This window comes from Streptomyces sp. NPDC001750 (assembly GCF_042892615.1).
Lineage (GTDB): Bacteria > Actinomycetota > Actinomycetes > Streptomycetales > Streptomycetaceae > Streptomyces.
Genome location: NZ_JBIAUE010000004.1, coordinates 254593 through 312263 on the forward strand (window position 1 = coordinate 254593; position 57671 = coordinate 312263).

Here is a 57671-nt window from a genome sequence, read left to right on the forward strand (position 1 = left end):
GGCAGTCCCAGTGCAGGGCGTTGAACCAGTCGCCGCTGTCGTACGAGTTGCGGTCCAGGGACTTGGAGCGCAGCAGGTCGGTGCCCGCCTGGGAGAGCGAGGGGCCCTGCGAGAGGGCGGCCGTCGCCATCGCGAGGACCTGCGCGCGGGCCCGGTCCGCCGCCTTCGTGCCCGCCGGGAGCTTGAAGGCGAACGCGTCGTACAGCGACTCGTTGTCGTGCGCGTCGACGTAGGCGAGGGCGTCGCCGGGGGCGGCGGCGTATCCGGCGGGAGCGCCGTTGTAGTCGACCTCGGAGCCCCTGACGGCACGGCCCGAGGAGTCGGTGAAGGTGTAGTCGGCGAGGCCGCCGGTCAGGCCGACCTTGATCAGGTCCTGGTAGTGCAGCAGCCGGGCCCTCTGCTCGGCCTTCGTGCCGTTGGCCGGTGAGGTGTTGGGGTCGGTGTACAGACCGCTGGCGAAGCCCTGCACGCCCGGGTCCTCGTCGAAGGGGCCGCCGCCGCGCACGGCGTCGCGGGCGCGGTCGGAGAAGGTGGCGATGCCGGTGCCGGCCATGTTCTTCTGCGTGGCCTGGACGAACCGGGCGTCGTCGGCGACCTCGCCGAAGTTCCAGCCCTCCCCGTACAGGACGATCTTCTTCCCGTCGACGCCGTCCTTGGCCATGGTCAGCGCGTCCAGCGCCTTGCGGACGGCGAGGATGTTGGCCCTGGGGTGGTGGCCCATCAGGTCGAAGCGGAAGCCGTCGATCTTGTACTGCCGAGCCCAGGTGACGACCGAGTCGACGACGAGCCGGCCCATCATGGTGTGCTCGGGCGCGGTGCCCGCGCAGCAGGTGGAGGTGGCGACGGTGCCGTCGTCCAGCAGCCGCTGGTAGTAGCCGGGCACGATCCGGTCGAGCACGGACTTGTCGTCCTGGCCGGCGGCGACGGTGTGGTTGTAGACGACGTCCATGACGGTGCGCAGGCCCGCGCCGTTGAGTCCCTGCACCATCCGGCGGAACTCGACGGTGCGGCGGGGGCCGTCCGGGTCGGAGGCGTAGGAGCCCTCCGGGACGGTGTAGTGCAGCGGGTCGTAGCCCCAGTTGAAGCCGTCGCGGGCGGCGGCCGCGGCCACGCACGCCTGCTGCTCGGCGGAGTCGGGGGCGTACACCGACAGGTCGCAGGCGGGTTCGGTGCGGTCGGACCTCTTCTCGGGGATGGTTCCGATGTCGAAGGCGGGCAGCAGGTGGACGTAGTTGGTTCCGGCGTCGGCGAGCCTCTTGAGGTGCTTCATGCCGTCGGAGCGGGTGTCGGTGAAGGCGAGGTACTGGCCGGGGTGTTTCGAGGTGCGGTCCGCGATCGAGAAGTCGCGGATGTGCAGTTCCTGGATCCGGGCCTCGCGCAGCGGGACGGCGGCGGGCTTCCTCAGCCCGTTCCAGCCCTCGGGCGCGAGCCGCGGGTCGTCGAGGTCGACGACGAGGCTGTGGACCGAGTCGGTGGTCAGGGCGGTGGAGTAGGGGTCGGTGACCTTGTTGGTGACGAACTTCCCGACGGCGGGCGCCCAGACGTCGACCACGTAGCGGTAGGGCTTGCCCGTCCACTTCTTCGTGCCCGTGACGGACCAGACGCCGGTACGGTCGTCGCGGCGCATGGGGACGGTGCGGCCGTCGAGTTCGAGGGCGACGGTACGGGCGGTGGGCGCCCACACGGACAGGGTGGGGCGGCCGTGGTCGAACACCGGGCCGAGCGGGGCGGTGGCCGCGTGCCTCCCGTACAGGTCGTCGAGCACGCCCGCGGTCTGGACGCCGGTGGCCGCGAGCAGGGCGCCGTCGGCGGCGCGCTGGGTGGCGATCAGCTGGCCGCGCAGCGCGTCACGGACCCGGTCGCGGTCCCGAACGTCGACGGTGAACGCCGGGTAGTCCTTGAGGTTGGGGTGCGCGGCCTTCTGCGCGTCGGTCAGCGCGGAAGGAGTGAGCCGCAGCCACTGGCCCTGGTCGGAGAGCTCCCCGTCGACGACGGAGAGGGCGCCGCCCGGTACGTGGACGAGCTGCTGGCTGGTGGCCGCGGTGGCCTTCACCTTCCATACGACGGTGTCGGCGTCGATCCACTGCGCCTCGGCCTTGCCGAGGTCGGGCGCGGGTACGCCGCCGGCCTGGGGCAGCAGGTAGCCGGGCGTGGCGCCGAGCATCCAGACCTCGTGCCCGTAGGTGGCGATGTCGAGCGACTGGTCGCCGGGGAGGTCCTTCTCGTCGCCCTTGTGCAGGATGTAGCCGAGCGAGGTGGCGCCGTCGGTGAGCGGCACCTCGAAGGTGGCGCCGGAGGCGTCCTTCTTCACCGGCCGGAGCGGCTCGGCCCAGTCGGTGGGGTTCTTGGCACCGGTCCAGGTGTGCAGCCCCCAGCCGTCGTAGTCGCCGTCGGGCCGGTAGTAGTGCAGTACGGCCTTGGTGGTGTCCTGCGGCGGGTAGGCGCCGTCGGGTGCCGTGTCGGCCTGGCCGTCCTCGCCCTGCTCGATCCAGACCTCTCCGGTCTTCGCGAGGTCGACGGTGCGCCGCGGTCCGTCGGCGGTGCCGTCCTTCTCGACGGTGTACGCGAGGGTGGACGCGTCCTGGTCGGGCTTGAGCCAGGCGAAGGCTCCGTACGCGTCGCGCCCGACGAAGTCGGCCGTCGCGTCGCCGGACCTGAGCTTCCAGCCATCGTAGTCGCCGTCCGCGCGCCGGTAGTGGACCACGGCGTGGTCGCGCTGGACGGCCACGGGCTTCGTCTCGGCGGGGGCCTGTCCGGCGGTGGTCGCGGCGAGGGCGCTCGCGGTGCGGCCTGCGCGGTCGACGACGACCGCCTTGTAGCGCAGCGGTGTTCCGGCCGCCACCTTGCCGTCCAGGTGCTGGGTGACCTTGTACGGGGCGTGGTCGGCGGAGCCGAGGGTGACCCACTTGCCGTTGCCGGTCTGGGCGGCGAAGACGACGCGGTTCAGCTGTCCGCCGTCGACGTCGGCGGAGAGCTCCACGGTGCCGGTGGCTCCGGCGGCGGGCGCCTTCAGGGTGATCGAGGGCCTGGTGGCGGGGTCGGCCATCGGCTTCTCGGCGCGCAGCACGAGGCTGGAGAGGGCGGGCACGGTGACCGTGATCTTCTTGTCGGCGCCGCTGCGGACCGTCCCGGAACCTCCGTACAGCGTACGGAAGTCCATGCCGGGCGATGCGGTGGGAAGCTCGACGGTGCGCGGGGCGGTGGCGTTGTTGGTGGCCACGAGGTACTCGTTCGGCTTCTCGGGGTCCGTGCGGGAGAAGGCGTGGACGGAGCCCTGCGCGTACCGCTCGGTCTGGACGCCGTCGCGCAGTGCCGGGTTCTTCCTGGTCAGTTCGGAGAGCGCGGCGATGCTCCGGTACAGCGGGTGGCTCGGATCGTACGCGTCGTCGGCGTGGGTGCGGTCGGTACCGATCCGGTCGTCGTCGAGGTAGTCGGCGGTCTTCGAGGCGAACAGGGTCTGGCGGGCGTCCTTGTCACCGCCCGCTCCAGTGAAGCCCTGTTCGTCGCCGTAGTAGACGACGGGGTTTCCCCGGCCGAGGAACATCAGCTCGTTGGCGAGCTCCGCGCGCCGGAGGAGTTCCGCGTCGTCGGCCTTCGGGTTGTCCTGCTTCAGGAACGTCCCGATGCGGCCCATGTCGTGGTTGCCGAGGAAGGTCACCTGCTCGTAGGCGTTGGCCTTGTCGGTGGTGTAGCGGTAGTCGTCGGCGAACACCGCCGCGAGCTTCGCGGCCGGGGCGCCCTGCGAGGCGTACTGGCGTGCCGCTTCCTGAAAGGGGAAGTCGAGCGTCGCGTCGAGCCGGCCCCGGGTGACGTAGGGCGAGGTGACGGCGGTGTCGGCGGAGTAGACCTCGCCGAACATGAAGAAGTCCGCACGGCCGCGCTCCGCCGCGTAGGCGTCCAGGGCCGTGGCCCACTGGGTCCAGAAGTCCAGGTCGACGTGTTTGACGGTGTCGATCCGGAAGCCGTCGATGTCGAAGTCCCTGACCCACTTCTCGTAGATCTTCTCCATGCCGGAGACGACCTCGGGCCGCTCGGTCCACAGGTCGTCCAGCCCGGCGAAGTCGCCGTAGGTGGCGGACTCGCCGGCGAAGGTCGAATCGCCGCGGTTGTGGTACATCGTCGGGTCGTTGAGCCAGGCCGGGACCTTGTTCCCGGTGTTCTCGGGCGTGTACGGGAACGAGTCCGCGTCCACCTTCGCGAAGCCCTTGGCGTCGTCGAACGGGCGGCCGTCCCTGTCCAGGTACGGGTAGGCGCCCTTCGGCCGGTAGCCGTAGGTCTTCTCGGCGTAGTCGACGGTGTCCGCGGTGTGGTTGGTGATGACGTCGAAGAAGACCTTCATGCCCTTGGCGTGGGCCCTGTCGATCAGCTTCGACAGGTCGGCGTTGGTGCCGAAGTGCGGGTCGACCTGGGTGAAGTCGGTTATCCAGTAGCCGTGGTAGCCGGCCGAGGCGTCCTTGCCGGTGCCCTGGACGGGGCGGTTCCTGAAGATCGGGGCGAGCCAGATGGCGGTGGTGCCGAGGCCCTTGATGTAGTCGAGGCGGTCGGTCAGGCCCTTGAGGTCGCCGCCCTGGTAGAAACCCTTGTCCGTGGGGTCGTAGCCGGTCCGCAGGCGTGAACCGGTCAGCCCGCCACGGTCGTTGGAGGGGTCGCCGTTCGCGAACCGGTCGGGCAGGACGAAGTAGAACTGTTCGCGCGTCAGGTCGTGGCGGGCCGGTTCGGCGGCCAGCCGGGCGTCGGAGGGCGGGGACGGGGGTCTCGGTGCGGCGGAGGCGGAGGCCGCCGGGACGACGGGGAGGAGCGCGGCGCAGAGCGCGGCCGCGATTCCCCGTCCGAGGAGGGAGCGGGACACGTGCGGATTCTCCTTGCGTGTGCTGTGGGAATCGGGGGACGGGGCGGGGCCCGTCGGCGGAGCGCGCCGGTCCGGGGCGCCCGGGTGTGCGGGGCGCCCCGGACCGGTCGGCCGGGTCAGTCGCCGCAGGTGCGAGCGCCCACGTGCAGGGCGACGGCCGTGTCGGCGCCGAGCGTGGCGGTGAAGCGGCCGGAGGAGTCGACGGTGACGCCCCTGCCGGACTGGACGTCGCAGTAGTCACCGGCGGGCAGCGAGGTCTGGAAGGTGCGGTTGAGCGGGGAACCCTCGTGGTTGATCGCGACGTACGCCCGGGCGCCGCGGCCGAACGCGATCCGGTCGCCGCCGTCGTCCCACCAGTCGGTGACGGGCTCGCCGCGCGCGGTGTTGCGGAGGGCGACCATGGAGGAGATCTCCGGCCAGGCGTGCTGGCACTTCCAGCCGTCGCGGTAACAGGCGTTCACCGTACCGCCGCCCGGCGGCCCGGCGTCCTTGTCGGACCACTCGTACCCGGAGTGGACGTCGGGCGAGCCGTACGGCCAGGCCAGCATGAAGACGTGGGCGAGGGTGTACGCGGCGCCGTCCTTGTAGCTGAGCGTGTCGCCGCCGCGTTCGGTGTCGTGGTTGTCGACGAAGACCGCGGCCGTCGACGAGGGCATGAAGGCCCAGTCCTCGCCGTAGTTCTTCAGATACGCGAGCTTCTCGCCGGTGAGGACCTGCTTGAGGCCGCGTGCGTAGCGGAACTCCTGGACGTCCCCGTTGCCGGCGTACTCCTCGGGCTGGACGGCCTCCCCCGCCCCGTGTATGACCTCCTGTTTCCAGTAGACGTCCGGGTCGCTCAGCCGGGACTTGATGTCCGCCAGGTCGGCGGCGGGCATGTGCTTGGCCGCATCGATACGGAAGCCGTCGACGCCGAGCGAGCGCAGGTCGTCGAGATAGCGGGCGATCCTGCCGCGGACGTACTCCTCGCCGGTGTCCAGGTCGGCGAGGCCGACGAGTTCGCAGTTCTGGACGTTCGCCCGGTCCCGGTAGTCGGTGACCGGCGCGGTGCAGTCGTCCATGTCGGGCGCGGAGTACAGGCCGGGGTAGTCGTACTTCGTGTACGAGGTGCCTCCGGTGCCGGTGCCGGAGCCCGCCGCCATGTGGTTGATGACGGAGTCCACGACGACGCCGACGCCCGCTTCGTGGCAGGCGTTCACCATGGCGGCGAAGGAGGCGCGGTCGCCGAGCCGCCCGGCTATCCGGTAGCCGACGGGCTGGTACGAGGTCCACCACTGGTCGCCCCGGATGTGCTCCTGGGGCGGTGAGACCTGTACGTAGCCGTAGCCGGCCGGCCCCAGGGACTCCTTGCACGCCTGGGCGACGGAGTCGAACTTCCACTCGAAGAGAACGGCGGTGACGTCCTTGTCGCCGGGCGCGGACGCCTCGGCGGTGGCGGCGGGGGCCATGAGGACGGTGGCGCCCGCCGCCAGGGCGAGCGCCGCGGACAGGGGTCCGCGCAGTGCTGTGCGTGCCATGTTTCCTCCTGTTGCGGGGAGAAATGCGGGTCACGGTGCCGGGTACGGGATCGAGGGCCCGGCCGGAACGCGGGCCGGAACGCGGGCCGGGGCTCAGGCCGGGGCTCAGGCCGGGCCGACCGCAGCGGTCGAACCCCGTACCACCAGATCCGGCTGGAACACGTACTCCGTGCGCTGCACCGGGCTGCCGCCGATCTCCTCCAGCAGGGCGCTCACCGCCGCCCCCGCCATCGCGTGCACCGGCTGGCGCACCGTCGTCAGCGGCGGGTCGGTGAACGCGATCAGCTGCGAGTCGTCGAAGCCCACCACCGACACGTCGCGCGGCACGTGGAGCCCGCGGTCCCGGGCGGCGCGCACCACGCCGAGCGCCATCAGGTCGCTGCCGCAGACGATGCCCGTGCATCCCCGGTCGAGCAGCGCGCCCGCGGCCACCTGGCCGCCCTCGACGCTGAACAGGGTGGTGCAGACGAGGAGTTCGGCCTCGGCGCGGTCCATGCCGAGGAGATCGGCGGCGGCCTCGACGAAGCCGTCGCGCTTGCGGCGGGCCGGTACGTAGCGCTGCGGACCGACGGCCAGGCCGACCCTGCGGTGGCCCAGATCGGCGAGGTGGCCGACGGCCATCCGCACCGCCGCGACGTCGTCGGGCGAGACGAACGGGGCGCTGATCCGTTCGTTGTAGCCGTTGATCAGGACGAACGGGACGCCTCGGTCGACGAGCGCGGCGTAGCGGGCCGGGTCGGCCGAGAGGTCGGCGTGCAGCCCGGAGAGGAAGACGATCCCGTCGACGCCGCGTTCGACGAGCTGCTCGACGAGTTCGTCCTCGGTGGCGCCACCGGGCATCTGGGTGCAGAGCACCGGGGTGTAGCCGTGTCCGGCCAGGACCTGTTCCACGGACTGCGCGAACGCCGGGAAGATCGGGTTGGTGAGTTCGGGCGTCACCAGTCCGATCAGGCCGGCGCTGCGCTGCCGCGGCCGTGCGGGGTGTTCGTAGCCCAGGACGTCCAGCGCCGCGAGCACCCGCCGACGGGTGGTGTCCGCGACGCCGGGCTTCCCGTTGAGCACCCGGCTGACGGTGGCCTCGCTGACCGCCGCCCGTCCGGCGATGTCCGAGAGTCTCGGCGCACCGCCGGTCCTGACCAGGGGGGTCGTCACACCGTCCACCACACCGTGGTGTCGGCGGGCAGGTCGATCTCGGCGCCGTCGGTGACGACCGGGGAGCTGGACAGCAGGACGCTGCCGCGCACCGGGATGCGGACCGGGCGGTCCGTGGTGTTGACGGTGCAGACGAAGCCGGGACGGGCGAGGATCAGCAGTCCCTCGGGGGCCTGGAGCCATTCCACCGAGGCACCGGCGCCGAGCCCGGGGTGGGCCCGGCGGGCGGCGATCGCGGCCCGGTACAGCTCCAGGGTGGAGCCGGTGACGCCGGTCTGCGCCTCGACGCTCAGCTCGCCCCAGCCGTCGGGCTGGGGCAGCCAGCTGCCGCCGCCGCCGAAGCCGTACGAGCCGCCGTCGCGGGTCCACGGGATCGGCACCCGGCAGCCGTCGCGGAAGCCGTCCTGGCCCTCCGCGCGGAAGAACGACGGGTCCTGGCGGACCTCGTCGGGCAGGTCGGTGACGTCGGGCAGGCCGAGTTCCTCGCCCTGGTAGACGTAGGCGGAGCCGGGCAGTGCCAGCATCAGCAGGGTGGCGGCGCGGGCCCGGCGCAGGCCGAGTGCGCGGTCGCCGGGGGTGCGGATCTGGGTGCCGAGGCCGGGCGGGTTGGCGAATCGGGTGGCGTGCCGGGTCACGTCGTGGTTGGAGAGCACCCAGGTGGCGGGGGCGCCGACGGGGCGCATGGCGGCGAGCGAGGTGTCGATGACCTCGCGCAGGGCGGCGGCGTCCCAGTCGGTGGTCAGGTACTGGAAGTTGAACGCCTGGTGCATCTCGTCGGGGCGCACGTAGCGGGCGGTGCGTTCGACGGTGGGGGTCCACGCCTCGGCGACCAGGATCCGCCCGCCCGTCGCCCACCACCGCCCTTGCGACGAAGGCCCCTCGGGCCCCTTCTTCACGGGGTACTCGTCGAGGATGGTGCGCCAGGAGCGGTAGATCTCGTGGACGCCGTCCTGGTCGAAGAACGGCATGACGTCGTTGCCGAGCAGCTTGAGCTGGTCGTGGCCGCCGATGTCGGGCAGTCCGGGGGCCTTGACGAGGCCGTGGGCGACGTCGACCCGGAAGCCGTCGACGCCCATGTCGAGCCAGAAGCGCAGGATCGAGCGGAACTCGTCGGCGACGGCCGGGTGTTCCCAGTTGAAGTCGGGCTGCTCGGGCGCGAAGAGGTGGAGGTACCAGTCACCGGGGGTGCCGTCCGGGTTCGTGGTCCGGGTCCAGGCGGGACCGCCGAAGACGGACTCCCAGTCGTTGGGCGGGAGTTCGCCCCGCTCACCCTTTCCGGGACGGAAGTGGTAGCGGTCGCGCAGCGCGGAGCCGGGGCCCTCGGCGAGGGCGCGCCGGAACCAGTCGTGCCGGTCGGAGGAGTGGTTGGGCACCAGGTCCACGATGATCCGCAGGCCCAGTTCGTGGGCGTCCCGGATCAGTGCGTCGGCGTCCAGCAGGGTGCCGAACATGGGGTCGATGGCGCGGTAGTCGGAGACGTCGTAGCCGGCGTCGGCCTGCGGGGAGGCGTAGAAGGGGCTGAGCCAGACCGCGTCGACGCCGAGGTCCTTGAGGTACGGGAGCTTGCCGCGTACGCCCGCGAGGTCGCCCATGCCGTCACCGTTGCCGTCGGCGAAGCTCCGTGGGTAGACCTGGTAGATCACCGCGTCCTGCCACCAGCCGTTCTGGTGGGCCGGAGCGTCGGCGGACGGGCCGGTGGAGGGGGCAGCGAGGTGCTGGGTCATGTCGTCCCTGGGGTGTCGGGGTGGGTACGCCGCCGGGACCGGGTGGGGTTCCGGCGGACGCGGTGACGTGGTGCGGCCGGTCAGCCCTTCACGGCTCCGGCGGACATGCCGGTGACCAGATGGCGCTGGACGAAGAGGAAGACCAGGGCGGCGGGTATCGCGATGAGCACGGACGCGGCGGTCATCGCTCCCCACTGGGCTCCGTACTGGTTGACGAACAGCTGGAGGCCGCCCGCGAGGGTGAGGTTGTCCTCGCCGACCATGAAGGCGGAGGCGTACGCCACCTCGCCCCACGCGGTGATGAAGGAGTAGAACGCGGTGACGGCGAGGCCGGGCTTGGCGAGCGGCAGCACGAGCCGCCAGAAGGTGCCGAACGGGGTGAGGCCGTCGACCTGTCCGGACTCGTCGATCTCGCGCGGGATGGTGTCGAAGAAGCCCTTCATCATCCAGGCGCAGAACGGCACCGAGATGGTGAGGTAGGTGATGACGAGGCCGGCGGGCTGGTTCAGCAGGCCCATGCCGGACATGATGTTGTAGATCGGCACGATGAGGACGGCGACCGGGAACATCTGGGTGACCAGCAGCGTCCACATCAGTCCGCGCTTGCCGGGGAAGCGGAAGCGGCTGACGGCGTAGCCGGTGGAGGCGGAGACGATGACGCCGAGGAGCGTGGTGAGTCCCGCAATGAGCAGGGAGTTGCCGAACCAGGTGAGGAACTTCGTGTCCCGGATCAGGTTCGTGTAGTTCTCGAACGTCGTCTCTTTGAAGAAGTCGGTGGTGGTCGCGTACGCGGCCGGCTTCAGCGAGGTGAGCAGGACCCACAGCACGGGGAAGACGGCGACGACGGACGCGACGAGGAGCGTGAGGTGCAGCCCGACGGAGGCGATCGGCGCGCGCTCGCCGCGCGGCCGGGCCTTGCGGGCGGGGCGGCGTGCGGCGGTCGTCGCGGGGGCGCTCGTCGCCGGAGCGGGGTTCGCGGGGGCGGGGGCGGTGGTCACCAGTCGTCTCCCTGGGTGCGGAGGACGCGCCGGTACACGGCGGCGAAGAGCAGCAGGAGCACGAGGATCAGCACGCCCCAGGTGGAGGACTGCGCGTAGTCGCGCGGGCTGATCTCGAAGGAGAACTTGTACGCCTGGGTGACCAGGATCTGCGTGGCCTCGCCGGGTCCGCCGCGGGTCAGCAGGAAGATCACCGGGAACATGTTGAAGGTCCAGATGGTGGAGAGCAGGACCACCGTGGTGGAGACCGGCCGCAGCCCGGGAAGGGTGATGTGGCGGAAGCGCTGCCAGGCGGTGGCGCCGTCCATCTCGGCGGCCTCGTAGTGCTCGGCGGGGATCGACTGCAGCCCGCCGAGCAGGGCGACCATCATGAACGGCACGCCGAGCCAGACGTTGACGGCGATGACGGAGAGCTTCGCCCAGGCGGGGTCGTTCAGCCAGGGTATGCCGTCGAACCCGGCACCGGAGAGGATCTTGTTGAGCAGCCCGCGGTCCTCGTTGTAGAGGAACCGCCAGGCGAAGACGGAGACGAATCCGGGGATGGCCCAGGGCAGGATGAGCGCCATCCGGTACGCGGAGCGCCCGGCGATCCTGCGGTTGAGGATGTTGGCGAGGGCCAGTCCGAGGGCGAAGGTGATGGCCACGCAGGAGACCGTCCACACCAGGGTCCACCCGAGCGTGCCGAGGAACTGATCGCCGGTGAGCGCGTCGGCGTAGTTGTCCAGGCCGACGAACTCGTACGTGGCGGGCATGTGGTTGACGCCGATGGAGCGTGCGACGTTGCGTTCGTCCGCGTCGGTCATCGACAGGTAGATCCCGCGGACCAGCGGGTAGCCGATGATGACGCCGATCACGACGACGACCGGGGCGACCATGGCCCAGGCGTACCAGTGGGTCGACAGCGCCCGCCGGAGCCTGCTCGGCGGCGGGGGGTTGCCAGTGCCGCGGCTCCGGCCGCGGACGACGTCGTCGCCCGCGGCCTTCGCCACCGACTGGCCGGTGTGGACAGCCATCAGCCGGCCTGCCTTCCTGTTACTTCCAGCCCTTGAGGAGCTTGCGGTAGGAGTCGCCGGTGGTCTTCACGCCCTTCTCCGGCGTGGTCTGGCCGGTGAGGACCTTGGTGTACTCGGTGACGAGCGGCGCGAAGAGGCTGCCGGTCTCGGGGATCCAGGGCCGCTCGACGGCGGTCTCCACGACGGGCTTGAAGAAGCCGACGATCTCGTTGTCGACGACGTCCTTCATGCCGTAGGCGGAGGTGCGGGTCGGCAGGAGGCTCAGCTCCTTGGTGACCTTGGCCTGGGTCTCGGCGGAGGTCATGTACTCGACGAACGCGTAGGAGGCGTCGAGGTTCTTGGAGCCGGCGTAGACGGCCAGGTTGTGGCCGCCCTGCGGGGCGCCCTGCCGGGCGGAGCCGGCCGGGACCGGGGCGACGCCCAGGTTGGCCTTGTCCTTGAACTCCTTGCCGGCGTAGGTGTCGGCGACGGCCCACGGGCCGTTGATGATCATGGCGACCTTGCCGTCCTTGAAGGACGCCTGCATGTTCTCCCAGCCGTCCGTGGCGTCCGTCTTGGCCGCACCGGAGTCGACGAGGTCCTTGACGACCTTCATCGCCTTGACGCCCTGGGCGTTGTCGATGGTGACGGTGTTGTTCCCGGCGTCCACCATGTCGCCGCCCTCGCCGTACAGGAAGGACAGGAACCAGTACGCGTCGTCACCGCGCAGGTACATGCCCGTCTTGCCGGTCTTGTCCTTGATCTTCTTCGCGACGCTCTTGAGTTCGTCGACGGTCTTGGGGACCTCGACCCCCGCCTCCTTGAAGATCTTCTTGTTGTAGAAGACCCCCATGGAGTCGATGACCTGCGGCACCGCGTACGTCTTGTCCCTGTACTTCGTGGACGCGGCTGCCTGCTTCAGGAAGTCGTCCGGCTTCTTCAGCGCGGGGGTGCCGTCGAGCGGCGCGAGGTAGCCGAGGTCGGCGAACTCGGGCGTCCAGGCGACCTCGGAGCGGATGACGTCGGGAGCACCGGAGCCGGACTGGGCCGCGTTCTTGAACTTGTTCTGCGCGTCACCGAAGGGCACGTTGACGTAGTTGACGCGGACCTTCGGGTGTTCCTTGGTGAAGTCCTCGGCGAGCTTCTTGAAGACCTTGTCCTCGCTGCCCGCGGTGGAGGTGTCCCACCACGTCACCGTGCCGGACAGCTCGCCCGAGCCCTTGCTCGTGCCGCCGTTCCCGTCATCGCTGCCGCAGGCGGTCGCCGCGAGCGCCAGGGCCGCGACCAGGGCGGTGGCCGTTATGCCACGTCGCATCTGAACTCCTTCAACTGCCGTACCGCTCCGTCGCGGCGCCGGGTCGACGTGGAACGTAACAAGGATGAAAGAGGACCGAAAGAGTTTGCAGAATATTTCTGCAACGGCCGACGATCGTTACATTCGCGTGTCCTCACGGTTGCCGTCAAGCCTCTTGACGAGAGGCGGAAAACCCTGCAGAGGCGGCCCACCGCACGCGATCGTCACGGTTCGACGGCCCGATCGGGCGCCGGACAGGGGACCGCAAGCCCTTGCAAGATCTTTCTGCGACGCCTGTCGGAACAGACGTGCCCGGCAGGCCCGACAGCGTGCCGGCACGGTGCCGGACGCCGTGCGGGCGGGGTGTCCTCGTACCGCCGGAGCGCGGGACGGGACCGGCCCGCGCGGGGTCCCCCGGGGCCCGGCCGGGCGTGGGTGTCCGACTCCGGCCGATGGTGGGCAATCCGACATACGCCCGGTACAGTCCACTTCCATGACCGCACGGCTTGCCGATATCGCAACTCAGGCGGGGGTCAGCGAAGCGACGGTCAGCCGCGTGCTGAACGGCAAGCCCGGTGTTGCGGCGGCCACCCGCGAATCCGTTCTGGCCGCGCTCGACGTCCTCGGCTACGAACGCCCCGTGCGGCTGCGCAGGCGCAGCGCGGGACTGGTCGGACTGATCACGCCCGAGCTGGAGAACCCCATCTTCCCGGCGCTGGCCCAGATCATCGGCCAGGCGCTGACCCGGCAGGGCTACACCCCGGTGCTGGCGACCCAGACCCCGGGCGGTTCCACCGAGGACGAGCTGACCGAGATGCTCGTCGAACGTGGGGTGTCCGGCATCATCTTCGTCTCCGGGCTGCACGCGGACACCTCGGCCGACATGCGGCGCTACGAGCAACTGCGCGCCAAGGGCGTCCCGTTCGTCCTGGTCAACGGCTTCTCCCCCGAGGTGCGGGCGCCGTTCATCTCACCGGACGACCGGGCGGCGATGCGGCTGGCGGTGACGCACCTGGTGGCGCTGGGGCATCAGCGGATCGGTCTGGCCGTCGGCCCGAAGCGGTTCGTGCCGGTGCTGCGCAAGATCGAGGGCTTCCGTGCCGTCATGCGGGAGCAGTTGGGGGCCGGGCCCGACGAGACGGAGGAGCTGATCCAGCACTCGCTGTTCACCCTGGAGGGCGGGCAGGCCGCCGCGTCGGCGCTGATCGAGCGGGGGTGCACGGCGGTGGTGTGCGCGAGCGACATGATGGCGCTCGGCGCGATCCGCGCCGCCCGTCGGCTGTCGCTGGAGGTGCCGCGCGATCTGTCGGTGGTCGGTTTCGACGACTCGCCGCTCATAGCGTTCACCGATCCGCCGCTGACCACGATCCGTCAGCCGGTGACGGCGATGGGCCAGGCCGCCGTGCGCACGCTCCTGGAGGAGATCGGCGGCACTCCGGCCCCGCACAGCGAGTTCGTCTTCATGCCCGAGCTGGTGGTCCGCGGCTCGACGGCGGCGGGTCCCGGACCGGCCCCGGCCGCGACGCCGTCCGCCGGGGCCGCGCCGGCGGCGCCCGGCCGCCCCTGACCCCGGTTCGCCCACGCCCGTCGGCCCCCGGCAGGGGCATCTCCCCACCGATGGGAAGATGATCGGGTGGGGAAACATTTCTGGCAGACTCTGTGCCTATGGGTGAATCGCGCGTGACATCGCAGGAGACCCGACCGGATGCCACCCCGTCACCCACCGTGGGCGGGGCGGCCCGCACCGTGACCGCGGAGCGGGACACCGGGCGGCAGGAGTCCGGCCCGGCAGAGCCACGTCCCCCGTACACGCGCACCCGGCACCGGATGGCGCTCGTGCGGGCACGCTCACCGCGCCGTCCGCGCCTCTGGTTCGAAGTGCTGCTGATCGCGGTCAGTTACTGGGTCTACTCCCTCGTACGCAACGCCGTTCCGGAGCAGAAGACCCAGGCGCTGCGCAACGCCGACTGGATCTGGTCGGTCGAGAAGCACCTGGGGATCGCCGTCGAGCAGACCGTCAACCACGCGGTGAACTCGGTGACATGGCTGATCGTGTCGATGAACTACTACTACGCGACCCTGCACTTCGTCGTGACCCTCGGCGTCCTGGTGTGGCTGTTCCGCCGTCACCCGGGCCGTTACGCGGCGGCCAGGCTGACCCTGTTCGCGACCACGGCCGTGGCGCTGCTGGGCTACTACCTGTTCCCGCTGGCGCCGCCCCGCCTCATGACGGGCGGCCACTTCATCGACACCGTCCTGGTCCACCACACCTGGGGTTCGATGGCCTCGGGCAACTTCAAGAACATGTCGAACCAGTACGCGGCCATGCCCTCGATGCACATCGGCTGGTCGCTCTGGTGCGGCCTGACCGTCTTCGCGCTCGTCTCCGCGCCCTGGGCCCGGATCCTGGGGCTGCTGTACCCGACGGCCACCCTGGTCGTGATCGTGGCGACCGCCAACCACTTCTGGCTGGACGCGCTGGGCGGCCTGCTGTGCCTGGCCTTCGGCTTCGCGGTCTCGTACGTCTGGTACGGGTCGCTGCCGCACCGCCTCCCCCGGGCGGTGCGGGCCCCGGCCGGGGTGCCCCGGCCGGCGTTCCCGCCCGCGGCCTGACTACGGGCCCGCCCGGAGCGGAAGCCGGCGCCGGAACGCCGGAGCCGGAACGCCGGAGCCGGGCCCCTCACCCCCGGTGCGCCACGCGCCCTCCGCAGACCATGAGCCGCACGGGCGCCGGGTCGGCCGCGGGCCGGCCCGCGGCGGCCCCGCCTCATGCCCCGTGGCACGGCCCCCGCCGCACGGCCCGCGGAGCCGCCCCTCCGACAGCATCCGCGGGCGTCGCCGGGAGGGGCCCGGGAGGGGCACAGGGGCGGCTCATGCCCCGTAGAAACGCTCCTCCATCACGGCGCGCGCCCGGCGGGTGATCCTGCGGTAGTCGTCCAGCATGTCCCCGACGTGGCCCGGCTCGTAACCCAGGTACCGTCCGACCGCGGTGAGTTCGCGCGGGCCGGAGGGGAACGTGTCGCCCGGCCGGCCGCGCACCAGCATCACCGCGTTGCGGACCCGTGTCGCCAGCACCCACGCCTCGTCCAGCGTCTGCGCGTCCTCGGTCGGGATCAGCCCGGCCGCGCACGCGGCGGCCAGCGCCTCGCGCGTCCGTGTCGTCCGCAGCCCCGGTTCCGACCAGCCGTGCTGCATCTGCATCAGCTGGACGGTCCACTCGACGTCGCTCAGCCCGCCGCGCCCCAGCTTGGTGTGGAGCATCGGGTCCGCGCCGCGCGGCAGCCGCTCGGACTCCATCCGGGCCTTCAGACGACGGATCTCCCGGACCGCCTCCTCCCCCAGCCCCTCCATCGGATAGCGCAGCGGATCGATCAACTCGATGAAGTCCCGGCCCAGTTGTTCGTCGCCCGCCATCGGCAGGGCCCGCAGCAGCGCCTGGCTCTCCCAGACCAGCGACCAGCGCCGGTAGTAGGCCCCGTACGACCCGAGCGTGCGCACCAGCGGGCCGTTCCTGCCCTCCGGGCGCAGATCCGCGTCGATGAGCAACGGCGGGTCGGCGGTGGGGAGCTGGAGGAGCCTGCGCATCTCGGCGACCACCGTGTTCGCGGCGCGTGCCGCCTCCTGCTCGTCGACGCCCTCGCGCGGCGCGTGGACGAACAGCACGTCGGCGTCGGAGCCGTAGCCGAGTTCGTGCCCGCCGAACCGGCCCATGCCGATGACCGCGAACCGGGTGGGCAGGGTGTCCCCCCACTGTTCGCGCACGGCGGCGCGCAGGGCGCCCGCGATCGTGGCGGCGGTCAGATCGGTGACCGCGTCGCCGACCCGGTCGACGAGGGCGCCGGGATCCTCCTCGGCGGGGCGCTCCTCCGTCCCGTACGAGCTGATGAGGTCCGCGGCGGTGGTACGGAACAGCTCGCGCCGCCGCACCCCGCGCACCGCGGCGACGGCGGACTCGGCGCCGTCCGCCCGCCCCACGGCGGCCAGCACCTCCTGCTCCAGGTGCGCCCGCCCGCGCGGCCGCAGGCCCTGCGGGTCGCCGAGGATCGCCACCGCCTCGGGCGCCCGCAGCAGCAGGTCGGGGGCGAGCCGGCCGGCCGAGAGCACCCGGGCGAGGTTCTCCGCCGCCGCGCCCTCGTCCCGCAGCAGCCGCAGGTACCACGGGGTCTTGCCGAGGGCGTCGGACACCTTGCGGAAGCCGAGCAGACCGGCGTCGGGGTCGGCGGAGTCCGCGAACCAGCCGAGCAGCACCGGCAGCAGGGTGCGCTGGATGGCGGCCTTGCGGGACACCCCGGAGGACAGCGCCTCCAGATGCCGCAGCGCGGCGGCCGGGTCGGCGTACCCGAGGGCCACGAGCCGGTGCCGGGCCTCCTCGGGGCTGAGCCGGGACTCGCCGGGGGCGAGCTGGGCGACGGCGTCGAGCAGCGGCCGGTAGAACAGCTTCTCGTGCAGCCGTCGCACCACGGAGGTGTGGCGCCGCCACGTCTGGTTGAGCTCGGTGATGGGGTCCGTGCGCATCCCGAGGGAGCGTCCGAGCCGCCGCAGGTCCGGTTCGTCCTCCGGGACCAGATGCGTGCGGCGCAGCCGGTAGAGCTGGACGCGGTGTTCCATGGCGCGCAGGAAGCGGTAGGCGTCGTCGAGCTGCGCGGCGTCCACCCGGCCCACGTAGCCGCCCGCGGCGAGCGCCCGCAGGGCCTCCAGGGTGGTGCCGCTGCGCAGGGCGGAGTCGCTGCGGCCGTGCACCAGCTGGAGCAGCTGCACGGCGAACTCGACGTCCCGCAGCCCGCCGGGGCCGAGCTTGATCTCCCGGTCCACGCGGTCGGCGGGGATGTTGTCGACGACGCGACGGCGCATGCTCTGCACGTCGGCGACGAAGTTCTCGCGCTCCGACGCCTGCCACACGAGCGGCGAGACGGCCTCGACGTACTCCGCGCCCAGCTCGGGGTCCCCGGCCACCGGCCGGGCCTTCAGGAGCGCCTGGAACTCCCAGGTCTTGGCCCAGCGCTGGTAGTACGCGAGGTGCGAGGACAGGGTCCGTACGAGGGGCCCGTTGCGGCCCTCGGGCCGGAGGTTGGCGTCGACGGGCCAGATGGTGCCCTCGACGGTGGTGTCGGAGCAGATCCGCATCATGTGCGCGGCCAGCCGGGTGGCGGCCGGTACCGCCACGCCCTCGTCGACGCCGTCGGCCGGTTCCGCGACGAAGATGACGTCGACGTCGGAGACGTAGTTCAGCTCGTGCCCGCCGCACTTGCCCATGGCGATGACGGCGAGCCGGCACCGGGCGTCGTCCTCGGGCGCGGCCGTACGGGCGATGGCGAGCGCGGCCCGCAGCGTCGCCGTGGCCAGGTCGGCCAGCTCGGCGGCCGCCTCGGTGACGTCCGTCGTCCCGCACACGTCGCGCGCCGCGATGGCCAGCAGGCACCGGCGGTAGGCGACGCGCAGCGAGTCGGGGTCGTCGGCCCCGGCCAGCTCCCGCTCGAACTCGGCGATCCCGGGGTGCAGATCGGTGGCCTCGTACGTGACGAGCGCGTGCCAGTCGCGCGGATGGCGGACCAGATGGTCGCCGAGCGCCTCGGAGGCGCCGAGGACCCCGAGCAGCCGGTCGCGCAACGGCTTGGCGGTGACGAGGGTGTCCAGCAGGGCCTGCCGCTCCTCCCCGTCCTGGGCCTCCACCAGTCGGGCGATCCCGCGCAGGGCGAGGTCCGGGTCTGCGGTGGCGCCGAGGGCGTCGAGGAGCACCGGATCGGTGCGCACGGACGACAGCGCGGGCAGGTCGAGGTGCCGCTCGGCGACGGAGGGATCGGTGAATCCGTGCCGCAGCAGTCGGGTGAACGTACTGCTTCTGCGTCCCGGCGCCGTCGTCATTTCCGTGCTCTCCTGCTCGCCGCCCGTACACGATCCAGCGTTCCGAGCCTAACGACCTCGCCCATGATTGCCGCGACGCCGCCGACCATCGCGGGCGGGGTCGTGAGGGCTCTCCCGGAATCCCTGGCGGCCGACGACAGCCGCGGCGGCTCGCCGCGTTGTCGGAACGCCCGCGCACATCCAGTATGCGGGCGCCCCCCGCCTTGTGACGCACCACCTCCGACGCCGCGCGCTGATCCGCCGCGGTGCACGGGACGGCCCTCAGCCCGCGTCAGGGGATTCGGAGCGGGCGGCGTTCGGCTCGCGGGAGAACGGCGGCCGGCGCACGGACGCGGGAGGGACGGGCACGGCAGGGGCGCCCGGCCGGGTCGCGATGACGACGGTGGCGCACAGCTCGTCGCAGGTGACCACGCGCGGGATCAGACCGGCGCGGGCGACGGTCTCCTCGGCCCGGGGCACCTGCCGCTCGCTCGTCTCGACCAGGAGGTGCCCGCCGGGGGCGAGCCAGCGCGGGGCCTCGGCGGCGACCCGCCGCAGCACGTCCAGGCCGTCGGCGCCCCCGTCGAGCGCCACGCGTGGTTCGTGGAGGCGGGCTTCGGGAGGGAGCAGCTCGACGTCGTCCGTCGGTACGTACGGAACGTTGGCGAGCAGGATCCCCACCCGGCCGCGCAGGGTGCCGGGGAGCGGTTCGAAGAGGTCGCCCTCGTGGACCCGTCCCGCGTCGCCGATGTTGCGGCGGGCGCAGCGCACGGCGGCGGGTTCGACATCGGCCGCGTGCAGTTCGATCCCGCCCATGGCCGCGGCGAACGCCGCGCCGAGCGCGCCCGACCCGCAGCAGAGGTCGACGACGACCGCCCCGGGCGCGGCGAGCGCGACCGCCTGTTCGACCAGGAACTCGGTGCGGCGGCGGGGGACGAAGACCCCCGGATCCACGGCGATCCGGAGGCCGCCGAACTCGGCCCAGCCGAGGACGTGTTCCAGGGGCAGCCCGGCGGCCCGTCGTTCGACCATGGCGACGAGCCCGGCGTGGTCGGTGGCCGCGGAGACGAGCAGATCCGCTTCGTCCTCGGCGAATACGCAGCCCGCGGCGCGGAGTGTGGTGACGATGGAGGAGACGACGTGCGACGAAACGTGAACCGACATGGGGCGGAGCCTTTCGGGGAAGCCGATGGGCGCTCCGCGGCCGATTATGTGGGGTCGGCCACGCGGTCGTGCGAAGTGAGCACCCGGTCTGACACAGCGTTGATGGGTCTCACCTCCTTGGTCGGTCCCGTACGGGGAGGCGTCACACTACCCCACCGGCGGCGCCTGCCGACGCCCCTCGCCCGGTTCACCGCCCGGCAAAAGATATGACACTACGTCAGTTCCGAACGCCGAGCGCAGCCACATGATCCTGCACCGCGATCCGGACAAGGGGCTCGAACCGACGCTGTGGGGCAGCAGGTCGTCCGAAGGCGCCACGAACAGCGTCGGGCCGAGGGTGCGACACCCGTCGGCCCGAAGGCCACGTACAGACGCTGCGACTGCGCCGACCAGCTCTTACAGCACCGGCAGCAGGTTCTTCAGCTCGAAGGCGGTGACCTCGCTGCGGTACTCCTCCCACTCCTGCTTCTTGTTGCGCAGGAAGAAGTCGAAGACGTGCTCGCCGAGCGTCTCGGCGACCAGTTCGCTCTTCTCCATCAGCGAGATCGCCTCGCCCAGGTTCTGCGGCAGCGGCTCGATGCCCATCGCGCGGCGCTCCGCGTCCGACAGCGCCCAGACGTCGTCGTCGGCACCGGCCGGGAGTTCGTAGCCCTCCTCGATGCCCTTGAGACCCGCGGCGAGCAGGACCGCGTAGGTCAGGTACGGATTGGCGCCGGAGTCGATGGAGCGGACCTCGACGCGGGCCGAACCGGTCTTGCCGGGCTTGTACATCGGGACGCGGATCAGCGCGGAACGGTTGTTGTGGCCCCAGCAGATGTACGAGGGGGCCTCGCCGCCGGCGCCCGCGGCGCGGGAGGAGCCGCCCCAGATGCGCTTGTAGGAGTTGACCCACTGGTTCGTCACGGCGGAGATCTCCGCGGCGTGATTGAGCAGGCCGGCGATGAACGAGCGGCCGATCTTGGAGAGCTGGTACTCCGCTCCCGACTCGTAGAAGGCGTTGCGGTCGCCCTCGAAGAGGGAGAGGTGCGTGTGCATGCCCGAACCCGGGTGCTCGGAGAACGGCTTCGGCATGAACGTCGCCTGCACGCCCTGCTCCAGCGCGACCTGCTTCATCACGAGGCGGAACGTCATGATGTTGTCGGCGGTGGAGAGCGCGTCCGCGTACCGCAGGTCGATCTCCTGCTGGCCGGGGGCGCCCTCGTGGTGACTGAACTCGACCGAGATGCCCATGGATTCGAGCATGGTGATCGCCTGGCGCCGGAAGTCCATGCCGACGTTCTGCGGGGTGTGGTCGAAGTACCCGGAGCTGTCGGCGGGGGTGGGACGGCTGCCGTCGACGGGCTTGTCCTTCAGCAGGAAGAACTCGATCTCCGGGTGGGTGTAGAAGGTGAAGCCCAGGTCGGAGGTCTTGGCGAGGATCCGCTTCAGGACGTAGCGCGGATCGGCGAAGGACGGTGAACCGTCGGGCATCAGGATGTCGCAGAACATCCGGGCCGTGCCGGGTGCCTCCGCGCGCCACGGCAGGATCTGGAACGTGCCCGGGTCGGGTTTGGCGATCATGTCGGACTCGTACACCCGGGCGAAGCCTTCGATGGCGGAGCCGTCGAAGCCGATTCCCTCGTCAAACGCCTGTTCCAGTTCGGCGGGGGCCACGGCGACGGACTTGAGGTAGCCGAGGACGTCGGTGAACCACAGCCGTACGAAGCGGATGTCGCGCTCCTCAAGCGTCCTGAGGACGAATTCCTGCTGCTTGTCCATAGCCACATCCTTGCAGTTCAGACGGTCTGTGCACCACCGCCCGGGGTAGGGGAGGAGCTCCAGTATCACGACCCGGGATTTCACCCAGATTACGCACATGGAGTGAGATGGAGCACCCGGCCACCCACTACGATCTGCGCCCATGGCACGCGTGGGGCGGAGCCGCTCGGCGGCGGCCCGGGGCGTGCTGGTTCCCCGGTCTTTTCCGTCCCTTCCCGCTTCCTCGCAGAAGGACCCGACGACATGAGCCTCGACCCTCGGACCCGCCCGGAGCAGACGCGCGACGCCGACCGCTCGCGTGACCGCCGCACCCGTGTCACGGCCATAGGCCTGAGCGTCCTCGTCGTCGTCGGCCTGGTCGGGTTCGGCTCGTACACCCTGCTGAAGGAGTCCGAGGCGTCGGAGAACAAGCGGAGCGTCCGGGCGGACGACGCCAAGGCACCCGCGCCGGACCGGAACGGAGCGGGCCGGAACGAACCGGGGCCGGACCGGCCGGAGCGGAACGGGTCCGCCGACGGGCCGATCCGGGGTCTGAAGACGTGGGACGCGTCGAAGCTGACCCGCAACCACGTCGACGGGCCCGTCGCGTACCCCATGAAGCCCCCGGTCGGCGGCGACCACAACCCGGTGTGGATGAACTGCGACGGCGAGGTGTACGAGAAGGCGATCCCCGATGTGAACGCCGTGCACTCGCTGGAGCACGGAGCGGTGTGGGTGACGTACACGAACAGGGCCGCGGACGCCGACGTCGCCGAGCTCGCCGAGCGGGTCGGCAGGACGCCGTACTCGCTGATGAGCCCGTACGAGGGCCAGGCCGGCGCGATCATGCTGACCGCCTGGGGCAACCAGCTGACGGTGGACGGCGCCGACGACCCGCGGGTCGACCGGTTCTTCTCGGCGTTCGTGCAGGGGCCGCAGACACCCGAGCCCGGCGCGACGTGCTCGGGCGGGCTGGGGGCCTCATGACCGGGGCACGGCGCGACCGGCGCGTGGCGGTACGGGCGGTGGGCTCCGCCGCGCTGCTCGCGCTGCTGTTCGCGGGGGCGGCGACGGTCGCCTCCGCCCGGGACGACGGGGCCCGTGCCGGCGGGGCGAGGGGCGACGGGGCGAGGGGCACCCGCTCCCCCGCCGCCCTCCACGTGCCCGGGGCGGACTCCGCGGACGCCGGGTTCGCCCGGGACATGGCGGTCCACCACCAGCAGGCCGTGGAGATGTCCTTCATCGTGCGCGACCGCACCCGGGACGAGGAGGTGCGCCTCCTCGCGTACGACATCGCCAACACGCAGGCCAATCAGCGAGGCATGATGCTCGGCTGGCTGGACCTGTGGGGGTTGCCGAAGACGGCCCCGGGCGGGCAGGGGCCGATGGCCTGGATGGCGGACGGTCACCCGGGACACGCCGGGCACACGGGACCGCCGCCCCGCGACGGTTCCCTCATGCCCGGCATGGCCACCCGGGCCGAACTGGACCGGCTCCGCACGGCGAGCGGCAGGGATGCCGAGGTCCTCTACCTCCGGCTGATGACCGACCACCACCGCGGCGGTGTCGACATGGCCCGCGGCTGCGTCCGGCTGTGCACGGTCGGTGCGGAGAAACGGCTGGCCCAGAGGATGGTGGAGGCCCAGCGGTCCGAGCTGGACGCGATGGCCGCGATGCTGGAAGCACGTGGGGCGAAGCCCCGGTCATGAACGGCCCCGGGCACCGGCGTCGAAGTGCCGTCTGCCGTGCGGCGGCACCTAGTGCCGTGACCGGCGAGGTTCACCGGCTCGCGACGCCCGGCACGGCACCTCGCGGCGTTGTCGCATCACCCGAGTACGTCCCGTACGAGGGCGATCCTCCGCCTCGCGACGCACCGCACCGGACGCCGCGAGCTTCCTGGCAAACCTTTCCGGCCACAGCCAGCACCAGACGCCGGGACGTGACGGTTCCCCCCGGATCCCGAATACACCCGAACGGGCGATAGCGGTCGCACACCCCGAACGGACGTACGACGATGGATGTTCTCGGGAGTGAACGGCATGCCCGTCGGCACGCAGGAGGAATCCCTCATGACCACTGCGAAGGACATCATGCACACCGGGGCCACCTGGATCCCCGCACACGAGACGCTGGACCGGGCCGCGCAGCTGATGCGCGAGCACCACGTGGGCGCGCTGCCCATCTCGGCCAGCGGCGAACAGGACCGGATGATCGGCATCCTCACCGACCGCGACATCGTGCTCGGCTGCGTGGCGGAGGGACGCGATCCGTCGGAGGTGACCGCGGGTGACCTCGCCCACGGCACACCGCGCTGGATCGATTCCAACGCGAGCGTGGACATGGTCCTGGAGGAGATGCAGACCCACCAGATCCGTCGGCTTCCGGTCGTCGAGAACAAGAAACTGATCGGCATGATCAGCGAGGCCGACCTGGCGCGGCACCTCTCCGACGAGCAGCTCGCCTGCTGGATGGAGAAGGTGTACGCCCGCGGTTGACGGGTCCACGCACCATACGCGTCCCGGTACTCGCGCTCGACGGCCCGGCACCCCGCCCCCCCGGGGTCGCCGGGCCGCCGCGTGCCCGCCTCGCCGAGCGGGCGAGCGGCCGCCTGTACGACTTGCCCCCGGCAGGGACCGCGCACCCCCGCCGATACGTTTCCTCACAGCCCTGCCGGGCTTCCTCGCACCCCCGTCCAACCCCACGCGTCCGGACGTCTCCCCGAGCGGGGGGTACCCAACCGGGGTAAGGTGCCCGACATGACTCTGAGTGGATGTGCGACATACGGACAGTTGTCCCTGTTCGTGGCGCTGCTCATCGGGATCGCCCACCTCCTCGCGGGTGTCGCGGCGCGGATGCCGTCGATGCCGTGGCCGGTTCCCCGGCCCGGTCCGGTCCTCAGCGCGCCGTCCTCGGTGCCGTGCGTGTCGGTGCTGTGCATAGAGAAGGGGCGCCTCCCCCCTCCGCAGCAGCCCGCCGTACCGACAACACCTCGAGGTGCTCTCCGTCATGCGCACTCCACCCACCCGACGCGCCGTGCTCGGCGCGGCCGCCGCCACCGCCGGTTCGGTGTTCCTGGCCTCCTGCTCCGGTGAATCCGACCCGGACCGCCGTGCCGCGCAGAGCGGTGGCGCGAACGCCGGCGGCCCGGAGCACGGCGGCGCAAGCCACGGAATCCCCCACCACGGGAAGTCCTGGGACGAGTACGTCTCCCCCGACGGGAAGGAGGTCGCCGAAGCCGAGGCCAAACGACGCTCCGGCCCCCACCGGAAGTTCCACCTCACCGCCACCCCGTCCCGCCTGGACCTGGGCGGCGGCCTCGTCGTCGGTTCCTGGGCCTACGAGGCCCGGCTGCCCGGCCGGGAGCTGCGGTTCACGGTGGGCGACGACGTGGCGCTCACGCTCGCCAACCACCTCCCGGAGGCCACCTCGCTGCACTGGCACGGCCTCAACGTGCGCAACGACATGGACGGCGTCCCCGACCTCACACAGCGGCCGATCAAGCCGGGCGAGGAGTACTCCTACCGCTTCAAGGTGCCGCACCCGGGAACGTACTGGTTCCACCCGCACACGGGCGTCCAGCAGGACCGGGGGCTGTACGCACCCCTGATCGTGGAGGACCCGAAGGAGACGCTGAAGTACGACAAGGAATGGGTGGTCGTCCTCGACGACTGGGTCGACGGGGTGGGCGGCTCCACCCCGGACGCGGTGCTCGACGAGCTGAGCGGCGGCCGGGGCGGCATGGACCACAGCGGGAAGCGCCACGGCTCCATGAACCGCGCCCACGGGGCGGACGAGGAGGGCAGGCCGGACGAGACGGACGGCAAGAACGACACGGACGACACCCGGCGCGGCGGCCCCTCCGGCTCGCCCGGCTCCCCCAAGTCCCCCGGGCGGCGCTCCGGACCCTCGCGCATCATGCGGCACGGCTTCAGCAAACTGCTCAACAGCCACGGCGGCAACGTCGACTACCCGTACTACCTGATCAACGGCCGCGTCCCCAAGGCCCCCACCACCTTCCTCGCCAAGCCCGGCGAACGCATCCGGCTGCGCATCATCAACGCGGGCGGCGACACCGCCTTCCGGGTCGCGCTCGGCGGCCACCGGATGACGATCACCCACACCGACGGCTACCCGGTCCAGCACACCACGACGGACGCCCTGGTGCTGGGCATGGGAGAGCGCTACGACGTGATCGTCACCGCCAAGGACGGGGTGTTCCCGCTGACCGCGCTCGCCGAGGGCAAGGGGGCGACGGCCCTGGCGCTGCTGCGCACCGGAATGGGCACGCCGCCCGCCGCCCATGTGCGGCCCAAGGAGCTGAACGGGAAGCTGGTGGAGGCCACGCAGCTGTCGCCGCACCCGTCCGCGGCCCTGTCCGCCCGGAAGCCCGACCGGACCATCCGGTACAAGCTGACCGGCACGATGAAGGCGTACGACTGGGGCTTCGACCACGAGCCGTACTCGCCGGACCGGCGCCGCCCGGTCGCGGCGGGCGAGCGCGTGCGGCTGGAGTTCTTCAACATCACCTCGATGTGGCACCCCGTCCATCTGCACGGGCACTCGTTCGGCCTGGTGGGGGAGGCGGGTCCGGCGCACCGCGCGTCGCACCGGCGCGAGCGGCAGTGGGCGCGCAAGGACACCGCGATCGTCCGGCCGAACAGTTCCGTCGCGATGGAGTTCGAGGCGGACAACCCCGGCCTGTGGATGCTCCACTGCCACAACATCTACCACTCGGACGTGGGCATGATGACGGTCCTCGGCTACCTCCGCTGATCCGCGCGGACCCCGTCGCGCCCCTCGCCCCGGCAGGGTGTCCGGCGGCGCCCGCGCTCCCCGCCGGGACATCGCGTCAGTCAGACGATTACACTGGTGCGCGTGCCTCAACTACGTCTCGCACTGAATCAGATCGACTCGACCGTCGGTGATCTCTCCGGCAACGCCGAGGCGATCGTCCACTGGACCCGGCACTCCGCCGAACAGGGCGCCCATCTGGTGGCGTTCCCCGAGATGATGCTGACCGGCTACCCCGTCGAGGACCTGGCCCTGCGGTCGTCCTTCGTCGAGGCGTCGAGCCGGGCGCTGCGCGCGCTCGCCGCCCGGCTCGACGCGGAGGGGCTCGGGGAGCTGCCGGTCGTCGTCGGCTACCTCGACCGTTCCGAGGCGGCCCAGCCGCGCTACGGCCAGCCTGCGGGCGCCCCGCAGAACGCCGCCGCCGTGCTGCACCGCGGACAGGTCGCGCTGACCTTCGCCAAGCACCACCTCCCCAACTACGGCGTCTTCGACGAGTTCCGCTACTTCGTGCCGGGCGACTCGATGCCGGTGGTACGGGTGCACGGCGTGGACGTGGCGCTGGCGATCTGCGAGGACCTCTGGCAGGACGGCGGCCGGGTGCCGGGCGCGCGTGCGGCGGGCGCGGGGCTGCTGCTGTCCATCAACGCCTCTCCGTACGAGCGGGACAAGGACGACACCCGGCTGGAACTGGTCCGCAAGCGGGCCCAGGAGGCCGGCTGCACCACCGCGTACCTCGCGATGATCGGCGGCCAGGACGAACTGGTCTTCGACGGCGACTCCATCGTCGTCGACCGCGACGGCGAGGTGATCGCCCGTGCCCCGCAGTTCGCCGAGGGCTGCGTGGTCCTCGACCTGGACCTGCCGGCCGCCGCGACCGGGGCCGACGCGGCGTCGGGCGTGGTGAACGACGGGCTGCGGATCGATCGCCTGGTGCTCTCCGAGGACCCCCTCCCCGCGTACGAGCCGGAGCTGGCCGGGGGGTACGCCGAGCGGCTCGACGACGACGAGGAGCTGTACTCGGCGCTGGTCGTGGGCCTGCGGGCGTATGCCGCGAAGAACGGCTTCCGCAGTGTGCTGATCGGACTGTCCGGCGGCATCGACTCGGCACTGGTCGCGGCCATCGCCTGCGACGCGCTGGGCGCGCAGAACGTGTACGGCATCTCGATGCCGTCCAAGTACTCCTCGGACCACTCCAAGGGCGACGCGGCCGAACTGGCCCGCCGCACCGGGCTGAACTTCCGCACCGTACCGATCGAGCCGATGTTCGACGCCTACATGGAGTCGCTGGGGCTCACCGGTCTCGCCGAGGAGAACCTCCAGTCCCGGCTGCGCGGCACGATGCTGATGGCGGTCTCCAACCAGGAGGGCCAGATCGTCCTCGCGCCGGGCAACAAGTCCGAGCTGGCGGTCGGCTACTCGACGCTGTACGGCGACTCGGTCGGGGCGTACGGGCCGATCAAGGACGTCTACAAGACGTCGGTCTTCCGGCTCGCGAAGTGGCGCAACCGTGCCGCCGAGGAGCGCGGCCAGACCCCGCCGATCCCGGAGGCGTCCATCACCAAGCCGCCCAGCGCCGAGCTGCGCCCGGACCAGGTCGACACGGACTCGCTGCCCGACTACGACGTGCTGGACCGGATCCTGGAGCTGTACGTCGATCAGGACCGGGGGCTGGCCGACATCGTCGCGGCGGGCTTCGACGAGGTGCTGGTGGCGAGGACCCTGCGGATGGTGGACGCGGCGGAGTACAAGCGGCGGCAGTACCCGCCGGGCACGAAGATCTCCCCGAAGGGCTTCGGCAAGGACCGCCGTCTGCCGATCACCAACCGGTGGCGCGAGTCGGTCTGAGCGACGGGACGGCAGGCCGCCGTGGGCGGGCCCGGCGACGACCGGCCCGGCAGCGGCGGCCCCGTCGTCCGCGGACCCGGCAGGTGGGCAGTACTCCGGTGAGCCGCGGTGCGTCGCCGTGCCGCGATGCCGGTGAGCTGCGGCCTCGCGCTCCCCGTCGCCCGCCCGGGCACGCCCGCGCTCCCGGGCCCCGGATCCGCCGCCGAGGCCGGGTCCGGGCGGGCCGGGAGCGAGTGCGCGTCAGAACTGGACGCGCGCCGCGATGGGGAGGTGGTCGCTGTCCGTCGCCGGGAGCGTCCACGACGACACCGGCTCGACGCCCTTCACGAGGATCTGGTCGATCCTCGCCATCGGGAAGGACGCCGGCCAGCTGAAGCCGAAGCCGTCGCCCGCCGCGCCCTGGGTGGACCGCAGCTGCGAGGTGACCGCGTTGAGCGAGCGGTCGTTCATCGTCCCGTTGAGGTCGCCGAGCAGGATCACCCGGTCGAGCCGTTCGTCGGCGATGGCCTCGCCCAGGGTGTCGGCGCTGTTGTCGCGCTGGTTGGCGGTGAACCCGGCGTGCAGCTTGACCCGCACGGACGGCAGGTGGGCGACGTAGACGGCGACGTCGCCCTCGGGCGTCGTCACCGTGGCACGCAGTGCCCGGGGCCAGCCCATCTTGATGTCGACCGGGCGGGCGTCGCGCATCGGGTGCTTGCTCCAGAGGCCGACGGTCCCCTGCACCGAGTGGTACGGGTAGCGGTCGGCGAGCGCCGCCTCGTACTTCGCCACCTCGTCGTTCGGCAGTTCCTCCAGGGCGATGACGTCGGCGCCGGAGTCCGCGACCTTCCGGGCGGTGCCCGCGGGGTCGGGGTTGTCGGCGTTGACGTTGTGGCTGGCCACGGTGAGGTCGCCGCCCTCGGCCGACTTGCCGGTGAGCAGACCGCCGAACAGGTTGAGCCAGACCGCGACCGGCAGCAGCAGGGCGATCAGCGCGGTCGCCGAGCGGCGTACCAGGGCCAGGACCAGCAGCAGCGGGACGAGCACGCCGATCCACGGCAGGAACGTCTCGGTGAGGCTGCCCAGGTTGCCGACGGCGTTCGGGATCTGCGCGTGGAAGACCATCACGAGGGTCACGAGGACCGAGCAGACGGCCAGGACGACACCGCGCCGCCAGATGCCTCTGGCCCGGCTCCACCGGTCGCGCAGGTCCCGGACACGGGGCCCGGTGCTCCGCGTCTCCGCGCGGTCGTTCCCGGTGTCCGCTCCGTACGCCTGCACCATCGCGCTGTCCTCACTGCCTTGCCGTACGTGTCGCCGCGCTCCCGACCCTAGGCGATGCGCGGCGTGTTCCCGACCGTCCACGACGGCGGTACTGCCACAAGGACGAAGGGCGGGGGCCGATGAGTTCCGACGGGGCGGGTTCCGCCGGGGCTTGTGACAGAACGATCACAGTCCACGGGTCCGGTCGCCCTCACTCCACCGGTCTCCCCCGGTCTCCCCGGGTCGGCTTCACCCTCACGGGCTCCGGGCGCGGGCGCCGTCGCCGTCCATGGGACCGGTCCGGTCAGGGGCGGGCCGGTGCCAGCCCTTCGCCCAGGGTGCGGATGATGCGGTCGGCGAGGTCCTCGGGCAGGGGCGCGTCGGGCCGGTGGATGGTGCGGACGAGCATGGGCCCGAGGAACAGGTCGTTCATGAGTTCCACGTCCAGGTCCGCGCGGAGTTCGCCCGCGTCGACCGCTCGCCGCACGGCGGCCAGCATGGCGTTACGGCGGGGCGCGATCACCGTGCGGTGGTACTCGTCCCACAGCCTGGGGTGGCTCTTCATCTGGGCGAAGACGTTGTGGAGCAGGACGGAGGAGCGCTGGGCGAGGCCGCGCCTGCGCATCGAGTCCAGCAGCAGCCGCAGGTCGTCGAGACCGGCGGTGCCGGGGACGGCGGGTTCCGGGGGCTCGATGTCGCGCAGGACGTCGACGAAGAGTTCCTCCTTGCCGCTCCAGCGCCGGTAGATGGTCGCCTTGCCGACCCCGGCGGTCCTGGCGATCCGCTCGATGGACAGCGCGGCGAGCGGCTCACCTGCCTCCAGCAGCCCGACGACGGCATCCAGGATCGCCCGCTCGGCCGCCGCGCTGCGCGGCCGGCCCCTGCGCGGTTCCGGATCCTTCCCGGCCGGGCGGTCCCGGTCCGGTACCTGTGCCTGTGCCCTCACGTACATCCACCTCTCGCCGCACCGTCCGCCGCACCGATTCTCGCCGACGGCGACGGCGCCCCGGTGTGCCGCCCTCCTCGGGGACCGGGGCCGGGCCGGTCCCCGAGGGCGGCGCTTCCCGATCCTCTGGAATGCTCCGTTCCAGGAGGACTCCGGAGGCGTTCTCAGTCCTCCGTGACCGTCACCGGCGCGCCCCGGCCCGTACGGACGGACGCCCCTTCCTCGTCGGCCCCTCGGGGCGCTCGGCCGACGGGCGCCCTGCCCGGCAGGAACAGCGCGACCACGAGCGCGCCCACCAGGGCGATGCCGGCCGAGCAGAGGGCGGTGATGTGCATGGCGTCCAGGAACGCGTCGTGCGCCGCCGTGACCAGCGGAGCGCCCGCGGGACCCATTCTCTCCGCGACGGCGAGCGTCGCCTCGATCGACTCGCCCGCCACGTCCCTGGCACCGGCCGGCAGCACGTCGAGATGCCCCTCGATGCCGCCGCGGTAGACGGTGGACAGCACCGAGCCGAGCACGGCGATCCCGAGCGCCCCGCCGACCTGCCGGAACGTGTTGTTGACGGCCGATCCGGAGCCCGCCCTCTCCCGGGGCAGCGTCTGCATGACGGAGACCGTGACCGGCGTCATCACGTGCGCCATGCCCGTGCCCTGGACGAAGAACAGCACGCACAGCACCCAGACCGGTGTGGTGGCGTCGAACAGGGCGAACGCCGCGAGCCCGCACGCGACCATCAGCAGGCCGACGGTGCACACCGCGCGGGCGCCGAACCGGTCCACGACCAGCCGCGCGCGCGGCGCGAAGACCATCTGGGCGGCGGCCAGCGGAAGGATCAGCAGACCGGCCTGGAGCGCGGTCCAGCCCCGCACGCTCTGCATGTAGAACGCGGAGAAGAAGGTCACGCCCATCAGCGCGAAGAAGATCAGCGCGATGGCGGCGACGGCCGCGGCGAACGGCGGCTGTCTGAAATACGTGACGTCCAGGGCGGGGTGGCTGCTGCGCCGCTCGTGCCACACGAACGCGGCCAGGACAGCCAGACCGCCGACGATCGGGAGGAGCACCGCGGCGTCCGTGAAGTCGCCGAGTTCGCCGCCGCGGATGATGCCGTAGACCAGCAGGACCAGGCCGACGACGGAGAGCAGGACGCCGAGCGGGTCGGTCCGGCCCGGCTTCGGGTCCTTGGAGTCGGGCACCAGCAGCACCATCGCGATCAGGGCGACCACCACCACGGGAACGTTGACGAGGAAGATCGAGCCCCACCAGAAGTGTTCGAGCAGCAGACCGCCGGTGATCGGGCCGATCGCGATGCCGAGGCCGACGCTGCCGGCCCAGATGCCGATGGCCTTGGGCTGCTCGTCGCGCTCGAAGACGTTCATCAGGACGGCGAGCGTGGCCGGCATGACGAACGCGGCGCCGAAGCCCATGACGGCACGCCAGGTGATCAGCTCACCGGGCGAGCCGGACAGGGCGGCCAGGGCCGAGCCGACGCCGAAGACGAGGATGCCGAAGAGCAGCACCTTCTTGCGGCCGACCCGGTCGCCGAGCAGTCCCGCGGTGAACAGGAGCCCCGCGAAGACGAGCGTGTAGGAGTTGATGGCCCACTCCAGCTCGCTCTGGGTGGCACCGATGCCGGTGGGTGCGGGACTGGCGATGGTCTTGACCGCGACGTTCAGGATCGAGTTGTCCAGAACCACGATGAGCAGGCTGAACATCAGAACGGCGAGGATCGCCCAACGGCGGCGGTGGACCGCCTCGGGGACTTGGAACAGGGCGGTGCGAGCGCCCGACGGTATGGACATGGCCGGGATCCTACCTGGATTCGATACGAGACCGTCTCGTATAGGTAAGCCCGCCGGGGGGCGGGTCCCGCGCCGAGGACGGGACGCCGCGCCGGAGCCCGCGGCACGGGCTTGTGCGAGCCCACTTCCCGCGGGCGGGCACGGGATGCCACCATGGAACCGGTCCGGGGACGCCGTCAGGGCGCCTCGAGATGACGAAGGAGCCGTAGGCACATGTCGCTTCAGGCTGCGCGGAACACGTCCGCCACATCCGACGCGGGAGCCGCCACCGACAGCAGCAAGGCGCTGTACGGGGGCAAGAGCACCCGCCGCGTCACCGTCCACGACATCGCCGCCGCCACCGGGCGCGGCGAGAAGTGGCCCATGCTCACCGCGTACGACGCGATGACCGCGTCCGTCTTCGACGAGGCCGGTATCCCGGTCCTGCTCGTCGGCGACTCGATGGGCAACTGCCACCTCGGATACGAGACCACCGTGCCCGTCACGATGGACGAGACGGCGGTCCTCTCCGCCGCCGTCGTACGGGGCACCAGGCGTGCGCTGATCGTCGCCGACCTGCCCTTCGGGGCGTACCAGGAGGGCCCCGTCCAGGCCCTGCGCAACGCCACCCGGCTGATCAAGGAGTCCGGCGTCGGCGCGGTCAAGCTGGAGGGCGGCGAGCGCAGCCACGAGCAGATCCGGCTGCTGGTCGACGCCGGCATCCCGGTGATGGCCCACATCGGTCTGACCCCGCAGTCCGTGAACGCGATGGGCTACCGGGTGCAGGGCCGCGGCGAGGAGGCCGCGCAGCAGTTGCTGCGCGACGCCAAGGCCGTGCAGGACGCGGGCGCGTTCGCCGTCGTCCTGGAGCTCGTACCGGCCGAGCTGGCCGCCGAGATCACCCGCACCCTGCACATCCCGACCGTCGGCATCGGCGCCGGTCCGGACACGGACGCCCAGGTGCTGGTCTACACCGACATGGTCGGACTGACCGGCGGCAGGACGCCGCGCTTCACCAAGCAGTACGCGAATCTGCGCAAGGTGCTGGGCGACGCGGCGAAGGAGTACGCGGAAGAGGTCGTCGGCGGCGCCTTCCCGGCCGCCGAGCACACCTTCCACTAGGGCGTGCTGCGAAAGCAGCGGCGCCCGGCACAGACCACTGCCCGCACCACCGACAGCCCGCCGACCTCCCCCATCGGCGGGCTGTCGGCCTCCCACCGGTCCGTCCCTCGGTCCGTCGTCGACGCCCTGTCGGCCCCATGTCGGCCCCGTGTCGGTCTGTTGTCGGCGGACTGTCGGTGGCGCCTGTTCCCATGGTGGGCATGACGCGAAACGACAAGAACCCCAGGAACGGCACCAATGCCGTGGAGGTCCGGGGGCTGGTCAAGCACTACGGCTCGACCAAGGCTCTGGACGGCGTGGACCTCGACGTCCGCGAAGGCACGGTGCTCGGTGTGCTCGGTCCCAACGGCGCGGGCAAGACCACCCTCGTGCGCTGCCTGTCCACCCTGATCGTCCCCGACGCCGGACACGCCGTCGTGGCGGGCTACGACGTGGTGAAGCAGCCCCGGCAGCTGCGCCGCACCATCGGACTGACCGGGCAGTACGCCTCGGTCGACGAGAAGCTGTCCGGCTGGGAGAACCTCTACATGATCGGGCGGCTGCTCGATCTGTCGCGCAAGGCCGCCCGCGCCCGGGCCGACGAGCTGCTGGAGCGGTTCTCGCTCACCGACGCGGCCCGGCGCGCCGCGATGGACTACTCCGGCGGCATGCGGCGCCGCCTCGACCTGGCCGCTTCGATGATCGGCCGCCCGGCCGTCCTCTACCTGGACGAGCCGACGACGGGGCTCGACCCCCGGACCCGCAACGAGGTCTGGGACGAGGTGCAGAGGATGGTCGCGGAGGGCGCGACGGTCCTGCTCACCACCCAGTACATGGAGGAGGCGGAGCAGCTCGCGAACGAGCTCACCGTCATCGACAGGGGCCGGATCATCGCCAACGGCGGGGTCGACGAGCTCAAGGCGAAGGTGGGCGGGCGCACCCTGCAGATCCGCCCCTCGGACCCGACGCAGCTGCCCGCGATGGCGCAGGCGCTGCGGGAGACCGGTCTGGACGGGGTCGCGGGCGCGCAGGCGGTCCCGGACGAGGGACTGCTGTACGTGCCGATCCTCAGCGACGAGCAGCTGACCGCCGTCATCGGCCTGCTCGGCGCCCGGGGCTACCCGCTGGCGCACGTCGCCACCGCACTGCCCAGCCTGGACGAGGTGTTCCTGGCCATCACCGGCGAGAAGACCGCTTCCGCCACCGACACGATCCCCGCGGAGGTCGCGGCATGAGCACGAGTACGACGATCCAGCAGCCCGTCACGGCCGGGCAGGCCCCGTCCGCCGCGCCGAGGGCGCTCGTCGGCGAGGGCCGGATCGGGCTGCGCGCCAACCTGCGGCACATCGGCGCGCTGATGCGGCGCAACGTGCTCCAGATCAAGAAGGATCCGGAGTCGATGTTCGATGTGCTGCTGATGCCCATCGTCTTCATCCTGCTGTTCGTGTACGTCTTCGGCGGGTCCATCGGCGCGAGTCTGGGCGGCGACCGGCAGACGTACATCAACTACGTGGTCCCGGGCATGATGGCGATGCTGGGCATGAACATCGCCACCGCGGTCGGCACCGGGGTCAACGAGGACTTCCGCAAGGGGGTCATGGACCGGTTCCGGACGATGCCGATCGCCCGGTCGTCGGTCCTCGTCGCGAAGATCGTGGTCGAGCTGGGCCGGATGATGGTGGCCACGGCGATCCTGCTGGGCATGGGCTTCCTGCTCGGCATGGAGCTGAAGACCTCGGTGCTCGGCCTGCTCGCGGCGGTCGGTCTCTCGATGGTGTTCGGCGCCGCGATCATGTGGATCTTCATCCTGCTGGGGCTGTCGCTGAAGTCCGCCCAGGCGGTGCAGGGGATGGGGTTCCTGGTTCTGATGCCCCTTCAGTTCGGTTCCTCGATCTTCGCCCCGACCGCCACCATGCCCGGCTGGCTCCAGGCGTTCACCGACTACAACCCGCTGTCCAACCTGGCGGACGCGGCGCGCGGGCTGATGATCGGCGGACCGGTCGCCCACGCGACGTGGCTCACGCTCGGCTGGGCGGTGGCGATCACCGCGGTGGCGGCTCCGCTGGCGGTCTCGAAGTTCCGCAGGAAGAGCTGAACCGGTGCGGGCCGAAGGGCGCGGCCGTTACGTGCCGGACGCGGGTGCGCGCACCGGACGGCCGGGCGGCGGTTCAGTCCCGCTCCGGTCCGTACGTCTCGGCGAGGGCGGTGGCCTCCTCCATGGAGAGGCCGCCGCCCTCGGCGTACGCCGTGTCGTAGGCGTCCCGGCCGAGGACGGCGAGGGCCAGTTCCTCCACCCGGGCGTAGTCGTCGCGTTCCATGGACGTCGGCGCGTGTCCCAGGGGCAGCAGCGCCCGGCCGGCCCCCAGCAGCCGGGCCGCCAGTGCGGCCCGTCGTTCGCCGCCGATCCCGGCGATCGCCCGTGCGACGGAGACGAGGTGGATGACGGACATCTGCGGAGCCACCATCTGCGACAGCCGGTCGTGGGACCGCCGCAGCGCCTCCAGGGACCGGGGCAGGGCCTCGGCGTAGCGCCCGTCCTGGTTGTCGAGCCAGGCCCATGTACCGAGCACGAAGCCCTCGAACATCGCCAGCGTCTCGGACTGGAACTCCGCTCGCAGCAGGGACAGTTGCTCGCGCGCCTCGACCGTGCGTCCGGTGCGGCCCAGCCACAGGGCGAGGTAGATCCGGGCGGCGGGGATCGCCTCGTGACCGGCGTGGCGCCCCTCCGTGAGCACCTCGCGCAGAATCGTCTCGCCCTCGTCGCCGCGGCCGAGTTCGGTGAGGGCGGAGGCGTATCTGGTGCGCAGGACCGACACCTGTGACTGGGCGCCGAGCTTCTGCGCGTAGCCGATGGCGGCCTGGAAGTCCTCGGCGGCGCGCGCGTACTCGCCGTGCTTCTCGTTGGCCTCGCCGCGGGAGGAGAGCGCTTCGGCGACTCCCCAGTCGTCACCGAGCCGACGGAAGATCTCCAGGCTCTCGTCGGCGTCCGTGTGCGCGGCGCCCGCCCATTCGGGGCGGTTGGCCAGGATGTTGGCCCGCATCTGGAGCGCCCCCGCCAGTTCCCACGCGTAGCCGAGCTCCCGGCTGGCCCGGACGGTCTCGTCGAGCAGCGTACGCAGTTCGTCGACCCCGCTGGTCATCATGACCGCGAAGAACCAGAGCGATCCGGGGGAGCGGCAGGTCTGTGGCTGTCCCGCGCGGTAGGTGGCCGCGATGATCCGCAGCCGGGCCATGCCCTGCTCGTCGGCCCACACGTCCTTGGAGTGGTCCATGCTGACCAGCTGGACCAGGGCCACCTGGCGCCGCGCCTCCTGGAGCAGTTCGGGCGACATGGGCGGCGGGGCGTCGGTGCAGCGCTCGTGGAGGGAGGGCGCGGGTTCGGCGGGCCCGGCGAAGGGGTCGGGGCCCAGCGCGGCCACCGCGTCGGCCCATTGCAGGCCCTCGGCGCGCAGATCGCGCATCTGCCAGTACCAGCACAGCGACAGCACCATGCAGAGCGCCTCCTGCTCGTCGCGGGCGGCGACGGCCCGGCGCAGGGCGGTGCGGAGGTTCTCGTAGTCGTGCTGGAGGCGGTCGATGGCGGCCCGCTGCCCGGCTCCGCGCAGCAGCGGGTCGGTGGTACGGGCCAGCTCCCGGAAGTACACCAGGTGGCGCCGTTCCACGGCGTCCCGTTCCACCGCCTCGTCGAGCCGTTCGGCGGCGTACTCGCCCACGGTCTCCAGCAGCCGGTAGCGCATCCCGCCGTCCTCGGCGGGCGCGGCGACGACGAGGGACTTGTCGACGAGCGAGCCGAGCAGCCCGGCGACCTCGCGCGCGCCACCGGGATCCTCCGCGCAGACGGCCTCGGCGGCGGCAAGGGTGCAGCCGCCCGCGAAGACGGACAGGCGGCGCAGGACGGCGCGTTCGGACGCGTCGAGCAGTTCCCAGGACCAGTCGACGACGGCGCGCAGCGTCTGCTGGCGGGGCAGTACGGTACGGGCTCCGCTGGTGAGCAGGCGGAACCGGTCGTCGAGCCGGTCGGCGATCTGGCGCGGGGTGAGCATCCGCAGCCGGGCGGCGGCGAGTTCGATGGCGAGCGGCAGCCCGTCGAGGCGGCGGCAGATCTCCGCGGCGGCCTCGGCGGTCTCCTCGTCGGCGTCGGTCCGGAAGCCGGGCCTGGCCGCGGCGCCCCGTTCGGCCAGCAGCCGCAGCGCCATCGCGTCGGGCAGCGGATCGACCGGCCGGACGAACTCGCCGGGCACGCCCAGGGGTTCACGGCTGGTGGCCAGCACGGTGAGCTGCGGGCAGCGGGCGAGCAGGTGGTCGGCGAGGGCGGCGGCGGCCCCGACGAGATGCTCGCAGTTGTCCAGGAGCAGGAGCATCCGGCGCCGGGAGCAGTGTTCGGTGAGGCGCACGAGCGGGTCGCCCGCGTTGCCCTCGGCGACCCGCAGTTCCTCGGCACCGGCCCCACGCAGCACGGTCTCGCGGGCGCCGAGCGCGGTCAGCACGGCCTCCGGCACGGCCTCGGGGTCGTCGACCGGGGCGAGTTCGGCCAGCCAGACGCCGTCGGGCCAGGCGGCGCCGAAGGACTCGGCGGCCTCCTGGGAGAGCCGGGTCTTCCCGGCGCCACCGGGGCCGAGGAGGGTGACCAGCCGGGTGCGCGCCAGGTCCTCGCGCAGGGCCTCGATGTCGTTCTCGCGCCCGACGAAGCTGGTGAGCCGGGCTCTCAGGTTTCCGCGCGGGGCGGCGAGGGCTTCCCGCGGCGCGCCGGTGCCTGCGGCCGGGGCGGCGGCGGGATGGGGTGCGGGAGGCCGTGACGGCCCGGCCGGGTGCTTCCCGACCGCCGCGTCCTGCTCCAGCAACTCGGCGTACAGGGCGCGCAGTTCGGGGCCGGGGTCGGTGCCGAGCCGGTCGGCGAGCACGGTGCGCACCTCGTCGTAGGCGGCCAGCGCCTCGGCCGGGCGCCCGGCGTCGCGCAGGGCCCGCAGCCGCAGCGCCTGGAGCGGTTCGTCGATCGGGTGCTCGGCGCAGAGCGCGACCAGTTCGGGCAGGGTCTCCTCGGCGCGGCCGAGGGCGAGTGCCGCGGTGATCCTGGTGCGGCGGGCGTCCAGCCGCCGGGCCGTCCAGCGGGCCGCGACGGCGCCGCGGTCGGGCAGATCGGCCAGGACCGGGCCGCGCCACAGGGCGAGGGCGTCGTCGAGCGCGGCCAGGGCCTTCGCCGGGCCCCCCTCCGCCAGGGCCCGCGCCCCCTCCCCCGCGAGCCGCTCGAAGCGGTAGAGGTCGACCTCGTCCGGGGCGGCTGCCAGCCGGTAGCCGCTCTCCCCGGACGTGACCGCCCCGTGCCCGAGGGCCCGCCGCAGCCGCCCCACGAGCGCCTGGAGCGCGCCCACCGCATCGGCCGGCGGGTCGCCGTCCCACACCTCGTCGACGAGCACGGCGGCGGGGACGGAGCGGCCCGGACGCAGGGCGAGGGCGGCGAGCAGGGCACGCAGCCGCGCACCGCCGACGGAGACGGCGGTGCCGTCGTCACGGAGTGCCTGGGTGGTTCCGAGGATGCTGTAGCGCACTCGCCCATTCTCCGCGACCGGGAGCGGCGGCAGGACACACGTGCGACACGTGCCCGGTTCGGCGTCGCCGAAGGCGCCCGTCCCGGCGCCCGCGTCCGCGAGGCACTCCCCGCCCGCGGCCTCGACCCCCGTCCCTCAACCAGGAAGGGACGACGGCGAGTTCGCCGCACACCACGGGCCACCCGCCCTCGACCGCGCTCCCGGACGGCGACCGGCAGGGGCCGACGAAATTCCCTTTGGTCTAGACCTTGACTGCGATCAAGGGGGAGGGTTCAGTGTCCGAAAGCATCCTTCGGCGCGGCCTGCACAGGTTGGCCCGGCTCCCACCGGGTCTATCCGTCATGCCCGCGTCACACGGGCATGCCCACCTCCGAGGGACATGTCCGCGTCGCACGAAAGGGAACCCTGTGCTCAGAAATCGTATGAAGGCGCTGCTGACCGGCCTGGCGGCCGTCGGATCGCTGGCGGCGACGGCCCTCGCGCCCGCGACGGCGAGCGCCGCCGAGGCCCCGGCGCCGGTGGACGAGTGCGCCATGGCCCCCGCCTGGTCCAAGGGCGCCAACTACCAGGCGCGCGACATCGTCAAGTACACCGACGGGAAGATCTACGTCGCCCAGCGCGACAACCCGGGCTACGACCCGACGGTGAGCACCTACTACTGGGCGCCGTACACCTGTGGCACCGGGGGCAACCCGTACCCGAACAGCTTCGTGGTGAGCGAGGCCCAGTTCGACCAGATGTTCCCGAACAGGAACCCCTTCTACACGTACAAGGGCCTGACGGACGCCATGAAGGCGTTCCCCAAGTTCGCCCACACCGGCGACGACACGATGCGCAAGCAGGAGGCCGCGGCCTTCCTCGCGAACATCAGCCACGAGACCGGCGGCCTCTACTACATCAAGGAGGTCAACGAGGCGAACTACCCGCACTACTGCGACCGCAACGAGCCCTACGGCTGCCCGGCCGGCCAGTCGGCGTACTACGGGCGGGGCCCGATCCAGCTCAGCTGGAACTTCAACTACAAGGCCGCGGGCGACTTCCTCGGCATCGACCTGCTGAACGACCCCTGGAAGGTGGAGACGGATCCGGCCGTCGCCATGATGACGGGCCTGTGGTACTGGAACACCCAGGACGGTCCCGGCCCGATCACCGGCCATGACGCCATGGTGAGCGGGGCCGGCTTCGGCCAGACGATCCGTTCGATCAACGGCGCGCTGGAGTGCGACGGCGGCAACCCCCGCCAGGTCGAGAGCCGGATCAACCGGTACAAGGAGTTCACCGGGATCCTCGGCGTGCCGACGGGCTCCAACCTCTCCTGCTGACGCCACCGCGTCCTTCCTCTCCCTTTCCCTGTCCTTCCTTCCCTTCCGTTCCCCGACGGACCGCCGCGGGCCGGGCACCCTTCCCGGCCCGCGGCCTCGTCGCCCGACCGCCTGCGCGCCGCCGCCCCGCATCCACGCCTCCGGGGGACCGGCCGCCCGTAGGCTCGGTCCCATGGTCACCGCATCGCACCAGCGCATCAGCCCGGTCTTCCTCGGCATCGTCGCCGTCATGGCGGTGTCGGGCTGGGCCGTGTGGACGGGCTTCGCGGAGCTGCCCGGGATCGCGGTCTTCCTCTTCGTGACGGCGGCGTGGGTGGTGTCGCTGTGCCTGCACGAGTACGCGCACGCCCGTACCGCGCTGCACAGCGGGGACATCTCCGTCGGCGCGAAGGGCTATCTGACCCTGAATCCGCTCAAGTACACCCACGCGCTGCTCAGCATCGTGCTGCCGGTGCTGTTCGTGATCATGGGCGGGATCGGTCTTCCGGGCGGTGCGGTGTTCATCGAGCGGGGCCGGATCCGCGGGCGCCTGCGGCACAGCCTGATCTCGGCGGCGGGCCCGCTGACGAACGTACTGTTCGCGGTCGTGTGCACGGCGCCGTTCTGGCTGCACGCGCTCGACGGCGTGCCGGTGACCTTCCGTCACGCCCTGGGCTTCCTGGCGCTGCTCCAGGTCACCGCCGCGATCCTGAACTTCCTGCCGGTCCCGGGGCTGGACGGGTACGGGGTGATCGAGCCCTGGCTCTCGTACCGCGTCCGCCGCCAGGTCGAGCCGTTCGCCCCCTTCGGGCTGATCGCCGTGTTCGCCCTCCTGTGGATCCCGGGGATCAACGTGGCGTTCTTCGACGCGATCCACGCCCTGCTGCGGGCGCTGGGCGTCGACGGCTTCACGACGTACTGCGGCTGGGACGCCTACCGGTTCTGGCGGTCGGCCGATCCGGTCTGCGCGGTCCAGGGCTGACCGACGGCGTCCGGGCCGACGGCCCGGACGGCCGGAGTCGTCACGGCGACGGGGCTCAGCCCGTGGCGGTCCCGGCACGGTGCCGGCGCAGGTAGAACCACGCCATGTTGGACGAGAGCCCGGCCAGCAGCACCCAGACGATCCCGAGCCAGCTGCCCTGGACGAACGAGAACACGGCCGCGACGACGGCCAGGACGCAGACGGCGATGGCGTAGAGAGCGAGTCGGGGCATGGGAGTCGGCTCCTGTCCGGAGTGGTGCACGGTCCCGTCCAGTGTCCCCCATGCCCCTTTCCGCCCGTCGCAGGGTGGCCCGGAAGCGGGGCCGGACCGGACCGCCCGACGCGGGCCCCGCTCAGACGTCCGTCGTACGCAGCCCCGCGTGCGCCTTGTAGCGGCGGTTGACGGAGATCAGGTTCGCGACGAGCGACTCGACCTGGTGGGCGTTGCGCAGCCGCCCGGCGAAGATGCCGCGCATGCCGGGGATCCGGCCCGCCAGGGCCTGCACCAGGTCCGTGTCGGCGCGGGCCTCGCCCAGCACCAGCACATCGGTGTCGATCTCCTCGACGGCCGTGTCCTGGAGCAGCACCGCGGACAGGTGGTGGAAGGCGGCGGTGACCCGGGACTCCGGGAGCAGGGCGGCGGCCTGCTCGGCGGCGCTGCCCTCCTCCGGCTTCAGGGCGTAGGCGCCCTTCTTGTCGAAGCCGAGCGGGTTGACGCAGTCGATGACGAGCTTGCCCACGAGTTCGTCACGCAGCGCCTCCAGGGTCTTGGCGTGACCGTCCCACGGCACGGCCACGATCACGGCGTCGCTGCGCCGGGCACACTCCGCGTTGTCCGCGCCCTCGATGCCGTGGCCCAGTTCCTCGGCGGCGGCCCGCGCGCGGTCGGCGGCACGGGAGCCGATGACGACCTTCTGCCCGGCGCGGGCGAACCGGTAGGCGAGGCCGCGGCCCTGCGGGCCGGTGCCGCCGAGCACGCCGACGGTCAGCCCGGACACGTCGGGAAGGTCCCAGGGGTCCTTGGCGGGGGGCTTGGGCGCGCTGCCCGTCTCATTCGTAGTCATGGCTTCGACACTACTGCCCGCCACCGGGGCGAACAGTCCGTCGCCCGACGCGGGGTCACCGATCCGTCCGGCGCGTCCCCGCGCCCCGTACCGCGCGCCCGTGCCCGTGCCCCGTTCGTGTGGTTCCGCGGCGTTCGCCGACGGCGCCGCCGGGGCCCGGGGCACGATGCCTGGCCATGGATGCCGTACGCGTCGCTCTGCTGCGTGAAGTGCTCGCCGGGACCGAGTGGCCGGCCGCGGCCCGCCGGTTCGCCGGGTCGCTCAGGTCGTCCGTCGTCCCGCACGGCGGCGGACTGCTGCTGGTGGGGACGGCGGAGTACGAGCCGTGGCATCTGGCGGCCCATCTGGTCGACGAGTCCACCTGGTCCGGGCTGCCCGAACTGACCCCGACCCTGGTGCGCCACCGGGTGGAGCCGGGCGATCCGGCGCATCTGGCGGTCGGCCTGGGCCGGATCGAGGCGGCCGGTCGGGGCGAGACCCTGCTGCTGGTGGCGCCGGAGCGGCCCTGCGCGGGCCTGCTGGAGCGCATGCACGACGCCCGCAGGGCCGGGGCGACGGTCCTCTCGCTGGACGGCGGCGACCCGGAGGTGCGGGGGCTCGCCCACGAGGCGCTGGCGGTGACCGGCTCCGACGACGTCGACCTGGACACCGTGCAGCATCTGGTGAGCGCGGCGGCCAGGGAGAACGGCGACCCCGTGCCGCGCGGCGGCCGTCGCTTCCGCGACCGGCTGTCCCGGCTCGCCGACCGGTTGACGGCACCGCCTCCGCCGCGCTGGTGAGCGCCGGGACCGCCCGCGCCCGCCCCCGCGGACACGGCCCGGGACGCGGACACGGAAAAGGTGTTGCACCGGGCACCGCGACTTCGGAGCATGACCCCTCGTGACCTCAGCCCCTGCCTCGGCCCCTTCCCCGTCCGGCCGTCTCTCCGCGCTGCTGCCCGACCTCACCCCCCTGCGTTCGTCGGCCGACTTCCGGTTGCTGTGGATCCAGGGCGTGGTCACGTACTTCGGCAGCTTCATGGCGCTGATCGCGCTGCCGCTCCAGATCAAGGAGCTCACGGGGTCGCCGCTGGCCGTCGGCGCGATGGGCGCGGTCGAACTGGTGCCGCTGGTCGTCTTCGGCCTGTACGGCGGGGCGCTCGCGGACGCCGTGGACCGCCGCAAGGTGATCCTGGGCACCGAGGCGGGCCTGGGGGTACTGGCCCTGGTGCTCCTGGTGAACGCCGTTCTGCCCGATCCGCTGCTCTGGCCGCTCTATCTGGTGGCGGGTGGGGTCTCCGCGCTCTCCGGGCTGCAGCGGCCCGCGCTGGACTCGCTGATGGCCCGGATCGTGCCGCACGACCAGCTGACCGCCGCCGCCGCGCTGAACTCGCTGCGCTGGCAGGTCGGTGCGATCAGCGGTCCGGCGGTGGCGGGGCTCGTGGTGGCGTACGCCGGGCACGCCACGGCGTACTCGGTCACCGTGGTCACGTTCGCCCTCTCCGTCCTGCTCTGCCTGCGCCTGGCCCCGGCCCCTCCTGTCCGGGAGAACACGAAGCCGTCGCTGCGCGGGATCGTCGAGGGGGCGCGGTTCGCCTGGAGCCGGCCGGTGCTGCTGGGGACGTACGCGGTCGACGTGGCCGCGATGTTCTTCGCCTTCCCCAACACGATCTTCCCGTTCCTCGCGGACGAGCTGGACGCCGAGTGGTCGCTGGGGCTGATGTACGCGTCCGGGTCGGTCGGCTCCCTGGTGCTGGGCCTGACCAGCGGATGGACGTCACGGGTACGGCGGCACGGGCTGTTCGTGGTGTTCGGGGCGGCGGCCTGGGGGCTGGCGATCGCGGCGGCGGGCTGGTTCACCAGCGTGTGGCCGGTGCTGGTCTGCCTGGCGATCGCGGGCGCGGGCGACATGCTCAGCGGACTGGGGCGTTCCACGATCTGGAACCAGACCATCCCGGAGGAGCTGCGGGGCCGTCTGGCGGGCATCGAGGTGCTCTCCTACAGCGCGGGCCCGCAGCTGGGTCAGGTGCGGGCCGGTGCGATGGCGGGCTGGACGGGGACCCGCTCCGCGATCTGGAGCGGCGGTGTGGCGTGCGTGGCCTCGGTCGCGCTGCTCACCGCCGCGCTGCCGAAGCTGCTCACGTACGACTCCGCGACGGACGAGGACGCGGTACGCAGGCGGGCGCAGCGCGAGGAGGACGCGGGCACGCCAGGGCCGGCCTCCGGCGTGCCGGAGGCGCAGGCCCGCCCGTACGAGGCGGAAACCGGCCCGTCCGGTGCGGGGCGCGGCCGGATCGAACCGGAATCCAGCCCGTCCGCCTCACCGGCGGTCCGCCGCGCCCCGGCCGGTCGGCCCGTCATGCGTCCGGGTCCCGGTCCGCCGGGGTCTCGGCGTCGTGCCATTTGGGGTCCGTCTCCCACTCCAGGTTCCGCTCCCGCGCCGTCTCCATCGCGTGGCGCGCCTCCTCCGGGGAGGCGTACGGCCCGAACCGGTCCTTGGCCGGGCACTCGGGTCCCTCCTCGACCTTCTTGTGCTGCAGGCAGTAGTACCACTCGCCCGGTTTGCCGACCGTGCGCTTCTTGAACAGGGCCATCTCCGGCTCCTTCCGTCGGGGTCATGCTGCCCCAAGCGCGCTTCGTCAAGGGCCGACCCGTCATCCGTGCCGGATCGGCGCGCGGCGTCGGATGCGGCACGTCGCAAGGGGAGGGGCGCCCGCATAGTGGCAGTATGCGGGCGCCCCGACAACGCGGCGAGGCGCCGCAGCCGACGCCGGGCGACCGCCGGGGACGACGGGACAGCCCTTAAACTCGCTGACATGTCTGGCCAGTCGCTGCTCGTGCCCGGGGAGATCACTCCCATCCGCTCCGTTCCCGGAAAGATCCGGCGCCCCGAGTACGTGGGCAAGCCGGCCCCCACCCCGTACACCGGTCCGGAGGTCCAGGACGCCGACACCGTCGAGCGCATGCGCGTGGCGGGCCGGATCGCCGCGCAGGCGATGGCGGAGGCCGCCAAGCACATCGCCCCGGGCGTCACGACGGACGAACTCGACCGGGTCGCCCACGAGTTCATGTGCGACCACGGCGCGTATCCGTCGACGCTGGGCTACCGCGGGTTCCCCAAGTCGCTGTGCACCTCGATCAACGAGGTGATCTGCCACGGCATCCCGGACTCCACGGTGCTGCGCGACGGCGACATCGTGAACCTCGACGTCACGGCGTACATCGACGGCGTGCACGGCGACAACAACGCCACCTACCTCTGCGGCGCCGTGGACGAGGAGTCGCGGCTGCTGGTGGAGCGCACCGAGGAGGCGCTGAACCGGGCCGTCAAGGCGGTCCGGCCCGGACGGCAGATCAACGTGATCGGGCGGGTCATCGAGTCGTACGCGAAGCGCTTCGGGTACGGGGTGGTGCGGGACTTCACCGGGCACGGGATCAATTCCTCGTTCCACTCCGGGCTGATCATCCCGCACTACGACAGCCCGCACGCGACAACCGTGATGAAGCCCGGCATGACGTTCACCATCGAGCCGATGCTGACACTGGGCAGCCACGACTACGACATGTGGGACGACGGCTGGACGGTGGTCACGAAGGACCGCAGGCGCACCGCCCAGTTCGAGCACACGCTGGTCGTGACGGAGACGGGCGCCGAGATCCTGACCCTCCCCTGACGGGCGCCCGACGACAGCTGCGGCACCTCGCCGCGTTGCCGGAACGCCCGCATACGTCCAGTATCCGGGCGCCCCTCCGTCTTGCGATGCACCACATCCGACGCCGCGCGCTGATCCGCCACGGATGACGGGACAACCCACCAGGCATCACCACGTACCGACGCGAAAGCGGCCGCCCGCGGGCGGCCGCTTTCGCGTACCCGCGCCACCTCGTCCCACCGCGCCTGCGCACATCGGCGGAACCAGGCGTATCGTTTTTACCGACAGACTGTCGGGAAGCTGTTGACTTAGGTAAGCCTAAGTAGGAAGATCGGAGATGTCGACAGGGACTGCGCGACGTGGTCACTGCCGTCTTTTCATCCGCCTCTTTCAGGACTTTCCCGTCCCCTCGGCCCCCGGAGGCCCGCCTTGGACGCAACCGCCGCAGTCACGCCCTTCTCGACACTCATCCGCACGGCGTCGCACGAACAGCACACCGAGGCGGAGACCTCGACCTTCATGAGCGACCTGCTCGGCGGACGCCTCGGCGTGGACGCGTACACGCGCTACACGGAACAGCTGTGGTTCGTGTACCGGGCGCTGGAGGAGGGAGCCCAGGCGCTGCGGAACGACCCGGTCGCCGGCCCGTTCATACACGCCGAGCTGATGCGCACCGCCGAGCTGGAGCGCGACCTGGCCCATCTGCGGGGTGCCGACTGGTGCGAGGGCCTGGAGCCGCTGCCCGCCACCGCCGCGTACGCCGCGCGGGTCGCACAGTGCGCCCGCACCTGGCCCGCCGGCTACGTCGCCCACCACTACACCCGCTACCTCGGCGATCTCTCGGGCGGCCAGATCATCCGCGACAAGGCGGAGAAGGCCTGGGGCTTCGCGCGCAAGGGCGACGGCGTCCGGTTCTACGTCTTCGAGGAGATCCCCAACCCCGCCGCGTTCAAGCGGGGCTACCGCGAGCTGCTGGACGCGCTGGACGCGGACGACCTGGAGAAGCAGCGTGTCGTCGACGAGTGCAAGCGCGCGTTCGCGCTGAACACCGCGGTGTTCCGGGAGCTGGGCGAGGTGTTCCCGATCAGCGCGTAGGGCCTCGCGCACAGGGCCTTCGCGGACCTTCGACGGACCTTCGTACCGGCGCGGCCGAAGGCACCGACCGGTGATCCCGGTCCGGTGCCTTCGGCCGCGCCGGTCCCGTTGCCCGGGGGCCGTTGCCCAGCGGTCCTTCTCCCCGGCGGTCCGTTTCCCCGATGGCCCGGTTCCCGGTCGTCCGCGGCCCGTTCTCGCGCTCTCCCGCTCGCCGGTTTCCTCAGACGCGGGACGGGACCGCCCGGTGTGCCCACAGGACGCGGCCGCCGATCTCCACCATGCCGTCCGGTGCGGGCGCGGTGAGGATCTGGGAGCCGCGTCCCTGCGTGATGTTGAGGGCCCGCCCCAGCTCCGCGCTGAGCAGCAGGGCCGCCGCGCCCGTGGCCTCGTCCTCCACGATTCCTCCGGCGCGCCTCGGGAAGGCGCGCGCCCTGACCCGGCCCGCCGCCTCGTCCTCCCACGCCCAGACGTAGAGCCAGCCCTCGCCGGGCGGCGGGCCGGTCAGCGCCTCGACCTCGGCGACGGACGCGTACCGCCGCAGCGTACGCGGCGGCGCCCACTCCGGGCGGGCACCGATCCAGGTGAACTCCCCGTCCTGCCGGGCGAACACGTCCCCGACCGGAAGCTCCAGGATCTCCAGATCGAGCAGCCAGGCGGTGCCGACGAGCGGATGGCCGGCGAACGGGAGGCGCAGTCCCGGGGTGTGGATGTCGACGTGCCCGCGCTCGGGGTCGTCGACGAACACGGTCTCGCTGAAGCCGAGCCGGCGGGCCAGCCGCTGCCGGGACTCCTCGTCGGGGTGGGACCGCCCGTCGCGCACCACCCCGAGGGGGTTGCCGTACCGGCCGTCGGGGCCGCAGAACACCCGCAGGACGTCGACGCCCTCGGGTACATCGAAGCCGGGGCCGCCTTCGTATTCGCTGTCGCTCGCGCTCACGTCCGCATTCAAGCACCGCCCGGGTGACGGCCTTCGGTCGGGCCGTCACCCGGGCGGTGCGCTCGGACCGTGTGCCGTCAGGCGGTACGGCGGCGGGCGGCGAGGAAGACACCCGCTCCGGTCGCCACGACGATGCCCGCTCCGGCGATCAGGGCACCGGTCGGGATGTCGGAGCCGGTGGAGGCGAGGGCACCGGAGCCGCCGACCGAACCGCCGCCCACGCTGCCGCCGCCGAGGGACGCGGAACCGCCCGCCAGTCCCGTGGAACCGGTGGAACCGGCCGACCCGCCAAAACCGCTGCCGCCCGCGGCGCCGGGGAGTTCGGCGTCCTTGTCGAGGGCGACCGCGACGGTCAGCGGGTCGAGCAGCTCACCCTTGTCGTACATGCCGCCGAACGCCTTGGTGCCGTCGGCGGTGAGGGTCGCCGGAACGGCGGAGAGGGTCACCACGCCGTTCTCGGCGGCGAGTTCGCCCTTCGGCAGCTTCAGGTCGGCGATGGCCATGCCGGTGTAGGTGGAGACCTTCCCGGTCTCGCGGTCCTTGGTGGAGACGTCCGCGATCAGCCGGCCCTTGCCACCGCTCACCTGGACCTCCAGACCGGTGAGGGAGAGGTCGAGGGTGTACGCGCCGTTCTCCTCGTGGCCCAGGAAGCGGATCTTGCCGTCGAACCCGGCGGTCAGGGTCTGCTTCGCGGCGTCGAAGTCGCCGGTGGCGTCGGGGAAGCGGTAGCCGTCGCCGGCCGCGGCGGCACCGCCCGTCGTCTCCACCTTGCCGTGCGCGATGGGCCCGGTGACGTAGGTACGGAACGACTTCTTGACGCCCCAGTCCAGGGTTCCGTCGAGGATCGCGCCGGTCTCGACGGCCGGTTCGCCGGTGCCCGGCTCGCCGGTGGCCGACGGGGACGGCGAAGTGGGGGACGTGGGCCTGCCGCTCGGCTCGGCCGTCGGCTCCTTGGTGGGCTCGGTCGTCGGCTCCTTGGTCGGCTCCTCGGTGGGCTCGGTGGTCGGTTCCCCGGTCGGTTCGGTGGTCGGGGCCGCGCCCGCCTTCACCGAGAGCGTGGCCGGGTCGAGCTCGTCGCCCTCCTTGTACTGGCCGTTGAACGCCTCGGAGCCCGCCTTCGTCAGCGTCGCCGGGATGTCCTTGAAGACCATCGCGCCGCCCTCGCCCTGGCCGGGCTTCACGCCCGTCAGGTCGAGGGAGGCGAACTCCACGTCGTCGCGGGTGCCTTCCGGGGTGGTGACGTCCACGGTGATCGCGCCGCCGGTGCGGGTGGTGGAGAGCTTCACGTCCGACAGCGTGATGTCGAGGACACCGTCGTGGGCGTAGAAGTTGACGCCGCCTCCGAAGGCGGTGCGGGTGCCGTGCGTGGTGGTGTCGTAGGTGCCCTTGCCGTCGACGAAGGTGAACACGCCGTTGTCGGGCGCCTGGGTGGCCCCGTCCTTGACGGTGATCTTCCCGCCGGAGAACGGCGAGGCCAGGTACTTGCGGAAGGACGCCTTGACGCCCCATTCCAGCGTGCCGTCCTTCAGGTCCAGCGTGGGCGCGCCGGCGGTCGCGCGGCCGGGGGCGGCGTCGGCGGCGAGCGCCGGGAGGGCGAAGGCGGTCGCGCCGAGGGCTGCCGCCGTGGCGACGGCGGCGGCGAGGGCTATGGGGCGGCGGGTGGCTGCCATGGCGGGTGGTCTCCTCGGGGGGGTGAGGTACGGGGGTGAAACAGGGGGTCAGCTGTTCTGCTGCGAGGCGCCGCGGCGACGGGCGAGGTAGAACGCACCGGCCGCGACGGCCAGGACGCCCGCGCCGGCGGCGCCGAGGTACAGCCCGGTGCGGGAGTCCGCGTCGGAGCCGGTGTCCGGCGCGGACGCGGTGGTGGTGGTCTTCTTCGTCGGCGAGGGCGACGGGGCGGGGTCGCTGCCCAGGTCGGGCAGGGCGGGGAGTTCGGCGCCGCGGTCGACGGCGACGGCCAGGGAGACCGGGTCCATCGCGGTGCCCGCCTTGTAGAGCGAGCCGAACGCCCCGGCGCCGTCGGCCGTGAGGGTCGCGGGCGCCTCGGTGAGCACGGCGAGACCGTTCTTCGGCGCGAAGTCCTTCGCGGCGAAGGTGACCAGCGGGACGGCCTTCCTCGGCTCGCCGTCGCCGCGCACGTCGGCCGAGAGCGTGCCCTTGCCGTCCGTCACCCGGACCGCGACCGAGGAGAGTTCCAGGTCCAGCCCGTCGGCGCCGGTGAAGCGGACGCTGCCCGCGAACCGGGCGTGCAGGGTCTGCTTCTTCGGGTCGTACGTGCCCTTGCCGCGCGGGAACCGGAAGAGCGCGCCGCCGTCCTGCGCGCCGTCGGCGAGGGTCCACCTGCCCTTGCCGACGGAGCCGGTGACGTATTCGCGGAAGGTGCGGCGCACGCCCCAGTCGACGGCGGCGTCCTCGACACGTCCTGCGGCCTTCCTGGCCTTCTCGGTCTTCTTCGCCTTGTCGGCCCCGTCGTCGGTCTTCCCCGGGGAGGCGACCGTGTCCGGCTTCCCCGCCGGGGCGGAGGTGTCCACGGAAAGGCTGATCGGGTCGAGCGGCGTACCGGCCGTGTAGTAGCCGGCGAACGCCTTCGCGCCCTGCGTCGTCAGGGTCGCCGGGACGTTGGTGAGGGCGATGGGGGTGGTGCCGCCCCTCATGTCGATCCCGGACAGCCCGAGCGTCGCGAGCGGCACCTGCGCGGCGGACGTGACCCGGCCGGTCCCCCGTTCCTTGCTGACCATGTCGGCGTGGAGCGTGCCCCGGCCGCCGGTGATCCGGACGGTGGGGCGGCTGATGGAGAGGTCCAGTTCGTTGCTGCCGTCCGCCTTGCGGTGTCCGACGAAGCGGACCCCGCCGGAGAAGCCCGCGCTGAAGGTGCCGGTCGCCGGATCGTAGGAGCCGGTGGCCGAGTGGAATCGGAACTGGCTGCCGCCGGCCGTGGCGGCGCCGCCGGTCAGGCTCCAGCTCCCGTGCGCGACGGGGCCGGTGACATAGCTCTGGAACGACGACTTGATGCCCCAGTCGAGTCGGCCGCCCTGCACCGTGCGGCTCGCCGCCTGGGCGGCGGTGGCCGGGAGCAGGGCTCCGAGCAGCGCCGCGAACAGCGCGACCGCGAGCGCCCGTCCGGGCACACGGGCAGGTCGGGACGACAGCATGAGGACCCCTCCGGGATCTAGCGAGCAAGGTAAGGCTAACCTAAGCTATGGAGATCGTGTGGTGGTACCCCTTCCACCGCACAATCCGCGAACCATGACCAACTACGCGCGGCGGAACGACAGGACGGTGCCCAGTGTGCTTCTCGCAGGACTTCACCCCACCGGGGCGGCGCACCCGGCGACCGGTACGCGAACTCCCCGGGGCCGACGGGCCGTTCGGTGCCGGGAGGGACGCCGGTTCCGCCCGGCGGTCCGGCACGCGCGGCCCGCTCGGCGTCCTGGCGGCGGCCCTCGCCCTGGCCCTCCTCCTGACCGGCTGCGGCGGCACCGATGCCGGGACGCCCGCCGCGAAGTCCCCGGGCTCCGCGAAGGCCGTGGCCGACCGGGTCGAGCCGTTGCCCGGCACGCCGAAGCCCCGACTGCCCGTCACCGTGAAGTCGGCCGACGGGACCGAGGCCAGCGTCACCTCGGCGGATCGCATCGTGCCGCTGACCGGCGGCCTGAGCGAGATCGTCTTCACGCTCGGCCTCGGCAATCAGGTCGTCGCCCGGGACATCACCGCCACCTTCGAACAGGCGGCGGATCTCCCGGTCGTGACCCGGGCTCACGACGTCTCGGCGGAGAGCGTGCTCTCGCTCAGGCCCACCGTCGTACTCGCGGAGACCACCACGGGACCGGCCGAGGCCATCGATCAGATCCGCGATGCCGGAATCCCGCTCGTGGTGGTCGACCCGGCCAAGGAACTCGCCGATGTCGGCCGCCGGATCGAGACCGTGGCGGCGGCCCTGGGCGTGCCGGACGCGGGGGCCGAACTCGACGCCCGCACCCGGTCCCGGATCGAGGCCGTGAAGAAGTCCGTGCCCGTCGGCGGCGGGAAGAAGCCCCGGGTGGCCTTCCTCTACCTGCGCGGCTCCGCCTCCGTCTATCTGCTCGGCGGCCGGGAGTCGGGGGCGAGTTCGCTCATCGAGGCGGCCGGGGGCGTCGACGCCGGCAAGGCGTCCGGTCTGAGGAAGGACTTCACCGCCATCACCAGCGAGGCCCTCGCCAAGGCGGCGCCCGACGCCATCCTGGTGATGAGCAAGGGGCTGGACTCGGTGGGTGGCGTCGACGGGCTGGTGAAGATCCCGGGCGTCGCCGAGACCCCGGCCGGGATGGACCGGCGGATCGTCTCCATCGACGACGGGGTGCTGCTGAACTACGGGCCGCGCACCGACCGGGTGCTCGGTGACCTGATCGCCCAGCTCCACCCGAAGGGCGGTACGGCCAAGTGACGACCTCGCACATGACCGCCCCGCAGGGGGAACGAGCCCGGCCGACGGACCCCGCGGCCCCTGGGCAGGAGCGCGCGAGGCCCCGGCGCTCCACCGCCTTCCTCCTGACCACCGGCCTGGTCGCCGCCCTGCTGGTGGGCTGTCTGCTGTCCGCCGGACTCGGCGCGTACAACATCCCGCTCGGTGATGTCATCGGTTCCGTCCAGCACCGTCTCGGGCTCGGCGGCGCGGCGCTGGACCGGGTCGGCGAGAGCGTGCTGTGGAACGTACGGCTGCCGCGGGTCGTCCTCGCCCTGCTCGTCGGGGCGTCACTGGGCTGCGCGGGCGCCCTGATGCAAGGGGTGTTCGGCAACCCGCTCGCGGAACCCGCGGTGATCGGCATCTCCGCCGGCGCGGCGGTCGGCGCGGTCGCCTCGATCGCACTCGGGCTGACCTTCTTCGGCAACTGGACCATCACCGTCTGCGCGTTCGCCGCCGGGCTCGGGACGGTACTGCTGGTGTACACGCTGTCGCGGTCGAACGGGCGCACCGAGGTGGTGACGCTGATCCTCACCGGGATCGCGGTCAACGCCTTCGCGGGAGCGCTGATCGGGCTGTTCGTCTTCTTCGCCGACAACGCGCAGATCTCCCAGATCACCTTCTGGCAGCTGGGCTCCCTGGCGCAGGCGACCTGGCCGAAGGTGCTCGCGGTGCTGCCGTGCGCGGCGCTGGGGCTGCTCGTCGCGCCGTTCTACGCACGCAAGCTGGACCTCCTCGCGCTGGGCGAGCGGCCCGCCCGGCACCTGGGGGTCGACGTCGAGCGGCTGCGGGTCACGCTCGTGCTGGTGGTGGCGCTGCTGACGGCCGCGGCGGTGGCGGTCGCCGGGATCATCTCGTTCGTGGGGCTGCTGGTGCCGCATCTGCTGCGGATGGCGAACGGTCCGGGGCACCGCTTCCTCGTCCCCGGCAGTGCGCTGGGCGGCGCCCTCGTCCTGGTGGTGGGCGATCTCGCGGCCCGTACCGTGGCCGATCCCGCCGAGCTGCCGCTCGGCGTGCTGACCGCGCTCTTCGGCAGCCCGTTCTTCTTCTGGCTGCTGCGCAGGACCCGTCGCAGGCAAGGTGGTTGGGCATGAGGACGACACCGGTGGACCGTCACGGGCGAGGTGGTCGGGCATGAAGGTGCCGAGGAATCCGTTCCGGGCGCGGGGGCGCCGGCTGCCCGGTCCCCTCTCCCCCGGCGCCGCCGCCGCCGAGGCGCACGGGCTGCGGGTGCGGCTGGGGCGGCGGACGGTGCTCGACTCCATCGATCTGACCGCGCACGCGGGCGAGGTGCTCGCGCTGGTCGGGCCCAACGGGGCGGGGAAGTCGACGCTGCTGGCGGCGCTGGCCGCCGATCTGCCCGCCGAGAACGGCGGGATACGGATCGACGGGCGCCCGGTGACCGACTGGTCGGCCGCCGAACTGGCCCTGCGCCGGGCGGTGCTGCCGCAGACCGCCGCGCTGTCCTTCCCGTTCCCGGTGGCGGACGTGGTCCGGATGGGCCGGGCGCCGTGGGCCGGGACGGAGCGGGCGGACGAGGACGATCCGGCCGTCGCCGCGGCGATGGCCGCCACCGAGGTCGCCGAGTTCGCCGCGCGTCCCTTCTCCGCGCTGTCCGGCGGGGAGCGGGCCCGGGTCGCGCTGGCCCGGGTGCTGGCGCAGCGCGCCCCGCTGCTGCTGCTCGACGAGCCGACCGCCGCCCTCGACCTGCGCCACCAGGAGCTGGTGCTGCGGATCTGCCGGGAGCGGGCCGCGGCCGGCGACGCGGTCGTCGTGGTGCTGCACGATCTGGGCCTGGCGGCGGCGTACGCGGACCGGGCGGCAGTGCTGCACGGCGGGCGGATCGCGGTGGCGGGCCCGCCCGCCGAGGTGTTCACCGGGGAACTGCTCGGCGAGGTCTACCGGCAGCCGGTCGAGGTGTTCCCGCATCCGCGGACCGGGGCGCCGCTCGTCGTACCGGACCGCTCGGCGGGAGCGGCCTGAGCGGCCGGGGCCGCCCGGCCCGTCGGCCCCGGTCGGCTCCGGTCGGCTCCGGTCGGTCCCCGGCCCGCCGGGCGGTTCGTTCGCCGGGCGGTTCGTCCGGCAGGCGGTTCGTTCGCCGGGCGGTTCGTTCGCCGGGCGGTTCGTCCGCCGGGCGGTTCGTCCGCCGGGCGGTTCGTCCGGCGGGCCAGGCCGCCCGACGCGATCTCTTGACCATCTCTTGACCATTACGAGAGACCCCCATGGCGCGACCGTGACCGGTCCGTATCCGCAGGGCCGAGGTGAGAGGTGAATCACGGCCCAAGCGGGTACCGGACAGGTAAGCCTCGACTAAGTTAGGTCCGCCTCACCTGTCTTTGTCCGTTCTTCTCCCGCTTCTCCTTCGTCCTCTTGTGGAGCCCCGTATGCGAGCCGTTCGTCTCTCCGTCGTCACCGCTGCCGCCGGCGTGGCGGCCCTGACCGCCGTCACGGGCTGTGCGCAGAAGAGCGACGGCAAGGGCGACGGTGCCGTGCAGGTCGTCGCGAAGGACGACGCCTGCGAGGTGTCGAAGACGAAGGTGCCGGCCGGTCACGTCGAACTGGCCGTGCAGAACAAGGGCTCCAAGGTCACCGAGGTCTACGTCCTGTTCCCGGACGACCGCATCGTCGCCGAGCGCGAGAACATCGGCCCCGGCACCAAGGCGAACATCACGGCCGAGATCAAGGCCGGTTCGTACGAGATCGCCTGCAAGCCGGGCATGAAGGGCCACGGCATCCGGCAGAAGATCGAGGTCACCGGCGCCAACGCGGCCAAGCGCAGCCCCGAGATGGACAAGGCCGTCGCGGAGTACCGCACCTACGTCCAGGCTCAGGCGGACGAGACGCTGCCGAAGGCCAAGAAGTTCACGGACGCCGTCGCCGCCGGCGACATCGAGACCGCCAAGAAGCTCTACGCCGACTCGCGACTGGGCTGGGAGCGCACCGAGCCGGTCGCCGAGTCGTTCGGCGACATCGACCCGAAGGTCGACATCCGCGAGGACGGCCTGGAAGCCGGGCAGAAGTGGACCGGCTGGCACCGTCTGGAGAAGGCGCTGTGGCAGGACAAGAAGCTGGGCGCCGAGGAGAAGGCCCTGGCCCCGGTCCTCTACAAGGACCTGGTCGACTGGCAGAAGCGGGTCGGCACCGCGGACATCACCCCGACCTCGATGGCCAACGGCGCCAAGGAACTCCTCGACGAGGTCGCCACCGGCAAGGTCACCGGTGAGGAGGAGCGCTACAGCCACACCGACCTGGTCGACTTCAAGGGCAACGTCGAGGGCGCGGAGAAGTCCTACCAGCTGCTGAAGCCGATCGCCTCGAAGAACGATCCGGCGCTGACCGCCGCCCTGGACAAGCGGTTCGCCGAGCTGAACACGCTGCTGGACAAGTACCGCGAGGACAAGTCCTCGTACGAGTTCACCTCGTACGAGAAGGTCGGCAAGGCGGACCGCAAGGAGCTGTCGGACGCGGTGAACGCGCTGGCCGAGCCGCTGTCCAAGTTGGCCGCGGCGGTGACGAAGTAGCGGCGGCCAGGAACAGGAGCGGACGGGAGTGACCGGGATGTCCGAACAGAAGCGGAACGGCGACGACACCGGGGCGGCCCCCGCCGGCCCCGCACCGTCCCGCAGGGCCCTGCTCGGCTGGGGCGGCGCCGGACTGGCGCTCGGCGCGGCCGCGGCCGGTGGCGCGGTGGCCGTGATCCGGCCGGAGAGCGACGCGGTGGCGGCCGCCGACAGCGGTGCGGCCGTACCCTTCCACGGGGCGCACCAGGCGGGCATCGCCACCGCCGTGCAGGACCGGCTGCACTTCGCCGCGTTCGATGTGACGACGAAGGACCGCGCCGAACTGGTCTCTCTGCTCAAGGAGTGGACCCGGGCGGCCGAGCGGATGACGGCCGGTCACGCGGTCGGCGACGGCGCGTACGGCGGCCCGGCCGAGGCGCCGCCGGACGACACCGGTGAGGCCCTGGGGCTCAAGCCGTCCCGGCTCACCCTCACCATCGGCTTCGGCCCCTCGCTCTTCGCCAAGGGCCGGTTCGGCCTGGAGGACAAGCGCCCGGCGGCGCTCGTCGACCTGCCGAAGTTCCCCGGCGACAACCTCGACGCGGCCCGCAGCGGCGGCGATCTCTGCGTCCAGGCGTGCGCGGACGACCCGCAGGTCGCGGTGCACGCCATCCGCAATCTGGCCAGGATCGGCATGGGCCGCACCGCGATCCGCTGGTCCCAGCTCGGGTTCGGCAAGACGTCCTCGACGACGCCGGACGCCCAGACCCCGCGCAACATGTTCGGCTTCAAGGACGGCACCCGGAACATCTCCGGCACCGACACCGCCGCCCTGGACAAGCACATCTGGGTCGGCGAGAAGGACGACGACGCGGGCTGGATGACCGGGGGTTCGTACCTGGTGGCCCGGCGCATCCGGATGCACATCGAGACCTGGGACCGGGCCCCGCTCCAGGAGCAGGAGGACATCTTCGGCCGCGACAAGGGCGAGGGCGCCGCGGTCGGGAAGTCCAAGGAGCACGACGAGCCGTTCCTGAAGGCGATGCTGCCGACCGCCCATGTGCGGCTCGCCCACCCGGACAGCAACGACGGTGCGACGATCCTGCGCCGCGGGTACTCGTTCACCGACGGCACGGACGGTCTCGGCCGGCTCGACGCCGGGCTGTTCTTCATCGCCTACCAGCGCGACTCCCGCAAGGCGTTCATCCCGATGCAGCGCCGCCTGGCGGCGCACGACGCGCTCAACGAGTACATCCAGCACGTGGGTTCGGCGCACTTCGCCGTCCCGCCGGGCGTCCGCGGCAAGGACGACTGGTGGGGCCGGGCGCTGTTCTCGTGACGGGACCCGGAGCGGATCTCGTGACGGGATCCGAAGCGGAACAGCGGAACAGGAGAACCGAGACGTGTTCAGCAACTTTCTGATCGGCCTGCGCGAGGGCCTTGAGGCCAGCCTGGTCGTCTGCATCCTCATCGCCTATCTGGTGAAGACCGGCAACAGGGACAAGCTGGCGCCGATCTGGATCGGCGTCGGCATCGCGGTCCTCGTCAGCCTGGCGTTCGGCGCGGGTCTGGAATTCGGCTCGCAGGAGATGACGTTCAAGGCGCAGGAGGCGCTCGGCGGTTCGCTGTCGATCATCTCGGTCGGCCTGGTCACCTGGATGGTGTTCTGGATGCGGCGCACCGCCCGGCACCTGAAGACGGAGCTGCACGGCAAGCTGGACGCGGCGCTCGCGATGGGGACCGGCGCCCTGGTCGCCACGGCGCTCCTCGCGGTGGGCCGCGAGGGCCTGGAGACCTCGCTGTTCGTGTGGCGCGCGGTGCACGCGGCGGACGACGGCTGGCACCCGATGGTCGGCGCGTTCCTCGGGATCGCCGCGGCCGTCGTGCTGGGCTGGCTGTTCTACCGGGGCGCGCTCAGGATCAACCTGTCGAAGTTCTTCACCTGGACCGGCGGCATGCTGGTCGTCGTCGCCGCGGGCGTCCTCGCGTACGGCGTCCACGACCTCCAGGAGGCCGAGTTCATCGGGGGCCTGCACAACCGTGCCTTCGACATCAGCGGCGCGATTCCGCCGGACAGCTGGTACGGCACGCTGCTGAAGGGGACGTTCAACTTCCAGCCGGATCCGACCGTTCTCCAGGTCGTCGTGTGGCTCGCGTATCTGATCCCCACTCTCGTCCTGTTCCTCGCCCCGGTAGGGTTCGGACG

The 57671-nt window shown here is 72.1% G+C and carries 40 protein-coding genes and 3 pseudogenes (2 of these 43 only partly in view); 22 read left to right on the forward strand and 21 right to left on the reverse strand.

Annotation, left to right across the window (positions count from 1 at the left end):
- From pulA to ACFYY6_RS09415, 7 genes and pseudogenes are all read right to left on the reverse strand, one after another.
- Positions 1-4849, reverse strand: the 5' portion of a protein-coding gene (gene pulA / locus ACFYY6_RS09385; RefSeq protein ID WP_389192370.1) for a pullulanase-type alpha-1,6-glucosidase. 464 nt of this gene lie to the left of the window's left edge; 4849 of the gene's 5313 nt are visible here — the first part of the coding sequence; its start codon is at positions 4847-4849; its stop codon lies beyond the left edge, outside the window.
- A 125-nt stretch (positions 4850-4974) separates the two neighbouring features.
- A pseudogene (locus tag ACFYY6_RS09390) lies at positions 4975-6363 on the reverse strand (alpha-amylase family protein); the annotation flags it as partial.
- Between the two features lie 105 nt (positions 6364-6468).
- A complete protein-coding gene (locus tag ACFYY6_RS09395) occupies positions 6469-7527 on the reverse strand; it encodes a LacI family DNA-binding transcriptional regulator (protein WP_389192373.1) in 1059 nt (352 codons plus the stop codon).
- Positions 7512-9239, reverse strand: coding sequence for a glycoside hydrolase family 13 protein (locus ACFYY6_RS09400; RefSeq protein ID WP_351628571.1), 1728 nt, complete (start codon positions 9237-9239; stop codon positions 7512-7514). The genes ACFYY6_RS09395 and ACFYY6_RS09400 overlap by 16 nt, the downstream gene beginning before the upstream one ends.
- An 80-nt stretch (positions 9240-9319) precedes the next feature.
- A complete protein-coding gene (locus ACFYY6_RS09405) occupies positions 9320-10318 on the reverse strand; it encodes a sugar ABC transporter permease (RefSeq protein WP_386607333.1) in 999 nt (332 codons plus the stop codon).
- On the reverse strand, positions 10234-11250 hold the full coding sequence (locus ACFYY6_RS09410) for a sugar ABC transporter permease (RefSeq protein ID WP_351521728.1): 1017 nt from the start codon (positions 11248-11250) through the stop codon (positions 10234-10236). The genes ACFYY6_RS09405 and ACFYY6_RS09410 overlap by 85 nt, the downstream gene beginning before the upstream one ends.
- Positions 11251-11269: 19 nt before the next feature.
- Complete coding sequence (locus ACFYY6_RS09415) at positions 11270-12544, reverse strand: extracellular solute-binding protein (RefSeq protein ID WP_389192376.1); 1275 nt, start codon at positions 12542-12544, stop codon at positions 11270-11272.
- Positions 12545-13016: 472 nt separating this feature from the next.
- On the opposite strand from ACFYY6_RS09415, the gene ACFYY6_RS09420 reads away from it, so the two are divergent.
- Both ACFYY6_RS09420 and ACFYY6_RS09425 read left to right on the forward strand, forming a co-directional pair.
- Entirely contained in the window at positions 13017-14090 is a 1074-nt protein-coding gene (locus tag ACFYY6_RS09420) for a LacI family DNA-binding transcriptional regulator (protein ID WP_386607170.1), read from the forward strand.
- A 98-nt stretch (positions 14091-14188) separates the two neighbouring features.
- Positions 14189-15136: a phosphatase PAP2 family protein gene (locus ACFYY6_RS09425; RefSeq protein ID WP_351521733.1), complete on the forward strand. Its 948-nt coding sequence runs from the start codon at positions 14189-14191 to the stop codon at positions 15134-15136.
- Positions 15137-15394: 258 nt separating this feature from the next.
- On the opposite strand, the gene ACFYY6_RS09430 is transcribed toward ACFYY6_RS09425, so the two are convergent.
- The 3 genes from ACFYY6_RS09430 to glnA all read right to left on the reverse strand — a co-directional run bounded on the left by ACFYY6_RS09430 (position 15395) and on the right by glnA (position 21286).
- A complete protein-coding gene (locus ACFYY6_RS09430) occupies positions 15395-18385 on the reverse strand; it encodes a bifunctional [glutamine synthetase] adenylyltransferase/[glutamine synthetase]-adenylyl-L-tyrosine phosphorylase (RefSeq protein ID WP_389192379.1) in 2991 nt (996 codons plus the stop codon).
- Positions 18386-18646: 261 nt separating this feature from the next.
- Positions 18647-19528, reverse strand: coding sequence for a putative protein N(5)-glutamine methyltransferase (locus ACFYY6_RS09435; RefSeq protein WP_351521737.1), 882 nt, complete (start codon positions 19526-19528; stop codon positions 18647-18649).
- A gap of 396 nt (positions 19529-19924) precedes the next feature.
- On the reverse strand, positions 19925-21286 hold the full coding sequence (gene glnA, locus ACFYY6_RS09440) for a type I glutamate--ammonia ligase (RefSeq protein ID WP_351521739.1): 1362 nt from the start codon (positions 21284-21286) through the stop codon (positions 19925-19927).
- A gap of 243 nt (positions 21287-21529) precedes the next feature.
- Between glnA and ACFYY6_RS09445 the strand changes: the two genes are divergently transcribed.
- The 5 genes from ACFYY6_RS09445 to ACFYY6_RS09465 all read left to right on the forward strand — a co-directional run bounded on the left by ACFYY6_RS09445 (position 21530) and on the right by ACFYY6_RS09465 (position 27901).
- Entirely contained in the window at positions 21530-22252 is a 723-nt protein-coding gene (locus ACFYY6_RS09445; protein ID WP_351628583.1) for a DUF3105 domain-containing protein, read from the forward strand.
- Entirely contained in the window at positions 22249-22974 is a 726-nt protein-coding gene (locus tag ACFYY6_RS09450; protein WP_389192383.1) for a DUF305 domain-containing protein, read from the forward strand. The genes ACFYY6_RS09445 and ACFYY6_RS09450 overlap by 4 nt, the downstream gene beginning before the upstream one ends.
- Positions 22975-23334: 360 nt before the next feature.
- On the forward strand, positions 23335-23760 hold the full coding sequence (locus tag ACFYY6_RS09455) for a CBS domain-containing protein (protein WP_351521745.1): 426 nt from the start codon (positions 23335-23337) through the stop codon (positions 23758-23760).
- A gap of 511 nt (positions 23761-24271) precedes the next feature.
- A complete protein-coding gene (locus ACFYY6_RS09460) occupies positions 24272-26038 on the forward strand; it encodes a multicopper oxidase family protein (RefSeq protein WP_389192387.1) in 1767 nt (588 codons plus the stop codon).
- Between the two features lie 102 nt (positions 26039-26140).
- Entirely contained in the window at positions 26141-27901 is a 1761-nt protein-coding gene (locus tag ACFYY6_RS09465; protein WP_351628591.1) for an NAD+ synthase, read from the forward strand.
- Between the two features lie 240 nt (positions 27902-28141).
- On the opposite strand, the gene ACFYY6_RS09470 is transcribed toward ACFYY6_RS09465, so the two are convergent.
- From ACFYY6_RS09470 to ACFYY6_RS09480, 3 genes are all read right to left on the reverse strand, one after another.
- Positions 28142-29164, reverse strand: coding sequence for an endonuclease/exonuclease/phosphatase family protein (locus ACFYY6_RS09470; protein ID WP_351521751.1), 1023 nt, complete (start codon positions 29162-29164; stop codon positions 28142-28144).
- Positions 29165-29447: 283 nt separating this feature from the next.
- Positions 29448-30095, reverse strand: a complete 648-nt coding sequence (locus ACFYY6_RS09475) for a TetR/AcrR family transcriptional regulator (protein ID WP_389192391.1) — start codon at positions 30093-30095, stop codon at positions 29448-29450.
- A gap of 158 nt (positions 30096-30253) precedes the next feature.
- On the reverse strand, positions 30254-31888 hold the full coding sequence (locus ACFYY6_RS09480) for an MFS transporter (RefSeq protein ID WP_389192394.1): 1635 nt from the start codon (positions 31886-31888) through the stop codon (positions 30254-30256).
- 213 nt (positions 31889-32101) lie between these two features.
- Between ACFYY6_RS09480 and panB the strand changes: the two genes are divergently transcribed.
- The 3 genes from panB (at position 32102) to ACFYY6_RS09495 (ending at position 35063) form a co-directional block, all read left to right on the forward strand.
- Entirely contained in the window at positions 32102-32989 is an 888-nt protein-coding gene (panB, locus tag ACFYY6_RS09485) for a 3-methyl-2-oxobutanoate hydroxymethyltransferase (protein WP_351521757.1), read from the forward strand.
- A gap of 191 nt (positions 32990-33180) precedes the next feature.
- Positions 33181-34203: an ATP-binding cassette domain-containing protein gene (locus ACFYY6_RS09490; RefSeq protein WP_351521783.1), complete on the forward strand. Its 1023-nt coding sequence runs from the start codon at positions 33181-33183 to the stop codon at positions 34201-34203.
- Positions 34200-35063 carry an ABC transporter permease gene (locus tag ACFYY6_RS09495; protein ID WP_351521759.1) on the forward strand — a complete coding sequence of 288 codons (864 nt, stop codon included), beginning with the start codon at positions 34200-34202 and terminating at the stop codon, positions 35061-35063. Before ACFYY6_RS09490 ends, ACFYY6_RS09495 begins: the two co-directional genes overlap by 4 nt.
- Positions 35064-35136: 73 nt before the next feature.
- On the opposite strand, the gene ACFYY6_RS09500 is transcribed toward ACFYY6_RS09495, so the two are convergent.
- On the reverse strand, positions 35137-38514 hold the full coding sequence (locus tag ACFYY6_RS09500) for a BTAD domain-containing putative transcriptional regulator (RefSeq protein ID WP_389192397.1): 3378 nt from the start codon (positions 38512-38514) through the stop codon (positions 35137-35139).
- 407 nt (positions 38515-38921) lie between these two features.
- On the opposite strand from ACFYY6_RS09500, the gene ACFYY6_RS09505 reads away from it, so the two are divergent.
- Both ACFYY6_RS09505 and ACFYY6_RS09510 read left to right on the forward strand, forming a co-directional pair.
- A complete protein-coding gene (locus tag ACFYY6_RS09505; RefSeq protein ID WP_389192400.1) occupies positions 38922-39836 on the forward strand; it encodes a glycoside hydrolase family 19 protein in 915 nt (304 codons plus the stop codon).
- Between the two features lie 172 nt (positions 39837-40008).
- Positions 40009-40797, forward strand: a complete 789-nt coding sequence (locus tag ACFYY6_RS09510; protein WP_351521765.1) for a site-2 protease family protein — start codon at positions 40009-40011, stop codon at positions 40795-40797.
- Positions 40798-40852: 55 nt separating this feature from the next.
- On the opposite strand, the gene ACFYY6_RS09515 is transcribed toward ACFYY6_RS09510, so the two are convergent.
- Positions 40853-41029 (reverse strand): hypothetical protein, encoded by a 177-nt coding sequence (locus ACFYY6_RS09515; protein ID WP_351521767.1) that lies wholly within the window; start codon positions 41027-41029, stop codon positions 40853-40855.
- A 121-nt stretch (positions 41030-41150) separates the two neighbouring features.
- Positions 41151-41861 (reverse strand): NADPH-dependent F420 reductase, encoded by a 711-nt coding sequence (npdG, locus tag ACFYY6_RS09520; protein ID WP_351521769.1) that lies wholly within the window; start codon positions 41859-41861, stop codon positions 41151-41153.
- A gap of 176 nt (positions 41862-42037) precedes the next feature.
- On the opposite strand from npdG, the gene ACFYY6_RS09525 reads away from it, so the two are divergent.
- Together ACFYY6_RS09525 and ACFYY6_RS09530 are read left to right on the forward strand one after the other, a co-directional pair.
- On the forward strand, positions 42038-42640 hold the full coding sequence (locus tag ACFYY6_RS09525; RefSeq protein WP_389192404.1) for a hypothetical protein: 603 nt from the start codon (positions 42038-42040) through the stop codon (positions 42638-42640).
- A gap of 100 nt (positions 42641-42740) precedes the next feature.
- Positions 42741-44036: pseudogene (locus tag ACFYY6_RS09530) on the forward strand (MFS transporter); the annotation flags it as partial.
- Between the two features lie 160 nt (positions 44037-44196).
- Here the strand turns inward: ACFYY6_RS09530 and ACFYY6_RS09535 are convergent.
- Positions 44197-44433 (reverse strand): hypothetical protein, encoded by a 237-nt coding sequence (locus ACFYY6_RS09535; RefSeq protein WP_351521775.1) that lies wholly within the window; start codon positions 44431-44433, stop codon positions 44197-44199.
- A gap of 222 nt (positions 44434-44655) precedes the next feature.
- Between ACFYY6_RS09535 and map the strand changes: the two genes are divergently transcribed.
- Positions 44656-45513: a type I methionyl aminopeptidase gene (gene map, locus ACFYY6_RS09540; protein WP_351628610.1), complete on the forward strand. Its 858-nt coding sequence runs from the start codon at positions 44656-44658 to the stop codon at positions 45511-45513.
- A 408-nt stretch (positions 45514-45921) separates the two neighbouring features.
- Positions 45922-46587, forward strand: coding sequence for a heme oxygenase (biliverdin-producing) (locus tag ACFYY6_RS09545; protein WP_386607207.1), 666 nt, complete (start codon positions 45922-45924; stop codon positions 46585-46587).
- A 220-nt stretch (positions 46588-46807) separates the two neighbouring features.
- Here ACFYY6_RS09545 and ACFYY6_RS09550 read toward each other — a convergent pair whose 3' ends face one another.
- The 4 genes and pseudogenes from ACFYY6_RS09550 to ACFYY6_RS09565 all read right to left on the reverse strand — a co-directional run bounded on the left by ACFYY6_RS09550 (position 46808) and on the right by ACFYY6_RS09565 (position 50676).
- Entirely contained in the window at positions 46808-47524 is a 717-nt protein-coding gene (locus ACFYY6_RS09550) for a PhzF family phenazine biosynthesis protein (protein ID WP_388649603.1), read from the reverse strand.
- Between the two features lie 77 nt (positions 47525-47601).
- A complete protein-coding gene (locus tag ACFYY6_RS09555) occupies positions 47602-48369 on the reverse strand; it encodes an HtaA domain-containing protein (protein WP_386607334.1) in 768 nt (255 codons plus the stop codon).
- A 216-nt stretch (positions 48370-48585) separates the two neighbouring features.
- Positions 48586-49194: pseudogene (locus ACFYY6_RS09560) on the reverse strand (HtaA domain-containing protein); the annotation flags it as partial.
- 48 nt (positions 49195-49242) lie between these two features.
- Positions 49243-50676 (reverse strand): HtaA domain-containing protein, encoded by a 1434-nt coding sequence (locus ACFYY6_RS09565; RefSeq protein ID WP_389192407.1) that lies wholly within the window; start codon positions 50674-50676, stop codon positions 49243-49245.
- Positions 50677-50810: 134 nt separating this feature from the next.
- On the opposite strand from ACFYY6_RS09565, the gene ACFYY6_RS09570 reads away from it, so the two are divergent.
- From ACFYY6_RS09570 to efeU, 6 genes are all read left to right on the forward strand, one after another.
- A complete protein-coding gene (locus ACFYY6_RS09570; protein WP_389192410.1) occupies positions 50811-51947 on the forward strand; it encodes a hemin ABC transporter substrate-binding protein in 1137 nt (378 codons plus the stop codon).
- Between the two features lie 11 nt (positions 51948-51958).
- Positions 51959-53059 carry a FecCD family ABC transporter permease gene (locus tag ACFYY6_RS09575; RefSeq protein WP_389192413.1) on the forward strand — a complete coding sequence of 367 codons (1101 nt, stop codon included), beginning with the start codon at positions 51959-51961 and terminating at the stop codon, positions 53057-53059.
- A 40-nt stretch (positions 53060-53099) separates the two neighbouring features.
- Complete coding sequence (locus ACFYY6_RS09580) at positions 53100-53948, forward strand: heme ABC transporter ATP-binding protein (protein WP_389192416.1); 849 nt, start codon at positions 53100-53102, stop codon at positions 53946-53948.
- A 401-nt stretch (positions 53949-54349) separates the two neighbouring features.
- Positions 54350-55486 carry an iron uptake system protein EfeO gene (gene efeO, locus ACFYY6_RS09585; RefSeq protein WP_351525402.1) on the forward strand — a complete coding sequence of 379 codons (1137 nt, stop codon included), beginning with the start codon at positions 54350-54352 and terminating at the stop codon, positions 55484-55486.
- Between the two features lie 37 nt (positions 55487-55523).
- Positions 55524-56804, forward strand: coding sequence for an iron uptake transporter deferrochelatase/peroxidase subunit (gene efeB / locus ACFYY6_RS09590; protein ID WP_389192419.1), 1281 nt, complete (start codon positions 55524-55526; stop codon positions 56802-56804).
- Between the two features lie 64 nt (positions 56805-56868).
- Positions 56869-57671 carry the 5' portion of an iron uptake transporter permease EfeU gene (gene efeU / locus ACFYY6_RS09595; RefSeq protein ID WP_351523697.1) on the forward strand. It continues 172 nt past the right edge of the window, so the window shows 803 of its 975 coding nt (coding positions 1-803); it begins with the start codon at positions 56869-56871; the stop codon falls past the right edge of the window.

Excerpts from the sequence above, each read along its gene's own strand:
- ACFYY6_RS09400 (WP_351628571.1), bottom strand. The coding sequence starts at position 9,239 with ATGACCCAGCACCTCGCTGCCCCCTCCACCGGCCCGTCCGCCGACGCT.
- ACFYY6_RS09410 (WP_351521728.1), bottom strand. The coding sequence starts at position 11,250 with ATGGCTGTCCACACCGGCCAGTCGGTGGCGAAGGCCGCGGGCGACGAC.
- ACFYY6_RS09415 (WP_389192376.1), bottom strand. The coding sequence starts at position 12,544 with ATGCGACGTGGCATAACGGCCACCGCCCTGGTCGCGGCCCTGGCGCTC.
- ACFYY6_RS09420 (WP_386607170.1), top strand. The coding sequence starts at position 13,017 with ATGACCGCACGGCTTGCCGATATCGCAACTCAGGCGGGGGTCAGCGAA.
- ACFYY6_RS09425 (WP_351521733.1), top strand. The coding sequence starts at position 14,189 with ATGGGTGAATCGCGCGTGACATCGCAGGAGACCCGACCGGATGCCACC.
- ACFYY6_RS09430 (WP_389192379.1), bottom strand. The coding sequence starts at position 18,385 with ATGACGACGGCGCCGGGACGCAGAAGCAGTACGTTCACCCGACTGCTG.
- ACFYY6_RS09435 (WP_351521737.1), bottom strand. The coding sequence starts at position 19,528 with ATGTCGGTTCACGTTTCGTCGCACGTCGTCTCCTCCATCGTCACCACA.
- glnA (WP_351521739.1), bottom strand. The coding sequence starts at position 21,286 with ATGGACAAGCAGCAGGAATTCGTCCTCAGGACGCTTGAGGAGCGCGAC.
- ACFYY6_RS09445 (WP_351628583.1), top strand. The coding sequence starts at position 21,530 with ATGAGCCTCGACCCTCGGACCCGCCCGGAGCAGACGCGCGACGCCGAC.
- ACFYY6_RS09450 (WP_389192383.1), top strand. The coding sequence starts at position 22,249 with ATGACCGGGGCACGGCGCGACCGGCGCGTGGCGGTACGGGCGGTGGGC.
- ACFYY6_RS09455 (WP_351521745.1), top strand. The coding sequence starts at position 23,335 with ATGACCACTGCGAAGGACATCATGCACACCGGGGCCACCTGGATCCCC.
- ACFYY6_RS09460 (WP_389192387.1), top strand. The coding sequence starts at position 24,272 with ATGCGCACTCCACCCACCCGACGCGCCGTGCTCGGCGCGGCCGCCGCC.
- ACFYY6_RS09470 (WP_351521751.1), bottom strand. The coding sequence starts at position 29,164 with ATGGTGCAGGCGTACGGAGCGGACACCGGGAACGACCGCGCGGAGACG.
- ACFYY6_RS09475 (WP_389192391.1), bottom strand. The coding sequence starts at position 30,095 with ATGTACGTGAGGGCACAGGCACAGGTACCGGACCGGGACCGCCCGGCC.
- ACFYY6_RS09480 (WP_389192394.1), bottom strand. The coding sequence starts at position 31,888 with ATGTCCATACCGTCGGGCGCTCGCACCGCCCTGTTCCAAGTCCCCGAG.
- panB (WP_351521757.1), top strand. The coding sequence starts at position 32,102 with ATGTCGCTTCAGGCTGCGCGGAACACGTCCGCCACATCCGACGCGGGA.
- ACFYY6_RS09490 (WP_351521783.1), top strand. The coding sequence starts at position 33,181 with ATGGTGGGCATGACGCGAAACGACAAGAACCCCAGGAACGGCACCAAT.
- ACFYY6_RS09495 (WP_351521759.1), top strand. The coding sequence starts at position 34,200 with ATGAGCACGAGTACGACGATCCAGCAGCCCGTCACGGCCGGGCAGGCC.
- ACFYY6_RS09510 (WP_351521765.1), top strand. The coding sequence starts at position 40,009 with ATGGTCACCGCATCGCACCAGCGCATCAGCCCGGTCTTCCTCGGCATC.
- ACFYY6_RS09515 (WP_351521767.1), bottom strand. The coding sequence starts at position 41,029 with ATGCCCCGACTCGCTCTCTACGCCATCGCCGTCTGCGTCCTGGCCGTC.
- npdG (WP_351521769.1), bottom strand. The coding sequence starts at position 41,861 with ATGACTACGAATGAGACGGGCAGCGCGCCCAAGCCCCCCGCCAAGGAC.
- ACFYY6_RS09525 (WP_389192404.1), top strand. The coding sequence starts at position 42,038 with ATGGATGCCGTACGCGTCGCTCTGCTGCGTGAAGTGCTCGCCGGGACC.
- ACFYY6_RS09535 (WP_351521775.1), bottom strand. The coding sequence starts at position 44,433 with ATGGCCCTGTTCAAGAAGCGCACGGTCGGCAAACCGGGCGAGTGGTAC.
- map (WP_351628610.1), top strand. The coding sequence starts at position 44,656 with ATGTCTGGCCAGTCGCTGCTCGTGCCCGGGGAGATCACTCCCATCCGC.
- ACFYY6_RS09565 (WP_389192407.1), bottom strand. The coding sequence starts at position 50,676 with ATGCTGTCGTCCCGACCTGCCCGTGTGCCCGGACGGGCGCTCGCGGTC.
- ACFYY6_RS09575 (WP_389192413.1), top strand. The coding sequence starts at position 51,959 with ATGACCGCCCCGCAGGGGGAACGAGCCCGGCCGACGGACCCCGCGGCC.
- ACFYY6_RS09580 (WP_389192416.1), top strand. The coding sequence starts at position 53,100 with ATGAAGGTGCCGAGGAATCCGTTCCGGGCGCGGGGGCGCCGGCTGCCC.
- efeO (WP_351525402.1), top strand. The coding sequence starts at position 54,350 with ATGCGAGCCGTTCGTCTCTCCGTCGTCACCGCTGCCGCCGGCGTGGCG.
- efeB (WP_389192419.1), top strand. The coding sequence starts at position 55,524 with ATGTCCGAACAGAAGCGGAACGGCGACGACACCGGGGCGGCCCCCGCC.